Origin of the sequence: Pseudomonas sp. 9Ag (assembly GCF_902506445.1) — a bacterium.
GTDB lineage: Bacteria > Pseudomonadota > Gammaproteobacteria > Pseudomonadales > Pseudomonadaceae > Stutzerimonas > Stutzerimonas stutzeri_AB.
Window position 1 is genome coordinate 2,507,571 of the sequence record NZ_LR733836.1, and the last position, 56,936, is coordinate 2,564,506.

The window sequence follows — 56,936 nt, forward strand, 5'->3', positions numbered from 1 at the left end:
CATGGACTGAGCGTCGAGAAAGCCCGTGAGCTGCTTTGGGATTTTCTCGCCGAAGCGAGCAAACTCGAGATTCGCTGCGTGCGCGTAACCCATGGCAAGGCAGCACGAAAGGACGGCAAGCGTCCTTTGATCAAAAGCCACGTCAATACGTGGTTACGCCAGCACTCTCAGGTGTTGGGCTTCGCCTCTTGCGTGCCTAGACACGGCGGTACCGGCGCGGTGTATGTGATGCTCAAACGAACCATGCTCGAAGGGCGCGACGAGTAACCCTGGCGCGGCCACTCATGAACCTCTCTAATAAGGCGCGCGCTGCTTGCAGCCCAGCCGTCAAGTCCCTAACCTTCGCACTCGCGCTTATTTGCAAGCCTGACAGGTAGACAAATGTCTCTGGAAACACATTACACCGCGATCCTTGGCCAACTGGGTGAGGACGTCAACCGCGAGGGTCTGCTCGATACGCCCAAGCGGGCCGCCAAAGCCATGCAGTACCTGTGCAAGGGCTACCAGCAGACGCTGGAGGACGTTACGAATGGCGCACTGTTCAGCTCCGACAACAGCGAAATGGTGCTGGTCAAGAACATCGAACTCTATTCGTTGTGCGAGCATCACATGCTGCCCTTCATCGGTAAGGCTCATGTCGCCTATTTGCCCAACGGCAAGGTGCTCGGCCTGTCGAAGGTCGCCCGCATCGTAGACATGTATGCGCGCCGGCTGCAGATCCAGGAAAATCTCACCCGCGAGATTGCAGAAGCGATTCAGCAGGTTACAGGTGCATGGGGGGTCGCTGTGGTGATCGAAGCGCAGCACATGTGCATGATGATGCGCGGCGTCGAGAAACAGAACTCATCGATGGTCACCTCGGTCATGCTCGGCCAATTTCGCGAGAATGCTGCGACCCGCAGCGAATTTCTCGGCTTGGTCAAATAAGCTGCAAGGCAGTGTGCCTAACCGTGCCCGCGTGAGGCTAGCGCCTTAACCACGCGGTCACGTTTGGCGTTAATCGTACATACCGACATGGCGCGGGTGACTTTCTACACGCTGCAGCCAAGCGCTGATGGCCGGGTAGCGATCAAGGCTGAAGCCACCCTCCTCGGCTACATGGGTATAAGCATAGAGCGCCACATCCGCGATCGAGTAACGCTCGCCAACCAGATATGACGTGCGAAGTAGTTGCTGCTCCATCACATCGAGCGCGTGATAGCCATCCAGCTGCTTGGCAGCATACTCATCAAGGCGATCATCAGGCAGCTCGAGGTAAACCTTGATGAAGCGCGCTACAGCGATGAAGGGTTCATGGCTGTATTGCTCAAAGAACTGCCACTGCAGCACCTGGGTCCGCAAGCGAGCATCGGCCGGCAGGTATTCGCTTCCTTCGGCAAGAAAATTCAGAATCGCATTCGATTCCCATAGGCAGGTACCGTCTTGCAGTTCGAGCACCGGAATCTTGCCGTTGGGATTCTTTTCCAGAAAGGCAGCCTCGCGGCTTTCACCGCGCAGGATATCCACCGGAATCCACTCATACGCCAGCCCGAGCAAGTGCAGCATCAGCTTCACTTTGTAGCAATTGCCGGACCGATGGTCGCCATAAACCTTGTAAGTCATTTGCCCCTCCAGCGGCTGTTCCCGCCGCGCCTGAACTAGGCTGCTTCGACCAACAGCGCCTCACGGATTACCCCTGCCAGCCGGCGAACACCTTCATCAAGGCGCTCTGGTGCGACGTGACTGAAGTTAAGCCGCAGATATCCAAGATTCTGTTCGGGGTCGACGAAGAACGGTTCGCCCGGCATGAACACCACGTCCTGTGCTAGCGCCGAATCAAGCAGCGTTCGGGTGTCGATCGATTGTTTCAGCTGCAGCCAGAAGAAAAGCCCGCCCTGTGGTACCAACCAATCGGCTAGATCAGTGAAATGTTCCACCAACGCCGCCTGCATGGCATCCCGACGCAGGCGGTAGAAGCTGCGCAGCTCGCTCAAGTGCAGCCGATATTGCTCACTGCCAAGCCACTGAAGTGCCTGCCACTGACCAATGCGATTGGTGTGCAAGTCGGCTGACTGCTTCAGACGTAATAGATAAGGGAACAGGTCTGGGGTCGCGATCAGATAGCCGACTCGCAGCCCCGGTAGCAGCGTCTTGGAAACCGTCCCGGTGTAGATCCAACTCGCCTTATGCAAGCGGCTAACGATTGGGCGAGCCCGCCCGTCGTCAAATACCAGTTCGCGGTAGGGCTCATCTTCAATCAGGGTTACGCCAAACTCATCAAGCAGCGCGGCTACTGCGTCGCGCTTTTCCTCGCTATAACGCACCGCCGAAGGGTTCTGGAACGTCGGAATAAGATAGGCAAAAGCCGGCTTGTGCTGCTCCAGCCGCTGACGCAGCGCGGCCAGCGATGGGCCATCGGCTTCCTGCGCCACTGCCAGGCACTCGGCACCGAATAATTGAAAGGCCTGCAGCGCAGCCAAGTAAGTCGGCGCCTCAAGCAGCACCTCGGTGCCCCGATCAATGAACAGCTTGGAAGCGAGGTCCAGCGTCTGCTGGGAACCACTGACAATGAGTACCTGGCTGGCCGAACAAGAAACTCCGATGGCACGTGCTTCAGCCGCGATGGCTTCGCGTAAGGCGGGCTCCCCTTCACTCATCCCATATTGCCCCAGGCTCGCCGGCATAGGCGCCCAATCGACCTTTGGCAACATGGGCTCAGCAGGCAATCCACCGGCGAACGACATCACCTCAGGTCGCTGTGCAGCAGCAAGAATTTCACGGATCAGCGAGCTTTTCAGGCGGTCGACGCGTTCGGAGAAGGCCATAAGGCACCAGATGCAGGGGAAAGAAAAATGAGTCAAACTGCTTGACCGAAATTACGCCCTTAATCGTGAATACGTCAATATGCCTGACCTAAAAAAAAGCACTGTCCAGCGCCAGATCATGGAGAGTTTCTTTCTGGGCTACCAGGCCTTTACCGCCAAGCCGGACGAGATGCTTGCTCGACGCGGACTGTCCCGGGTGCATCACCGGATCCTGTTTTTTATCGCCAGTTATCCAGACCTCAGCGTGAAGGAGCTACTCGGTTATCTGGGGGTCAGCAAGCAGGCCTTGAATACGCCGTTGCGCCAGCTGATCGAGATGCACCTTGTGGAAAGCAGGACGGCCGATGACGACAAGCGCAAGCGCATGCTGCGCTTCACCGCGGAAGGTGCAAAGCTCGAACAGGCATTGCGACGCGAGCAGGTGCGGTTGCTCGAACGGGCCTTTGAGCATGCAGGAGAAGAAGCAGTGAATGGCTGGCTGGCGGTAAACCAAGCACTGGCAACGGGCACGACGCGCATTTGAAACCGGCCGGCAGTCAGACGCTAAAACGGCTGGCAGTACTGCCCAACCACTAAAGACGGGTCGAAGCACCAAACCTTGCTCGATCCCAAAGACACAAAATTCAGGCACAAAAAAGGGCGACCGCAGTCGCCCTTTTTAATGGATTACAGAACTTAGTTCTGGTTTTCCATTTGTGCACGGATCAGATCACCAATGGTGGTCGGACCGGCAGTCGGCTCTACGTCCTGCTTGGTACGCAGTTCCTTCATCGCGTCCTTCTCGTCTTCAACGTCTTTCGACTTGATGGACAAGCTGATGACGCGGCTCTTACGGTCGATGCTGATGATCTTGGCTTCGACTTCTTCGCCTTCTTTCAGTACGTTGCGCGCGTCTTCAACGCGGTCACGGCTGATTTCAGAGGCTTTCAGTGTGGCTTCGATATCGTTGCCCAGATCAATGATGGCACCTTTGGCGTCAACTTCTTTCACGGTACCGCGAACGATGCTGCCCTTGTCATTGACGGCGGCGTAGTTGGAGAACGGATCGTCTTCCAGCTGCTTGATGCCCAGGGAGATGCGCTCACGCTCCGGGTCGACCGAGAGGATAACGGTGTCCAGCTCGTCGCCCTTCTTGAAGCGACGCACGGCTTCTTCGCCAGCTTCATTCCAAGAGATGTCGGACAGGTGAACCAGACCGTCGATGCCGCCGTCCAGACCAATGAAGATACCGAAATCGGTGATCGACTTGATGGTGCCGGAGATGCGGTCGCCCTTGTTGAACTGGCCAGAGAAGTCTTCCCATGGGTTGGACTTGCACTGCTTGATGCCCAGGGAGATACGACGACGCTCTTCGTCGATGTCCAGAACCATGACTTCCACTTCGTCGCCGACCTGTACAACCTTCGACGGGTGGATGTTCTTGTTGGTCCAATCCATCTCGGAAACGTGCACCAGACCTTCAACGCCCTCTTCCAGCTCAGCGAAGCAGCCGTAGTCGGTCAGATTGGTAACACGCGCGACAACGCGGGTATTTTCCGGGTAGCGAGCCTTGATGGCAACCCATGGGTCTTCGCCCAGCTGCTTCAGACCCAGCGATACGCGGTTGCGCTCGCGGTCGAACTTCAGCACCTTGACGTCGATCTCGTCGCCAACATTGACGATTTCCGACGGATGCTTGATACGCTTCCAGGCCATGTCGGTGATGTGCAGCAGGCCGTCCACGCCGCCCAGGTCCACGAAGGCGCCGTAGTCGGTGAGGTTCTTGACGATACCCTTGACCTGCTGGCCTTCCTGCAGCGATTCCAGCAGAGCTTCACGCTCGGCGCTGTTCTCGGCTTCCAGGACGCTACGACGGGAAACGACAACGTTGTTGCGCTTCTGGTCAAGCTTGATGACCTTGAATTCGAGTTCCTTGCCTTCCAGGTGAGTGGTATCACGCACTGGACGGACATCAACCAGGGAACCTGGCAGGAACGCACGGATGCCGTTAACGTCGACAGTGAAGCCGCCCTTAACCTTACCGTTGATAACGCCCTTGACCACTTCCTCAGCTGCGAAAGCCGCTTCCAGAACAATCCAGCACTCTGCACGCTTGGCTTTTTCGCGGGACAGCTTGGTTTCACCGAAGCCATCTTCAACCGCGTCCAGCGCAACGTGAACTTCGTCACCCACGCTGATGGTCAGCTCGCCCTGCTCGTTGTAGAACTGCTCGACCGGGATGACGCCCTCGGACTTCAGACCGGCATGAACAGTGACCCAGTCACCGTCGATGTCGACCACGATGCCGGTGATGATCGCACCCGGCTGCATGTCGAGGGTTTTTAGGCTTTCTTCAAAAAGTTCTGCAAAGCTTTCGCTCATGTTTATTCCTGCTGTTTTCGGACGAGGATCCGCCCAATCTCCACATCCCAGATAGAAGTGGGTTCATTCATATAAAAAAAGGCCTGCGGGACTAGATCTGGTCTCCCACATGCCTCCTTGTTAACAGCCCCCGAATTGGGTGACCGTCAGGCCGCCTCTCGGCGGTCGCTCTTCAGGCGAAATCGCGTTTGGCAACTTCGCTCAGAATCTGTCCTAGCACCTGCTCGATGGAAAGATCGGTGGAATCCAGCTGAACCGCATCATCTGCCGGCTTCAATGGCGCCACGTCACGCTGGGTATCACGCTCGTCGCGCGCCCGTATCTCATCGAGAAGACTCGCGAGATTAACATCATCACCCTTGCTATTCAACTGAAGGTAACGGCGTCGGGCCCGTTCTTCGGCACTGGCCGTAAGGTAAATCTTCAATGGCGCGTCGGGGAAAACCACCGTACCCATATCTCGACCGTCGGCAACAAGCCCGGGCGGTTCACGAAAGGCTTTCTGCCGCTGCAGCAGCGCTTCACGTACCACTGGCAACGCGGCGACCTGTGAGGCCCCAGCGCCGACTTGTTCGTTGCGAATCGCCTGAGTGACGTCTTCGCCCTCCAGGATGATCTGCATTCCCTCGCCACCTTTGGCCGCTCCGAACTGCACATCCAGATGAGCGGCCAGCAGCTTCAGCGCCTCTTCATTGGTCAGATCTACGCCGTGGTTACGCGCTGCGAAGGCAAGCAAACGGTACAGCGCACCGGAATCGAGAAAATTCCACCCAAGCTTGGCCGCCAGTAACGCCGCGACCGTGCCTTTGCCGGAACCGCTCGGACCGTCAATGGTGATGACTGGGACCTGCCTGATCATGAGTTATCCTCCACACCAACTCGCATCCCGGCCCGCTCGGCGAGTGCAAGAAAGTTCGGAAACGAGGTAGCAACATTGGCACAATCGTGGATTAGGATCGGTGCAGTTGCCCGAAGCGCGGCCACACTGAAGGACATGGCGATACGGTGATCACCGTGCGCCCAGACCTCTCCGCCACCAAGGGAGCTGCCGCCTTCGATAATAATCCCATCCGCGGTGGGAGTGGCATTCACACCGAGTGCTTGTAGACCATCGGCCATTACCTGAATGCGATCGGACTCCTTGACTCGCAACTCCTCGGCTCCGCGCAGCGTGGTTCGCCCTTCGGCACAGGATGCAGCCACGAACAGCACAGGGAATTCATCAATCGCCAACGGCACAAGTTCTTCGGGTATATCGATCCCCTTCAGTTGAGCGGCACGCACGCGGATATCCGCAACCGGCTCACCGCCCACTTCGCGCTGATTGATCAACTCGATATTGGCACCCATCAGTTTGAGAATGTCGATGACGCCGGTACGGGTCGGATTGACCCCTACGTGTTCGAGCGTGATATCGGAGTCCGGCGCAATGCTCGCAGCAACCATAAAGAATGCTGACGACGAAATATCGGCTGGCACTTCGATCTGAGCCGAGCGCAGCGTATGACCTGGCTCGACCGTAGCCGTGCTGCCCTCAACTTGTACCGGATAGCCGAAGCCTTGCAGCATCCGCTCGGTGTGATCCCGTGTTGGCGCAGGCTCAGTGACGGATGTCTTTTCGGCAGCATACAGACCCGCGAGGAGCAGGCAGGATTTGACCTGAGCACTGGCCATGGGCATGTCGTAGTGCATACCGGAAAGCTTCTGACCGCCGCGGATGATCATCGGCGGGCGGCCCTCAGGGGCCGTCTCGATCACCGCCCCCATCTCGCGCAAGGGCTTGGCGACACGGTTCATCGGTCGCTTGGACAGCGAGGCATCGCCGGTCAGGGTGGTGTCGAACGGCTGGGCTGCGAGCAAGCCGGACAGCAGGCGCATTGAGGTGCCTGAATTACCGAGATAGATCGGCCCTGGTGGCGCCTTCAAGCCATGCAGGCCAACACCGTGCACCGTCACACGCCCCTGATTAGGGCCCTCGATAACCACACCCATGTCGCGGAATGCCTGGATGGTTGCCAGCGCATCCTCACCTTCAAGAAAGCCCTCAACTTCTGTGGTACCTTCTGCGAGCGAACCAAGCATGATGGATCGATGAGAAATGGATTTGTCACCTGGAACACGAATTTGGCCGCTGAGGCTGCCGCCAGGATTGGCGAGGAAGATCAGATCTTTGGAATGCATAACGTCCACGTAGGCTCTGCGAGCCAGTATTTTGCTGAAATGTTCCCGGGCAGCCTTGGCGCGCGTGAACACGCCCAACAATGTATGCCCGTCTCCTTCATCGACCGCGGCGCGCAGGGCGTCGAGGTCGGCACGAAAATCGTCCAGGGTATGCAGCACCGCTTCTCGATTGGCGAGAAAGATGTCGTGCCACATCACCGGATCGCTGCCCGCAATACGGGTGAAATCTCGAAATCCACCCGCGGCGTAGCGAAATATTTCCAGGTTCTCGTTGCGCTTTGCCAGCGAATCCACAAGACCAAATGCCAGTAAATGCGGCAGATGACTGGTCGCGGCCAGCACTTCATCGTGATGCCGGACATCCATATGCTCGACATCGGCGCCCAAGGCACGCCACAACCCATCTACAAGCGCTAGCGCAGCCGGATCGGTATCTTCCAGAGGCGTCAGGATTACCTTGTGCCGGCGGAAAAGCGTGCTTTGGGCAGCTGTAACACCACTCTGTTCCGAGCCGGCTATCGGATGCCCAGGCACGAAGCGAGGCGGCATTCGACCGAACTGCTCGCGGGCGCAGCGGACCACGTTGCCCTTGGCGCTGCCTACGTCAGTCAACACCGACTGCCCGAGATCGAGACGCGCGAGTTCGGTCAGTAGGCGCTCCATCGCCAGGATCGGGACGGCAAGCTGAATCACGTCTGCGCCCTGACAGGCCTCAGCGAGGCTGCTAGCGCAGCGATCCACTACCCCGAGCTCGACCGCTAACTCGCGCGACCGTGGGTCCAAGTCAAACCCGACGACCTCGCCACAGTGCCCGCCTTCACGCAGCCCCTTGGCGAACGAGCCACCAATCAGACCCAGACCAACGACGGCCAGACGAGGCAGCGGCTTCGTTCCGGGGAGCGGCTCGCCGTTTCGGCTCAACGTCCAAGCGCCTTGCGCAGAACTTCCAGAAACCGTTCGTTCTCAGCGCCGGTACCGATCGACACCCTGAGAAAAGTCGGCATCCCGTAAAGAGCCACAGGCCGTACGATCACTCCGTCATGCAGCAATACCTGGTTGATGGGGGCAGCGTCACGGCCAAAATCGACCGCTATGAAATTACCTTTAGAAGGTATCCATTCCAGCCCCAGCTCTTTGAATCCCGCTTCCAGTTGCTGCATACCAGCGGCATTGCTGGCACGGCTTCTGGCCAGGTATTCGTGGTCATCAAGCGCTGCACAAGCCGCGGCTTGCGCGAGGCTGTTGACATTGAATGGCTGTCGCACGCGATTAAGGACACCCGCGATCTGAGCTGAACAGATCGCATAGCCCACGCGCAGCGCCGCCAACCCGTAGGCCTTGGAAAAAGTGCGTGAAACCAGCAGGTTCGAGTGCGAGTTCAGGAACGCCAATCCGTCCGGCAGCTCCCCATCATCGGCATACTCGATATATGCCTCATCGAGAACCACCAGGACATGCTCAGGCACGGCAGCCAGGAATTGCTCCAGCGCTGCGGCGCTGAACCAGGTACCTGTAGGGTTATTGGGGTTGGCGATAAACACGACCCGGGTGTTCGCATCAATGGCGGCCTGCATGGCATTCAGATCATGCCCCCACTGCTTGGCAGCAACAGCCCTGGCCTCAGCGCCCACAGCTTGGGTAGCAATGGGATAAACCGCAAACGCATGCTCGCTGAACACGGCATTGAGGCCAGGGGCTAGATAGGCCCGTGCGACCAGCTCGAGTATGTCGTTGGAGCCATTTCCGAGCGTGACCTGCTCGATGCCGACGCCGTAACGTTGCGCCAGTTTCTGCTTGAGCGCGAAACCGTTGCCGTCGGGATAGCGGGTCAGCTCATCAAGCTGCGCGCGGATCGCATCGAGGGCTTTCGGGCTGGGGCCCAGCGGATTCTCGTTGCTGGCCAGCTTGACGATGGACTGCGGATCGAGATCGAGCTCTCTGGCCAGTTCTTCCACAGGCTTGCCAGGCACATAGGGCGACAGCTTTTGCACACCTGGCTGAGCCAGCGCAAGGAAATCACAAGACATATTCAGCTCCGCTGGAGCTGCAAGCCCGGAGCGTGAAGCCTGAAGCGCCAGGCAAACGACGTTGCTCTCGACTTCCAGCCTCAGCTGCCAGCTTGCAGCTGCTATTTAGAGTACTGCTTTGGGATAGGACCCCAGCACCTTCAGTGCCACCGCTTCGCGGCCGATTTTCTCCAGGACATCCTTGATCAAGGGATCCTGGTGGTGACCGATGCAGTCGATGAAGAACACATAGGTCCATTTGCCGCTGCGCGACGGCCGCGTTTCGATCCGCGTGAGATCGATGCCGTTGGAATGAAACGGCATCAACAGCTCATGCAGCGCGCCCGGCTTGTTGCGCATGGAAACGATGATCGAGGTTTTGTCATCACCGGTGGGCGGTACTTCCTGGCTGCCGATGATAAGAAAGCGCGTGGAGTTGTCCGGGCGATCCTCGATTTTTTCGGCAATCTTGGTCAAGCCATACAACTGCGCCGCCATATCGCCGGCGATCGCAGCGGAGTTCCACTCGCTTTTGACCCGCTTCGCGGCGTCTGCATTGCTGGAAACCGCCACGCGCTCGACGTTCGGGTAGTGCGCATCAAGCCACTTGCGACATTGCGCCAGCGACTGGGCATGCGAGTAGATACGGGTGATGCGATCCGTCTTGGTCGTCTCGCCCACCAATAAGTGATGATGGATGCGAAGCTCGACTTCGCCGCAGATGACGATGTCGTGCTCGAGAAAACTGTCGAGGGTATGGTTGACCGCCCCTTCGGTGGAGTTCTCCACAGGCACTACGCCGAAATTGACCGCACCGGCAACCACTTCACGGAACACCTCGTCGATCGCGGCCATCGGCTTGCTGATCACCGCCTGGCCGAAATGCTTGAGCGCCGCGGCTTGGGAGAAGGTGCCTTCCGGCCCGAGGTAGGCAACCCGCAGCGGCTGTTCCAGCGCCAGGCAGGACGACATGATCTCCCGGAAGAGGCGAGCCATTTCCTCGTTATCCAATGGCCCCTTGTTCAGCTCCATGATGTGCTTGAGCACCCAGGCCTCGCGCTCGGGGCGATAGAACACCGCTTCCTCGCCCTCGGCGAGCGCGGCTGTCTTGACCCGAGCCACGTCCTGAGCGCAACGAGCCCGCTCACTGATCAGCTCGAGAATTTTCTCGTCGAGACTGTCGATGCGTACACGCAGCGCCTTCAGCCGGTCGACATCGCTCATTAGCCGTGCTCCTTCTCGAACTCGCGCATATAGGCGACCAGCGCTTCGACCGCATCCAGGCCCACCGCGTTGTAGATGGAAGCACGCATGCCTCCCACTGAACGGTGACCCTTGAGGTTGAGTAGCCCACGCGCATCCGCACCGGCCAGGAACGCTTTGTCCAGCTGCTCATCGGCAAGCCTGAACGGGACATTCATCCAGGAACGGGCGTTGGTGGCTATTGGATTGGAATAGAAATCGCTTGAATCGATCACGCCGTAGAGCAAGTCCTTCTTCGCGCGGTTGCGCTGCTCCATGGCTTCGACGCCACCCTGCTCCTTCAGCCACTCGAACACTAGGCCCGAGAGGTACCAGGAGAAGGTCGCCGGCGTGTTGTACATCGAACCATTGTCGGCTGCGATCTGGTAGTTGAGCATGGTCGGGCAGCTGGAACGCGCCCGTCCAAGCAGGTCCTCACGAACGATTACCACCACCAGACCCGATGGCCCGATGTTCTTTTGCGCACCCGCATAGATCAGACCAAAGCGAGAAACATCCAGCTGTCGCGAAAGAATATCCGACGACATATCGACAACGAGCGGGGTGTCGCCCACCTCCGGAACCCAGTCGAACTGCAAGCCGCCGATGGTTTCGTTACTTGCATAATGCAGGTACGAGGCATTGGCGCTCAGCTTCCACTCGTTCTGGCCTGGGATGGCGAAATAGTCATAGGGTTTGGCGCTGGCGGCTACATTGACGTGGCCGAAACGCTTGGCTTCCTCGATGCTCTTTCGCGACCAGATGCCGGTATCAATGTAATCGGCGACGCCATCTTCAGGGAGCAGATTCAGCGGTATCTCGGCAAACTGCTGGCTGGCACCGCCCTGCAGAAACAGCACCTTGTAGTTCGAAGGAATGCTCAGCAGATCGCGCAGATCCTGCTCGGCCTTCTCGGCAATCGCTGTGTACTCGTCACTGCGATGGCTCATTTCCATAACGGATAGACCGCGTCCATGCCAGTCAAGGAGTTCAGCCTGGGCGCGCTGCAGTACGGCCTCAGGGAGCGCGGCCGGGCCAGCGCAGAAATTGAACGCGCGTTTGCTCATCTTCGTTCTCTCAAAAACGGTCGATACCTAGCTCGCTCCGTCCGTGCCAAGGGCTCGGCTCAGTGCTCGCCATTCCTTCATCTGCAAAGAGGCACACACGAAACGACGGCGAAGCCTTCAAGGCTGCGCCGTCGTCCGATCAATCCTCGTCGTCGGTGGGCACTACATCTGGCGGAACGTCGCCCCCGCCGCCCAGCAAATCATCTTCGCCTGGCTCGGTGCTGACTACGGGCATTTCCTTATCCAGCGCATCCTCATCGATTACCGCCTCGATGTCTTCCAGGACGTCCTCTTCGGAAGGTTCTTGCACCCGCTCAAGGCCTACAAGATGTTCATTCTTGCCCAGCTTGATGAGGGTAACGCCCTGCGTGTTGCGGCCCAGCGAAGACACCTCGTCGACTCGCGTACGCACCAGCGTGCCCTGATCGGAAATCAGCATGATTTCCTCGCCTGACTGCACCTGAACTGCGCCAACCAACGGCCCGTTCCGATCATTGGAGACCATTGCAATCACACCCTGACCGCCACGACCGCGGCGCGGGAACTCATCCAGCACGGTGCGCTTACCATAACCGTTCAGGCTCGCCGTCAGGATCTGGACATCTGGCTCAGGGATCAACATCGAAATCAGGCGCTGCCCTTCAGGCAGGCGCATACCACGCACACCGCGGGCGGTACGGCCCATGGTGCGGACGTGCTTTTCCTTGAACCGGATAACCTTGCCGCCATCGGAGAACAGCATCACTTCGCGCGCACCATCGGTCACGGCTGCTGCAATGAGGGTGTCGCCCTCCTCCAGGCCAAGCGCGATCAGACCCACGCTTCGCGGACGACTGAATTGCGACAGCGGCGTTTTCTTCACGGTGCCCTTCGCGGTCGCCATGAAGATATAAGTACCGGTAGGCTCGTCCACCGACTCGTCGGTCTCGTCACCCTCAATCGACTCTTCGACATCATCGATTTCGCCGATGATTTCGGCGTCTTCGATATCATCGTCGCCGCTCAGCTGTTGCTGTCGCGCCGCCTCGATATCGACCTGCAGCATCGCGGTGATGTGCTCACCCTCGGACAGCGGCAGCAAGTTCACCAACGGACGCCCACGAGACGTCCGCGAGGCCTCTGGAATTTCATACGTCTTGAGCCAGTACACCTTGCCCTTGCTGGAGAACAGCAACAGCGTGGTGTGGCTGTTGGCGACCAGCAGATGCTCGACGTAATCCTCTTCTTTCACCCCGGTTGCAGCCTTGCCGCGACCGCCCCGACGCTGCGCTTGATAAGCGGCAAGCGGCTGGGATTTGGCATAGCCGCCGTGGGAGATGGTGACGACGCGCTCTTCTTCGGTGATCAGATCAGCAAGAGTCAGATCCAGCCGCGCTTCGAGAATCTCGGTACGACGCGCGTCGCCGAAGTCGCGCTTAACGCCTTCGAGCTCCTCGCGGATTACCTCCATCAGGCGCACCGGGTTGGTCAGGATGCGGATCAGCTCGCCGATCTGGGTGAGAATCTCCTGATACTCGCTGAGCAGTTTTTCGTGCTCAAGCCCCGTCAGGCGGTGCAGGCGCAGGTCAAGAATGGCCTGGGCCTGTTCCGGAGACAGGTAATACTTGCCGTCGCGCAGACCGTACTGCGGATCGAGACCTTCAGGACGGCAGGAGTCGGCACCGGCGCGCTCAACCATCGCCTCAACTGCACTCGATTCCCACTCCTTGGAGATCAGCGCTTCTTTGGCTTCGGCCGGCGTCGGCGAGGCCTTGATCAGCGCAATCACGGGATCGATGTTGGACAGTGCGACTGCCTGGCCTTCGAGAATATGCCCACGCTCACGCGCCTTGCGCAGCTCATAGACGGTCCGGCGAGTCACGACTTCACGGCGATGGCGGACGAAGGCTTCGAGCAGCTCCTTGAGGTTCAAGGTGCGCGGCTGGCCGTCGATGAGGGCCACCACGTTGATGCCGAACACGCTCTGCAACTGGGTCTGAGCGTAGAGGTTGTTCAGAACGACCTCAGGCACTTCACCGCGGCGCAGCTCGATCACTACGCGCATGCCGTCCTTGTCGGACTCATCGCGCAGCTCGGTGATGCCTTCGAGCTTCTTTTCCTTGACCAGCTCGGCGATCTTCTCGATCAGCCGCGCCTTGTTCAGCTGATAAGGCAGCTCGGTGATGACGATCTGCTGACGGCCACCCACCTTATCGATGTCTTCGATGGTCGAGCGGGCACGCATATAGATGCGTCCGCGACCGGTGCGGTAGGCCTCTACGATGCCGGCGCGACCGTTGATGATGCCCGCGGTCGGGAAGTCCGGTCCAGGAATGAACTGCATGAGTTCATCAATGGTGATATCGGCGTTTTCGATCAGCGCCAGGCAACCGTCGATGACTTCACTGAGGTTGTGCGGCGGAATGTTGGTCGCCATGCCCACGGCGATACCGCTGGAGCCGTTGACCAACAGGTTTGGAATCTTGGTCGGCATGACTGCCGGGATCTGCTCGGTGCCATCGTAGTTGGGCACCCAGTCGACGGTTTCCTTATCCAGATCCGCCAGCAACTCGTGCGCCAGCTTGGCCATACGCACTTCGGTGTATCGCATGGCTGCAGCGTTATCGCCGTCCACCGAACCGAAGTTGCCCTGGCCGTCGACCAGCATGTAGCGCAGCGAGAAAGGCTGCGCCATACGCACGATAGTGTCGTAAACAGCTGAGTCGCCGTGAGGGTGGTATTTACCGATCACGTCACCGACCACACGGGCGGATTTCTTGTACGGCTTGTTCCAGTCGTTGCCCAGCTCGCTCATGGCAAAAAGCACACGGCGATGCACAGGCTTCAATCCGTCGCGCGCATCCGGCAGCGCACGACCGACGATTACGCTCATTGCGTAGTCGAGGTAGGACTGCTTGAGTTCGTCTTCGATATTGACCGGGAGGATTTCTTTGGCCAGTTCGCCCATGGAAGCCTGGTTCCTTGTAGTCAGCAGGGTCCTGCGATTAAGCGCGGAATGGTATCACAGCTGGGGAGCCACAGGCTCCAGGATGCACACTCTGGAATGCATGACCGGGTGTGCATCGCAACCTCAATGGAGCCGCTTTCGACTCATCAGCGCGGCGAGCTTGGCCGCATTCGGTCGTTCGACGATGCCTTTCTCCGTGACGATGGCATCGATCAGGTCAGCAGGGGTGACATCGAAGACAGGATTAAAGGCCTCGACATCTGCCGCGAACCGCTGACCGTTGACCTCCAACAGTTCGTGACCGCCGCGCTCCTCGATGGGAATGTCCTCACCTGACTCCAGCTCCATATCGATACTCGAGCTGGCAGCTACCACCATGAACCGTACGCCATGGTGCATGGCCAGCACAGCAAGCTGATAGGTACCGATCTTGTTGGCGATGTCACCATTGGCCGTGATCCGATCGGCGCCAACAACGACCCAGGTGATGCCGCGGGTCTTCATCAGATGCGCCGCCGCCGAGTCGGCATTCAGCATGACTGGCACGCCCTCGCCGGCCAACTCCCAGGCAGTCAGCCTGGAACCCTGCAGCCACGGGCGGGTTTCGTCGACATAGACACACTCGACCAGCCCTTCCAGGTGTGCCGCGCGGATAACGCCGAGCGCAGTGCCGAACCCTCCGGTAGCCAATGCCCCGGTGTTGCAGTGAGTCAGAATGTTTTGCGAGTTGCCCTGATGCTTGCGAATAAGGTCGACGCCGAATTGCGCCATGGTCAGATTGGCTTCGCGATCACTGGCATGGATGGATGCCGCCTGAGCCTCGGCAGCGGTCAGCGGATCTTCGCCGGGCTTCAGACGGTCGAGGCGTTCGCGCATTTGGTTCAGCGCCCAAGACAAATTGACGGCGGTTGGACGCGTGGCCGCCAGCAGCTGGAAGTCGGATTCAAGTGCCGCACGCCAGTCCTCACCTTCGGCGAGCCGGGCCCTTAGTCCCATGACCAGCCCATAGGCGGCGCTGATACCGATGGCTGGCGCGCCGCGTACGACCATTTCACGGATCGCCGTGGCCACCGCTGCAGCAGAATCACAGGTGTGCCAGAGCTCCTCCAGGGGCAGCTTGCGCTGGTCGAGCAAACGCAGCTGTCCGCCCTCCCATTCGATGGCCTTTACCTTTTCCGCGGCCAACAAACGTTCACGCATGGCATACCTCTTCTAGTAAGCAGTGGCCTGGCTGACGAGCGCTTCGGCGCAAAATCAAGGCCGGAAAACAAAGAAGCCCGGTCGCTTTCGGGCCGGGCTTCCTCGCTTCAATAGATTGGGACGGCGGACCGAATAATCGCCTTGCACCGTTCACCCGGCGCGAATCCTAATCGACTGATTTTGCTAGCACAAGCGACGGTCGCTGGCCGCTATTGATTGGCTTCAGCGCTTCAGCTGGATCGCTGCGTGAGCAACCAGAGCTCTTGCTTATTACAAATCAAACAGATTCGCATTAACATGAGTGCCTACCATCCGCGGATCGTCTCTGTCATGAAGCGTTACCACCCCCTCCTATCACTGGACCTGGCCGGCCGCATCACGGCCGCTCTGTTCGGCGGCTATGCGCTGGCTTTCGGGTCTACCGCCTTTCTATCCGTCTATCTACCGTTGGCGCGAGCGGATCGAGTGGTCACAGCCAGCTTGCTGTGTTTCGCCGTGTGGGTAGCCGCCGTCATTTACACATTTGCGGCCCGCAGCGCCTTGCGGGCCTGGCTTTGGCTGGGAGCGCTGACAGTACTGCTCTGCCTGGCCGCTTATCTGCCTGTTGAATGGAGGAGCCGACCGTGACCTTACGTCAATCGATGGCCGGGCTGCATACCTGGGGCGGGCTTCTGCCCAGCTGGTTGCTGTTCGTCATTCTGTTCGCCGGCACACTGGCCTGTTTCGACAAGGAAATCGAGCGTTGGATGCGCCCGGCGTTGCACGTACCTGCAACCAGCACCATCGATGCTGACAACGTCCGGCAGTGGTTGAACGCCAATGTGGAAGGGCCTCTGCATGCCTACTGGCTGCACGGTCCTACCGAACGCGAACCTTACTGGAAGCTGGGTTGGGAGAAAGATGGTACTGGCGAACGCGGCCGTGCAGCTTTCGATCCCGCAACCGGAAAGCCCATGCCGGACACGCTGGGGGGTGAGTTCTTCTTCACCCTGCACTACAACCTTCAGGCGGGCACGATCGGCATGTATATCGTCGGCCTTGCCGGCATGTTCATGCTGGTCGCGTTGGTGTCCGGAATCATCGTTCACAGGCGGATTTTCAAGGATTTCTTCACCCTCAGGCCGCAGGCCAACGGCCAACGTGCCTGGCTCGATGCGCATAACCTGTTCGGGGTAATCGGCCTGCCCTTTCATCTGGTGCTGGCTTACACAGGCGTCGCCATTTTTGTCGCGACCTACATGCCGGCCGGCGCGATGGTGGCCTATGACGGAGATCCGCTGGCCTTTTTCGAGGAGGTTCAGGGCGGCTATCACCGCAACGAGATGGACAAACCCGCAGGTGAACTGACTTCCTTGAATGGTCTGATCAGCGATGCCCGTCAGCGCTGGAACGGCGGCGAGCCGGGCTGGTTGATCGTCGAGCACCCATTCGACGCCTCGGCAGTGGTCAGCATTCGTCGGCTTGACCCTTCACGTATCGGCTCACCGCAGGACACCCTGAATTACGACGCCACCACTGGCGAAATGCTCCACCAGCAGCAGGCACCCACCAGCTACGAGGCCTATATGTGGATGGTCGGTTTGCACATGGCGCAATTCGGCGGGCAGATCGTTCGACTGTTCTACGGACTGATGGGACTGGCCGGCTGCGCAATGCTGATTGCCGGTTCAGCAGTCTGGTTGCGCAAGCGTGAAGCTCGGCAGATCACAGGGCTGAAGGTGGTTCGCGCACTCAACGGAGCGGTGTTTTTCGGATTTCCGATCGCTTCGCTCACACTCCTCTGGGCCAACCGTCTGTTGCCGGACACCCTGCCTGACCGAGCGGCAGTCGAAGGCTGGTGCTTCGCCTTGAGCTGGCTGGCAGTGGCAGCCTTCGCATGCATCAGGCCTGGCCAACCAGCACGGACCACCCGTCAATTGTTTGCGGTACTGGCGATTCTCGCCCTTGGCCTGCCTGCGCTGAACGGTATCGTGGCGCCGCAAGGCAACCTTGTGGCGAGCCTGACGCGAGGCGATATGACGCTCTTCGGCATTGACCTGGTATTGCTTGCCGTCGGGTTGGTGTGCGGCTGGCGGGCCCTCGCCCAGCCAGAGACGCGACCGGCACGTGAGAGGCGCATGCAGGAGGTTTCACCATGACGCTACTCGCTTTTGCGTTGGCTTACGTGGGCATGCTTGCGCTGTGCCTGGCGATGCCTCGCCACCATCGTCAACTGTTCAATCGCGCGCCGAGCCTCCCTCAACAACGTGGGCTGCGCCTGTTGGCAGGCGGATTGCTGGTTGCCATCGTCCTGCTGGATGTCGCAGCGCTGGGATGGGCCATCGGCCTAGTGGTCTGCCTGGGGCAACTAATGAGCGCCGGGGTGCTGGTAGGCCTGATGCTCGCCTGGCGTGAGCGCATGGCACTGCCAATGGGCGCTGCCCTCAGCGTGATAGGAGCCCTGAACGTTCTAGTGTGAGCTAGCGCATACCCCCTCAGTCGATGACGTTCATCACATCGACTTGACCCGCACTCAGACAAAGCAGAATACTGTATCCATATACAGTATTCTGGGTTTGCGGTTCATCATGTCCTCCGTTGTCTCCCTTGATCGGTTGCTCGATGCACGCCGCCTATGGCGCGGCCAGCCCAGCGTCGTCTCGACCAGTAACCAGCCAACCGGACATCCCACACTCGACGCCGCTCTGCCCGGCGGTGGCTGGCCGGATGCAGCACTGAGCGAGCTGCTGATCGCTACCACCGGGATTGGCGAGTTACGGCTGCTTTGGCCCACCCTGGCACGCCTGACCGCTGCTGGCGAACGGGTGGTGCTGATCGCTCCACCTCATCTGCCCTTCCCTCATGCCTGGCTCGCTGCCGGCATCGACCTGCGCCAACTCAGCCTCGTTCAGGCGCAAGGACGAGATGCATTGTGGGCAGCGGAACAGTGTCTGCGTTCAGGGAGTTGTGGTGCTGTGTTGTGCTGGCCGCAGAAAGCGGATGATCGCGCCTTGCGTCGTCTGCAGGTGGCCGCCGAAACTGGACAGACGCTGGCCTTCGCCTACCGCTCTTTGCACGAAGCTGTAAATCCATCTCCAGCGGCACTGCGCTTGGCAGTCGAAGCTCAGCCGGCTCAAGTGCGTGTACTCAAGTGCCGCGGCGGACTGGCGCCCGTCCAGCCGATTTCTGCCGTGGGATGGCAGTGACGATGCTCTGGGCCTGCATTCTGCTGCCGCAACTGGCCATGGACGGTGTGGTGCGAAGCCGTACCGATGCCGACGCGCCACTGGCACTACTGAGCGGTACGCCACAGCGCCGCGTGCTACAAGCAGTCAACCCAGCGGCACGATCACTGGGGCTAAAAACAGGGCAATCACTGATTGCCGCCCAGGCGCTGACCCGAGGATTCGAGACGGCCGAATATGACCTGGCTTCGATCGAACGCTGGCAGCAATTCCTCGCCGCCTGGGCTTACGGCTTCAGTTCACAGGTCAGCCTGCACTACCCGCGCTGCCTGCTCATGGAAGTGCAGTCCAGTCTAGGCCTGTTCGGTCCCTGGCCTCGTCTGGAAGCACGCTTGCGCACGGAGCTGAGCGCGCTGGGCTTTGGACATCGCATCACGCTGGCACCCAACGCGGCAGCCGCGCGGGTATTGGCCAACGTGCACGACGGCTTGGCGGTGACGGATACACCTAATCTGCATCAGATACTGGCTGACCTACCTGTAGATCGCCTCGGTTTGCCACGTGATGTCTCGAATGCCCTGGCACGAATGGGTCTGCGCACCTTCAAGCAACTGCTGGCACTGCCTCGAAACGGACTGGCGAAGCGTTTTCCGGCAGAGGCGCTGAGACATCTCGACACCCTCCTGGAGCACCGCCCGCTGGGTCTGAGTTTCTATCGTCCGCCTGATCGATTCGATGCGCGGATCGAACTGAACTTCGAGGTCGAGTCGCATCAGGCGCTGCTGTTCCCGCTGCGCCGCCTGACCGCCGATCTCGCCGCCTATTTGGCAGGTCGCGACAGCGGGGTGCAACGTTTCACCTTGCACCTGGAGCACCGCAGCCTGCCCGAAAGCCTGTTACCGGTCGGTCTGCTCGGCGCGGAGCGCGACCCGGCCATGCTGTTCGAGCTGACCCGCGGTCGCCTGGAGCATCTGCAACTCCGAGCCCCGGTGCTGGCAATACGGTTGATTGCAGACCAGTTGCCGACATTCGTCCCCGAGCATCGCGAACTCTTCGAAGAGCGACCGCAGCAGTCATTGCCATGGGAACAGTTGCGAGAGCGGTTGCGAGCACGATTAGGCGACGACTCCGTACAGGGACTTGCTGCTCGTGCCGACCATCGCCCCGAATGCGCTTGGCGACCAGAGTCTGCGACCCACCTGGAAACACCATCGTTCGCGGCACCCCGCCCCGGCTGGCTGCTGTCGGAGTCGAAGCCGCTCCACGAAGCGTCATTGCGCGTCCTATCGGGCCCTGAGCGTATCGAATCGGGCTGGTGGGATGGAGGCGACGTGCGCCGCGACTACTATCTGGTGGAAACCCGGGCGGGCCAACGCGGCTGGGCCTTTCGCTCAGTCACGGGAGGGCCGCTGATGCTGCACGGCTGGTTCGCATGACACCCGATTACGCAGAGCTGCACTGCCTATCGAACTTCAGCTTTCAACGGGGCGCCTCTAGCGCCAAAGAGTTGTTCGAACGCGCCGCACTCCAAGGCTATCGAGCCCTGGCGATTACCGACGAATGCACGCTAGCGGGTATCGTCCGTGCCTGGCAGGCGTCAAAGGAAACAGGCCTGCCGCTGATTGTCGGCAGTGAAATGCAAATCGAAAACGGCCCGAAGCTGCTCATGCTGGTCGAAAACCTGATTGGGTATCAACGCTTGTGCCGGCTCATTACCTGCGCCAGGCGTCGCGCCGAGAAAGGACAATACCAGCTGCTGGGCGATGACCTGAACGAGCCCTTGGATGGACTGTTGGCCATCTGGCTTACCCAGCAACCCGATGCTGACGCCGAAGGTCTCTGGCTGCGCGAACGCTTTGCGGGACGCCTCTGGTTGGGTATCGAACTGCATCGCGGACCTGACGATGCAATGCACCAGCAGCATTTGCAGGCAATGGCCAGGCGCGTGGGCATACCCGTGGTGGCCTGTGGCGATGTGCATATGCATGCCCGTGGCCGTCGTGCCCTGCAGGACTGCATGACCGCAATCCGCCATCACCTGCCAGTAGCCGAGGCCGGGCGCTATCTGTTTCCCAACGGCGAACGTCACCTTCGCCGGCGCGAGGAATTGGCGCAGCTGTATCCGGCCGAGTTGCTTGCCGAGACGCTGCGTATAGCCGAGCGTTGTCAGTTCAGCCTCAACGAGCTCAGGTATCAATACCCACACGAGCTGGTGCCCAGCGGTCACGATGCCAGTTCATGGCTGCGCAAACTGGTCGAAGACGGAATGAGATGGCGCTGGCCGGCAGGCGTGACGGATAAATCACGTGCGCTGGTTGAACATGAATTGCAGCTGATCACCGAGCTGCACTACGAGAGTTACTTTCTCACCGTCCACGACATCGTCCGCTTCGCCCGCGAACGTCACATTCTTTGCCAGGGTCGCGGTTCGGCAGCCAACTCGACGGTGTGTTTCGTACTGGGCATCACCGAACTCGACCCCACGCATAGCCGGCTTTTGTTCGAGCGTTTCCTCTCGCGCGAGCGCAATGAGCCACCGGACATTGACGTGGACTTCGAGCACGAGCGCCGTGAGGAAGTTATCCAGTATGTGTTTCGCCGCTACGGCCGCAATCGCGCCGCACTGACTGCGGTGGCGAGCTCCTACCGCGCCACTGGCGCATTGCGTGACGTTGCCAAGGCGCTTGGCTTGCCGCCTGATCAGATCAATGCCCTGGCCGAGTGCTGCGGGCGCTGGAGTGAGCACATACCCGATGACGCCCGGCTACTGGAAGCCGGCTTCGATCCCAGCAGTCCGGTGTTGCGTCGGGTTCTGGTGCTGACCAGGGAATTGATCGGCTTTCCTCGTCACCTTTCACAGCATCCGGGCGGCTTCGTCATTTCCGAGTATCCGTTGGATACCCTGGTGCCGGTCGAAAATGCCAGCATGGCAGACCGTACCGTGATCCAGTGGGACAAGGACGATCTCGACGTGGTCGGCCTGCTCAAAGTCGATGTGCTCGCGCTCGGCATGCTCAGTGCGCTGCGCCGTTGTTTCGATCTGATAGCTCGCTATCGCGGCACGCAGTGGACCCTTGCCACACTGCCCAAGGAAGATCGACCGACCTACGAAATGATCAGCCGCGCCGACACCGTAGGTGTTTTCCAGATCGAATCGCGCGCACAAATGGCCATGCTGCCGCGGCTTCGTCCCAGAACTTTCTACGATCTGGTGATTCAGGTGGCCATCGTGCGGCCCGGGCCGATTCAGGGCGACATGGTTCACCCCTACCTACGCCGACGCAATAACGAAGAGCCGGTTGAGTATCCCTCCGAAGAATTGAAGCCGGTGTTCGAGCGCACCCTTGGCGTGCCCCTGTTTCAGGAGCAGGTGATGGAACTGGCAATTGTCGCCGCTCAATACACCGCCGATGAAGCCGACAGGCTGCGCCGCGCCATGGCCGCCTGGAAGCGGCACGGCAGTCTCGAGCCGCACCGCGTGAGATTGAGCGAACGTATGCTCGCCCGTGGCTACACCCCTGAATTCGTTGCACGGATCTTCGAACAGATCAAAGGCTTCAGCAGTTACGGCTTTCCCGAGTCCCATGCGGCCAGCTTCGCCCTGCTCACCTATGCCAGCTGCTGGCTCAAATGTCATGAGCCAGCCGCCTTCGCCTGTGCCTTGATCAACAGCTGGCCGATGGGCTTTTACAACCCCGATCAGATTCTCCAAGACGCCCGCCGTCACGGCCTCGAAATTCGGGCGTTGGATGTTCGCCAAAGCGGCTGGGATTGCAGCCTCGAACCGACCGAGACCGAGCAACCAGCAATCCGTTTGGGGCTACGCCTGGTACGCGGCTTTCGTCAGGAGGATGCGAAGCGCATCGAAACGGCTCGTGAGCAGCAAGCCTTCGCCGGTATCGATGACCTTTGCTTGCGAGCCCGATTGGATGCCCGTGCGCGGGAACAGCTGGCCGACGCCGGAGCGCTTAAAGGACTTGTCGGGCATCGACATCAAGCTCGCTGGGCCGTGGCCGGCTTCGAGCCCCAACTGCCGCTGTTCGCTGAACAGGTCTCGAAAGAGGAAGCGCCAGTGCCACTGCCTGTGCCCTCTGTCGGGGAAGAGCTGATGACCGATTACGCCACCCTTGGCACCACGCTTGGCCCGCACCCGCTGGACTTGTTGCGTGAGCAACTCCGCAGCCGGCGCTGCCGCAGTTCGCGAGAGTTGTCTGAAGTGGAACACGGTCGTCTGGTCAGCGTGGCCGGGCTGGTCATCGGGCGCCAGCGCCCACAGACCGCCAGCGGGGTCATCTTCGTCACCCTGGAAGACGAGTTCGGCATGATCAACGTGGTGGTCTGGCACGACCTGGCCGAGCGGCAACGGCGGGTGTTGATACAGTCGCAAATGCTTCGAATCGATGGGCATCTGGAATCGGCAAACGGTGTACGCCACGTCATCGCCGGGCGTCTCAGTGATCTCACCCCGATGCTCACCGGGCTCGATGTGCGCAGCCGGGACTTTCAGTAATGCCAACGCAGACCACCCAGCGAGCAGCTAGCTACCGCGCGTCAGCAGATCAGCTATTGAAAGGGCGAACAGGAACACCAGCCAGAACCCCGCGCCCAGCGCGAAGAAGCGAACCAGCGGCGAGTGGGTGCCGAGCTGGGCCAGGCCAAACAGCACCAGCAGGGCCTGCCCGGCCGCACAAACCAACGCGACCATTGCCCATTGTGGAAACTGAATGGCTATCGTGACGCTGATGGCCACTAGCGCTAGTAGTCCGGCATAGATCAGCACCAGCTTGCTTGCCTTCATGCTGCCCTCCCGACCAGATAAAGCGAGGGATACAAAAAAATCCAGATCACATCGACCATGTGCCAGTACAGCCCGACCATTTCCAGTGTAATCGCCCGCTCCGGCAGTTTCATATGGGCGAAGTGAATGCGCCCCACCATGCCCAGCACGATCACCACCGCAATGGTCAGGTGCACCGCATGCAGCGCGGTGGCGAAGAAATAAATGTTCATGAACAGCCGCGCGGCTGGATTCTCCAGCGGCGACTCGCGGCCTATGCCGGGCAACAGCCCTTCGTGGTATTCCCAGCCGTACTCAAAGAATTTCACCCCCAGGAACGCCAGGCCGAAGAAGGCACTGAGCAAGAGCCACTGCTGCACCCGACGGTAGTTACCCAAGCGCGAAGCCTGCACCATCAGGCTCATGCACAGGCTGCCGGTGAGCAACAGCGCGCTGTTGAATCCCGCCAGAATCGAATGCAGGTGCTGCACCGCCTCGCCCACTGCCTCGGGGTGCTGCAGTCGGTAGTAGTAGATGACCAGCAACAGCACGCCAAACATCATGATTTCAGTGGCGAGAAACAACCACATGCCCAGAAAACTCGCTTCTCGCTGCTGGGCTGCGGTCTGGTAAGGCTCGGTCAGGTACCCGTCAGGATCGGCCATGGGTCGCCTCTGGAGGGTAATCGTAGGCCTCGAAGTCAACGATCGGCGTCTCGACAAAGTTGTACTGGGGCGGTGGCGACGAGGTGCGCCATTCCAGCCCCGCCGCATCCCATGGGTCGTCATCGGCCAACGGGCCGTAACGCAACGACCAGAGCAGATAGCAGAACGGCATGATGTAACCCACCGCCAGTACCCCTGCGCCAGCGGACGACAACACATGGAGGAATTGAAAGTCTTCCGGGTAGCTGTGGTAGCGCCGTGGCATGCCCAGATAGCCGAGCAGGAACTGTGGGAAAAATGTCAGGTTGAAACCGCAGAAGATCATCACCGCCGCGATCTTGCCCCACAGCTGCGAGTACATCCGCCCGGTCATCTTCGGCCACCAGAAGTGCAGCGCGCCAAAGAACCCGGCCACCGCCGCGCCGACCATGATGTAGTGGAAATGCGCGACCACGAAATAGGTGTCGTGCACGTGCACGTCCGCGGCCAGCAGTGCGAGGAACAACCCGGTTACCCCGCCAATGACGAACAGGCCGATAAAGGTCAGCGCATAGAGAAAGTGCGCATCGATGGTCAGGTTGCTTTTGTAGAGTGTCGCGGTCCAGTTGTAGACCTTGATCGCTGAAGGGATTGCCACCAGAAAGCTCAGCAACGAGAAGACCATGCTGGCGTACATCGACTGCCCCGCCACGAACATGTGGTGGCCCCAGACCATGAAGCCGATCACCGCGATGGCCAGGCTGGAATAGGCCACGAATGAATAACCAAAAATACGCTTGTGCGCCGCCGCGGTAATCAGTTCGCTCATCACGCCCATCGCCGGCAGGATCATGATGTATACCGCCGGATGGCTGTAGAACCAGAACAGGTGCTGAAACAGCAGCGGGTCGCCCCCCAGGCTTGGATCGAACACGCCAATGCCGAACAGGTACTCCGCCGCCACCAGCAGCAGTGTGATTGCCAGCACCGGCGTGGCCAGCACCAAGATCACCGAGGTGGCATACAGCGACCAACAGAACAGCGGCATCCGGAACCAGGTCATGCCCGGCGCACGTAGCGTATGAATGGTGACGATGATGTTCAGCCCCGTCAGGATCGACGAGAAGCCGACGATGAACACCCCGAGAATCACCGCCACCACATGGCCGTTACTGAACATCGTCGACAGCGGCGTGTAGAAGGTCCAGCCGGTATCCACGCCTCCGGCCAGGAGCGAGTACAGCGTGAAGAGGCCTCCACCCACCAACAGGTACCAGCTGAACAGATTCAGCTTGGGAAAGGCCATCTCCTTGGCACCAATCATGATCGGGATGAGGAAGTTGCCAAACACCGCCGGGATCGAGGGAATCAGGAAGAACCACACCATGACCACACCGTGCAGGGTGAAGGTGCGGTTGTAGCCGTCCGGGCTCAACAGGTCGCCCTCGGGGGTGACCAGCTCGATGCGCACCAGGCCGGCAGCCAGGCTGCCGAGGAAGAAGAAGACTGTTACACCGATCAGGTAGAGGATTGCGATGCGCTTGTGGTCCGTGGTCAGCAGCCAGGTGCGTAGCCCGTGCTCGTCGGCAAGGTAACTGGGCGAGCGGTCGGCGGCCGGGTTCTTCTGAGTCAAGGTAGTGTCTCCTCTGGCGTCGGGCTGCGGGGGCTGTCGGCATGCGGCTCGCCCTGCCCGCTTTCCCCTACTTTGCCAAGCGACTGGATATAGGCCGTCAGGCGCAGCACGCCCTCCTCATCGATCACGTTGGCGAAGCTCGGCATGATCGATTCGTAGCCAGCCACAATCTGCTTGTGCGGCAGCAGGATGCTGTCGCGAATGTAGGCCTGGTCGGCCACGACAAAGCTGCCGTCCTCCAACGCCACCCGACGGCCATAAAGTCCCTCGAGTTTCGGTGCCTTGGCCACGGCGGCCGGGCCATGACAACCGCTGCAACCGAACTGACGAAACAGCACCTCACCCTGCTCGGCCAAGGATTCGCTGGCACCGGCCTGTGACAGCCAGCGCGCGTACTCCTGTGGCGGTTGCACAATCAGCGTGGCAAGCATCTTCGAATGATCGGTGCCGCAGTACTCGGCACAGAACACCTCGTAGCGACCCGCTTCGGTGGCGTTGAACCAAAGCTGCGTGTAACGCCCCGGCACCAGGTCCTGCTTGATGCGCAGGGCTGGAAAGTAAAGGCTGTGAATCACGTCCTGGGAGATCATGTTCAGCCGCACCGGGCGCCCAACCGGCACGTGCAAGGTATTGATCTCGCGTTGACCACCGGGATGCTGGAATTTCCACATCCATTGCTTGGCCACCACCTGAATCTCCATGGCATCCACCGGCGGCGTGCGCACTTCGTAATACAGCTTTGCCGAGACCAGATAGATGATCATCGAGCCAATGAAGGGCAGTACGATCCAGGTCATTTCGACCTTCATGCTGCCGCGCGGGCGATGGTCGCGTCGGACCTTGGTGCCCTTGCGGTAGCGTATTGCGAAAAGAATCGTGAGCACGAACACCGGGACCACGAAGATCGTCATCATTCCGGTGAACGACCAGATCAACCAGTCGATGCTGCTCGCATGCTCGGATGCGGTTTGCGGCCACAGGCGCAGAAAATCATTGTCCATCGCCGGCCTCCCGCTTGCGTCGCTCGCGCCACAGCGACAGCCCGATGAAACCGAGCAATGCCAGCGCCGTGCCGGTGCCGCCCACCTGCAGCGCACCGATGACCCAGTTGTCGTACCCACCGGTGCGCGGGTTGTAGTGGTAACAGAGCAGCAGTAACTGATCACTGAAATCGCCGACCCGCCCTTCGCCAGCATCAGTCAGGGCCAGCCGCAGATCGTTGGGCTGATAGCCGAGCCCATACAGCCACTGCACCAGCTTGCCGGACGGGCTCAGCGTGGCGACCGCCGAGGCGTGCGCGTATTCCTGAATTTCCGCATCCCAGCGGTAATGAAAGCCCAGCGCGTCGCTGACACGGCGGCTGGCCGACTCCTGTCCGGTGAGCAAATGAACCGATTGCGAACCCGCCAACTCTGGCCAACGCCGTTCGAGCTTGTCGCGTTCGGCACGGGCATCAGCCGGCGTCTCGTGCGGGTTGAAGCTATAGGCGATCACCACGTAATCCTTGCCGAGTTCGAAGGGCACCGCGCCGAGCAGGTTGAACAGGCTCGCCAGTTGCGACCCGCACACGTTGGGGCAGCGGAAATACACCGGCACCAGCACCGCAGGCCGACCATCGAGCAATTCGGCAAGCGTGACCGACTTGCCGCTGTCATCGGTGAAGCGCGTATCCAGTGGCACCTGTGCACCGGGCTGCGGGTCGATGCCGGCGGCAGCGAAGGGATCAAATGGCTCGGCGGCTCGCGCAGAGAATGTCAGCACCAAGGACAAGGCAGCGGCGAGGATCAGCAGCAGACGGCTCATCAGGGTTGCGCCCTCTGTTTGGTCTGTTGCAGGCGTACGTCCCCCCCGCCGCTGGCCTCCACCGGCGCCGGCCAGCCGCGCTCGAGCAACAGGACACGTGCCCGCTGGAGCGGGACGCTCGCAATGCCAGCATCGCGGTCGATCCAGGCATAGCGGCTCAGGCGCTGCTCAGCCTCGCGGATCACCTGCTGGCCGTTGCCACGGCTACTGGTTTCCAGACGCGGCGCAGGCGGGATAATTCTGTCGCGTTCGAGCGCCGTCACCGGGGGCTCGGGCGTCGACTCGTAGTAGCTAATCAGCACAGCAACGGCAGTAAGCGACACTGCCAGCGTAGCCAGCAAGCCGAAGCCAACCGCCAACAGGCCTTTGACATTGGCGTCGTGATGTTCGAAGCCATCGTCTTTCGAGCGCGGGTCGACCGGAACGCTCATGCGGACCTCCTCGGTAGAACCAGCAGCGCGATCAGTCCGCCACCAGCGGCGGCAGCGGCCAACATCGCCAAGCCGCTCGCCAGCGCATTCAAACCAGACAGGCTCGCCAGGCTCAGCCAGGCGCCTTCGGCCAGCCCCAGCAGCAGCGTGCCACCGGCGAGCACCGCCAGTGGCACCCGGCGCGCTGAAAACGGCCACCAGGTCGCGACGAATACCAGGCTCTGCAGCGCCACCAACCAGGTCAACAATGGCCATTCGCGGGCGCGGATCTCGTACCAGCGAACCTCTTCGGGCAGGTTGCCGTACCAGACAATCAGATACTGCATGAAGTGCAGATAGATCCAGGCTAACGCCGCAGCCGACAGCAAGCCGCGCAAAACACCCGTGTGGGAGGCACCGGCGAACAGGCTGAACAGAATGCAGGCAGTGATCCCGGACAGCATCAGCCGGCCCAGCCACAACAGCCCGAATATGCTGGACGCGAAGTGCGGGTCCATCGATTGAGCCCAGTCGAAGGCCGCCAGCGACACGCTCAGCACCACCGCGATCAGGCCCAGACCGGCCCCAGCAGGGTTGTGCAGCGTGGTCGGTAGCAGCCAGCGCGCCAGCGCCCACCACAGGACGACATAGAGCAAACCGCGCACGACGAAACTGGGCCACCAGAGCCACAATCCGCGGAAGCCATCGTTGTACTGGTGCATCCACTCGTAGATAAACCCGGCGCCAAGCAGCCCGGGCAGCACCAGTATTGCCAACCCCGGCATGGCCCGGCTGGCAACCAGCGTCCAGGGCCATAGCTGATCGCGAACGCTGCCGCTGACCGGCGCCAGTGCAAGCCCCAAAGCCAATGCGCCCAGCGGAATCCCGGCAAGCCCCAGCAGGCTGGCCACACAGGCGGCCAGGGTGTCGCGCGGCGCCAGCAGCAGGCCGATGCCGAGCCCAACCACGCCGATGGTCAACGCCACCCAGGCAATGCTGCGTGCACCCTTGGCGCCCTTGAAACTCACCGCGCTCATGGCAATGCCTCCAGCGCGCGGCGATCCAGCTCCGGCAGCGTCCCGACCTTGGCCGCCCGCGCCAACTGCAAGGCGCGTATATGCGCAACGATGGCCCAACGATCAGCCGGTTTCACGCGCGCGGCATAGCTGTACATCACCCCATAACCTTCGGCGATTACCCGGATAAAGTGGCGATCCGCGGCCTGAATCAGACGCGGCTCGGCGAAGTCTGGCGGTTGCGGAAAGCCCCGCTCGACCACCGCGCCCAGGCCATCACCGGCCAAGCCATGACAAGGCACGCAATTGATGCGATAGCGCTCCTCACCACGCGCCAGCAGCGCTTCAGTCAGCGGCGGACGCTCGGCCAGGACCGCCCCCCATGCCAACTCGCCGCGCGCCACCGTGCCTACCGGCGGCGCCTGGTTCACCTTGCCGTCCGGGAAGAACAGGGAGGCCTCCTGCGCGTCGGCACGTGGCTGCTGCGCCATCTGATCGCAGCCGCTGAGCAACAGGATGAAAACGAAAAGCCAAGGCATCAGGCAGGCACCTTGCTGACCGACACCGCCCGTTCCGCCAGCCATAGCGCTGTCTCGGTCTCGCTGAACAGCGGATCGTCCGCCCGAATACAGAGCAGGAAGCGATCGTCCGTGGCGCGTTTGAAGGCTTCCATTTCGAACAGCGGGTGGTGCAGCAGCGGCAACCGGCAAAGAAACAGCGGACCGAACAGCGCACCCAGCGCGCCGCCGGTGATGGTCAGTAGAAAGGTGATGACGGCGAAGCCCTGCAAAGCGATCAGCGGCCGGCCGCCGATATCCAGTGGGTAACTGAGATTGGCGTATATCTGCATGCCCAATCCCAGCCCGCCGCCGATCAGCGCACCGAGGATCCCGGCCCAGTAGGCGCGATTGTTGCGCTGGCCGAGCACCGGCTCCAGCTCCGGCAGCATGAACGGGCTGTACGCCTCCATCCGCGTGTAGCCAGCCTCGCGCGCGGCGCGGGCCGCCTCGATCAGCGGCTCGGGCTGGGTGAAGTCAGCCAGAAATCCGTAGCAGCGCTCAGTCATCGGCCTCTCCCCGATAACGGTGCAGCGCCTCTTTGACTTCAAAGGTGGAGACCATCGGCAGCAGCCGCATGAACAAACTGAACGGCACAAGGAACAGCCCGAAGGTACCGATGAACAAGGACCAGTCCCAGAACGTCGGGCTGTAGCCCTGCCAGGTGGCCGTGAGGTAATCACGGGTGGCCGGCACGATGATCAGCATCCAGCGCTCGCACCACATGCCGATCAGCACGCCGACCGCTATCGCCAGCAACGCCTTGCCATTGCGCCGCACTTGCGGCCACCAGAGCGCTTGCAGGCAAACCAGATTGAAGAAGATCGCCGTCCACCAGCTCCAGGCCATCGGCCCGGTCAGACGCGCCATGGCCATGGTGATCTCGTGTTCCTTGCCCGAATAGAAGGCGATGAAGGTGTCGGCAAAATAGCCGTAAGCAGTCATCCAGCCGCTGGCGAGCAGCAATACGCCGAGCACGTCCAGATGCTTGACCGTGATCAGTAACTGCCAACCGAAGAAACGGCGCAGCCCCAGCGCAATGATGATCACCAGCGCAAAGCCGGAGAAGATCGCGCCAGCGACGAAATACGGAGGAAACACCGTCGAGTGCCAGCCGGTTTCCGGTGACAGATCGAGCAGGAACGAGTAGCCGCTGGACACCGCAAACACCAGCGGAATCGCCAGCAGCGCAATGAAACGGTAGGCCCGCCGCCAGTGCGCCCAGTGCGAAGAAGCGCCCCGCCAGCCGAGTGCCAGCAGACCGTAGAAAATCTTGTAACGCCGTTTGAGGGCGTGATCGCGGGCCGAGGCGAAATCCGGTATCGCGCCGATGTAGATGAATATCAGCGACACGAACAGGTAGCCAAGCACGGCAAAGAAGTCCCACGACGTCGGGCTCTTGAACTGCGGCCACAGCTCCATGGTGTTCGGGTATGGGGCGCTCCAGTAGAACAGCCAGGGCCGCCCCAGGTGCAGGATCGGGTAGATGCCGGCGCAGACCACCGCCATGAGCGTCATCAGCTCGGCCATGCGGTTGAGCGAGTTGCGCCACGGCCGGTTGAGCAGCAGCAACATCGCCGAAATGAAGGTTCCGGCATGACCGATGCCCAGCCACCACATGTAGTTGAGGATGGGAAATCCCCAAAACACCGGGTCGTTGTTGCCGAACACGCCGACACCCTTCCAGACCACCACGACCGCCGAGGCGATGAACAGCCCCAGCAGCAGGCAGCTGAAGATGAACAGCGCCCACCAGGCGCGGCGATAACGAGCAAAGTCGACCGGGACGGTCAGCACCCGGTCCGAAACTTCACCGAGCGGCATCTGCCCGGGCAGGAAGTGCGGCGTATCGGCACCTGTGTACCCGCAACCCACACCAGCGCCGCTCACGACTCGTCCTCGACAACCTTGGGCAGATCGACCACACCCAGATAAGTCGTCTTCGGTCGCGTGCCGAGTTCTTCCAGCAGCGCGTAGTGACGCTGGGTATCGCGCCCCTCGAGGACGCGCGCGCCGGGATCAGACAGATCACCGAACACGATGGCCTGGGTCGGGCAGCTCTGCTGGCAAGCGGTCTGCACCTCGCCATCGGCCACCGGGCGATTCTCGATACGGGCAGCGATGCGCGCCTCACTGATGCGCTGGACGCAATAGGTGCACTTTTCCATCACGCCGCGCGAGCGCACCGTGACGTTGGGGTTGCGCTGATGCTGGATCGAGGGCTCATCGTCGCCTGTCCAGTCAAACCAGTTGAAGCGTCGCACCTTGTACGGGCAGTAGGACGCGCACGTGCGGGTCCCGATGCAGCGGTTGTAGATCTGCTCATTGAGACCGTCCGGCCCGTGCACCGTGGCGTTGACCGGGCACCCGACCTCGCACGGCGCCTGTTCGCACTGCATGCAGGGCACCGGCTGGAACGCCGACGACTCGGGCTCGTCAGGGTCTCCTTTGTAATAGTGGTCGACTCGCAGCCAGTGCATGTTGCGGCCCACGGCGACCTGCTCTTTGCCAACCACGGGAATATTGTTCTCCGCCTGGCAGGCGACAACGCAGGCGTTGCATCCGATGCACTGATCCAGGTCGATGGTCATACCCCACACCGGCTCTTTCGGAGGCGTCGGCGGGTAGAGCGTCTTCGCTTGTTCGAAGCGGTACAGCGGCTCTGTCGCCACCTTGCGATAGGCCTCATCGCGCGGCTCGCTCTTGATGGCTTCTTTGCCATGCAGCACGTGATGCGACTGGGTCGTGGCCAGCGGCATGAACTCACCGGTTTTCTCCAGCATGGCGCCGCGACACAGCCAGGGATCAACAGCTGTGCGCAACGGCGCCAGGTCATAGCCCAGACGATCCGCCACGCGCCCGGCGCGGGTGCGGCCATAACCGGCATAAAGGCTGAGGGTGTGCTCGGCGTGGCCAGGCATGATCCAAACCGGGCCAATCACCACGCGGCGTTCTAGCGTGACGCGCACCATGTCACCGTTCGCCAGCCCATAGGCTTCGGCGAGCTTTGGTGCCACGCCGATGACGTTGTCCCAGGTGAGCTTGGTGATCGGCTTGGGCAGCTCCTGTAACCAGCCGAGGTTTGCCAGGCGTCCATCCCATACGCTGGGGTCCGGCAGAAAGCGCAGTGTCAGCCCTTCCACCGGAGCGGGCTCTGCTTCCCAGGTGACGGGCGCCGCCTCGATGGTCAACGGAGGCAGCGCGGTGTCGGCGATAAAGCCAAGTTCCAGCGCCTGCCGCCAGGCGTTCTCATCGAGCGCCTGCCAGGTCTTGCGCAACTCTGCCCGGCCATCGGGGGTGAGGTCCCCCTGCAACAGCGCCAATACCTCGGAAACCGTTCGGCTGCTGTAGAAGGTGCGCACCAACGGCTGGCCAAGACAGACACTGCCATCGGCGGCGCGGGCGTCGTTCCAACCGTCGAGGTTGTGGGTCAACGGCAGATGCCAGTGGCAGTAGGCGGCCGTCTCGTCGTAGTAGAGCCCGGCATGGATGCGCAACGGCACCTGATCAAGCACAGCTTCCAGTTCCAGATCCGCCGGTGCGGTGTCCACGGGGTTGCATTCAAGCATCAGCAGCGCTTCGACCTGATCGCTGCGAATAGCCTCGACCAGTTGCGGAAGATCGCCCAGACGCTGCCCCGCCGCTTCGAGCCAGACCACCGGCACGCTATAGGTCAGCGTGTTTCCGACATTACCCAGCCGCTGATTGAGCCGGTGCACAGCTGCCTGGACCGCCAGCGGTGTGCGCTCACCAGCAGTGATCAGGCAGCGTCCGGCGCGGGCTTTGAGTTCGCGGGCGACCGCCTCGATCCAGCGCTGACGCTCGACCGGCAGCGGTTGGGCCGGCCCTTCGCCCTCACCCAGCGCGGCTGCCAACGCCTGCAGACAGGCTTGCAACGTCTCCGGCTCGATTCGCTGGCGCTCGCTGGCCTTCGCCCCGGTCAGCGTCGGCACTGATTCGACGACCAGCAAACGTGCTTCGCCGTCGCCCTTCGCTGCTCGCCGCTTGCGCTCGCCCCAGCCGAGCGCATGCGGCAGTTCGCGGGGCCCGGCGCCAAGCCAATCATGTTCGAAACTCAACACCCATTCGGCCGCCTCGAAGCGGTAGTGCGTCTCGACGGCACGACCGAAGGCGCGCTCGGCAGCCTGATAGTGATCGCCCTCGAAAGGTTCGTGTCGATACAGCTGGGCCTCGGGCCAGCGCTGCAGCAATTCCTCTAGCTGACGGCGCAACGTCGGTGAGCTGCTGGCACCGAACAACAGGTGCAGCCCGCGACCACGCTGTTGATCAAGCCGTTCAGCCAGGCGGCTGGCATCGAGCTGGAAGCTGTCCCAGCTGGTATCCACGCCTTTGAAACGTGGTGCCTGCGAGCGGTCGGGGTCGTACAGCTGGAGAATCGCCGCCTGAATGATCGCCGTACTGGCTCCCTGGCTGAGCGGGTGATCGGGGTTGCCCTCCAGCTTGGTTGGACGACCCACATGGGTGCGGCCCAGGACCGGCTGGGCGTAGCCGGCAAAGGTCACCGTGGTGGCATACCACTGCGCCTCGCCGGGGATGACCTTTTCCGGCTGCACCACATAAGGCACGCCCTTTTCCGGTTCACTGCAGCCGGCGAGCCCGGCCATGGCCATGGACGCGCCCATCACCTGCAGGAAGCGTCGACGGTCCATCTGCGGCGCGATCGACGGAAACTCGGCTTCGACGAATTCGGCAAACGCCGGTTCGTCGGCCAGCTGTTCGAGGCTGCGCCAGTACCCTGCCCCGCGCTCGCCTTCCAGACGCGCGCGAATCGCCGTCCAGTCGAGGGGCGCAGGGTGCTGTGGGTCGGTTTCGTCTCGAATCTGCATGGCCTACCTATGGCATGTGTAGCAATGGGTCAGGTTGCCGTCGCCGATGTGGTACTGGCGCATGAGCGCCTCGCCGAGCTCCCGGCGGTCGCCCTTGTATTGCCAGTTCATGTCGGTCACAGCGTCCCGAGGGCGCAGGCGTGGCGCAGGGTCCTGATGACAATCGAGACACCAGCTCATGGTGAACGGCTCCGCCTTGCTCATCAGCGGCATGCGGTCGACCTGCCCATGGCATTCGGCGCAACCCACGCCAGCGTTGACGTGCACACCGTGGTGGAAAAATACGTAATCCGGCAGTTCGGTCACCCGATTCCAGCGCAACGGCTCGCCTTCAACGAGGCTCTGGCGAACCGGTGCGAGCATTTCCGCGCCGGTCCAGATATGCGAATGACAGCTCATGCAGGTGTGAGTTGGCGGCAGGCCCGCCACCGGGCTGGTCTCGACATTGTCGTGGCAGTAGCGACAGTCGATCTGCAGCGCACCGGCGTGATGCTCATGGCTGAAAGGCACCGGCTGGTTGACCGTGAAACCCTGGTCGGTGACATAGGACGAGCGCGACAGGATGACGAACGCGACGAAAACCCCGACAAGCCCCAATGACAAAAGGAGCAATACCAGACGTAACCACATGTCGGCGGTGCGGGGGAAAAGCTGGGCCATCCGGTAAGGCGCGTCCTGACTGTATCCGTATGTGACTGTATGTTTCTGGCCGCCCACCGGCGCATGAGTTCAATCGAAGCGGCGATCCAGGTGCCAAAGGCCATGGAGACCCCACAGATCAGAAGGGAACATTTGCGCAGGGCGGCCAGTCAGCTATGAACAATCATTTCCGGAACCAGCGCTCTAGCCTTGCGCTATAGCGCTGGAGTTCGCAGGAGCCGCCGGGCCGTGCCGGCGCCAGGCCAGGATGCCATCCGCACCCATCCGACAACAAAAACGGAGGCCTGATGAGCAACTGCACGATCCACTTCGACGGCAAGCCACTTAACGGCGATGCCGACACCCCGCTGATCGATTTTCTAGCCAGCCATGACATCGACCTTCCCCACGTCTGTTATCACCGCGCGCTGGGATCGCCACAAACCTGCGACGTCTGCTGGGTTCAGGTCGATGGCGAACTGGTGCGCGGCTGTACGCTGAAAGCGCACGACGGGCTCGAAGTCACCAGCCAGATACCCGAGGCCAAGGCCGCGCGCGAGGAAGGCATGGATCGGCTGGTGGCCAAGCACGAGCTGTACTGCACGCTGTGCGAGCACAACACCGGCGACTGCACGTTGCACAACACCTATGCGCAGATCAATCCGCCGATCCAGCGCTACGAATTCAAGCGCAAGCCTTACGACAAGGATCATTCCAACCCCTTCTACACCTACGATCCCGACCAGTGCATCCTTTGCGGCCGCTGTGTCGAAGCCTGCCAGAACGTCGAGGTCAACGAGACGCTGTCCATCGACTTCAACATGGAACATCCGCGCGTGCTGTGGGATGGCGGCAAGCCGATCGACGAATCCAGCTGCGTAAGCTGCGGCCACTGCGTAACCGTATGCCCATGCAACGCGCTGCTGGAAAAGACCATGCAGCCCGACGCCGGCCCCTTCACGGCGCTGCCGCAGGATGTGAAGCGGCCGATGATCGACATGGTCAAGAAGCTTGAGGAAACCATCGGCGCGCGGCCGATCACCGCCATCTCGAAGCTGGACATGCATTGGCGCCAGCCTGAGATCAAACGTACGAAAACGGTCTGCACCTACTGCGGCGTGGGCTGCTCGTTCGAGATGTGGACGCGTGACCGGCATATTCTCAAGGTGCAACCAGTAGTCGATGCGCCAGCCAACGGCATCTCCACCTGCATCAAGGGCAAGTTCGCTTGGGATTTCGTCAACGACCCGAAGCGCCTGACCACCCCGCTGATCCGCGACAACGGCAAATTTCGTGAGGCCAGCTGGGATGAGGCGCTCGATCTGGTCGCCCATCGTCTGCTGCAGATCCGCGATAACCACGGACCGGACGCTATCGGATTCATCGGATCGAGCAAGGCCAGTAACGAAGAGGCCTACCTCACACAGAAGATCGCCCGCGCGATCATCGGCACCAACAGCGTCGACAACTCCTCCCGCTACTGTCAGAACCCGGCCACCAAAGGCCTGTTCCGCACAGTAGGCTATGGCGGGGATGCCGGCACTATCGAGGATATGGAGAAGGCCGACCTGATCGTCATGGTCGGCAGCAACCTGTCCGAAAACCATCCGGTGATTGCCTCCAAACTGAAGGCGCAAAAAAAGCACCGGGGCCAGAGGTGGGTGGTGTTTGACCCGCGCAAGCACGAGATGGCCGAGCGCGCTGATATTCATCTGCGTCCCAACGCCAGCACCGACATGGTCTGGGCCTCAGCGCTGTCGCGCTACATGTTCGAGCATGGCTATGCCGACCAGGAGTTCCTCGATGCACGGGTCAATCAGATCGAGGAATACAAGCAGTCGCTGGAGCCCTTCACCATGGACTTCGCTGCGCAGATCACTGGTATCGAGAAAGAAAAACTGATCGAAGCGGCCGAGCTGATTGGTCAGGCGAAAAGCGTGTGCCTGCTCTGGGCCATGGGCATCACGCAGCACAGCCACGGTTCGGACACCAGCACGGCGCTGTCGAACCTCTTGCTGGTTACCGGCAACTACGGCCGGCCCGGCACCGGCGGCTATCCAATGCGCGGGCATAACAACGTTCAGGGCGCCAGCGACTTCGGTTGCCTGAAGAACATGTACCCCGGCTACGAAAAGGTCACCGAGGAAAAGAACCGCGACAAGTGGGCCAAAGCCTGGGGCGTGCCCAAGGAGAAACTGTCGCTGGAAAAAGGCAACGACAACTTCACCATGGTCAAGGGCGCCGACGAGGGCTCGGTCAAGGCGATGTTCATCATCGGCGAGGAAACCGCGTTCTCCGACGCTGACAGCACTAGCGTGCACAGCGGCTTCGAAAGCCTGGATTTCATGGTAGTGCAGGACATCTTCATGAGCCGCACCGCCGAGTTCGCCGACGTGGTGCTGCCGGCCTCTCCCTCGGTGGAGAAGGACGGCACCTTCACCAACACCGAACGCCGCATTCAGCGCTTCTACCAGGTGCTGCCGCCGCTCGGCGAAAGCCGTCCCGATTGGCAAATCCTCACCGACCTCGCCAAGCGCATGGGCTATGACTGGGGCTACACCCACCCGAGCCAGATCATGGATGAGGCGGCGAGCATCGCCACCATGTTCCAAGGCGTCAGCTATGAGCGGCTGGAAGGCTGGCAGTCGTTGTTCTGGCCGATGCAAAGCGACGGCAGCACCACACCGCTGCTGTATACCGAGCGTTTCCACACCGATGACGGCAAGGCCATGCTCTTCCCGCTGGAATGGAAAGCGCCCGCCGAAGCGGCCGATAGCGAGTACGACATCATGCTCGACAACGGCCGCATGCTTGAACAATTCCAGAGCACCAATCAGACCGGGCGCGGGCCGCGCATCTGGTCGCAGGCGCCGAACTGGTTCGTCGAAGTCAGCCCGGAGCTGGCCGCCGAGCGCGGCATCGAGGACGGCACCTGGGTACGGGTGACCTCGCGGCGCGGTTCGGTAGAAGCGCGCGCCACGGTGACTGACAGGGTCGCCGGTAACACGCTGTTCATGCCCATCCACCAGGGCAAACCCGGCTTGAACCTGCTCACCGGTGAACATCATGACCCGGATGTGAACACGCCGGCTTACAAGGAAACCGCGGTCAAGCTGGAAGTACTGCCAGAGAAAGGCGAGCCGCCGCTGCCGTCGAACAACTTCCGCAACGCCCATCGCACACCGAACGATGGCGTGCCCGTCGAGGTGAAGTGGTATCGCGAGGACTACGTCGAACCGCCCGCCCAAGCCCCGCACCCGGAGAGATTCTGATGGCCCAACGATTGAATTACGACGTCAAACCGACCCCGACCGAGCCGACTGCCCGCGAAGAACTGGATACCTTGCTGGAAACCCTGCATCAAGGCGGCATCCTGCGCTTCGCCAATGATCTGGCCGGCTCGCAGCAACAGCTGCTCAAGGTGCTGGTGGACGGCATGAGCAAGGAAGGCTCGCTCAACGCCATGCAGAACCTGTCGATCCTAGGCATGGCGCTGTCCCGCATCGAGCCCGCGCAGTTCTACAAGACGGTGTTCGCTTTCCAGTCCGCCTTTGCAGCCGTTGGCCGGTACCAGCCGGACGACAAGCACGACGAAGCGCCGGGTGTGACCGGCGCCTACAAGATGCTGCACGACGACGAACTATGGGCTGCGCTGATGCCCATCATCGAGGGGCTGAAGACCTTTGCCAGCGGTCTGGACAAGGAAGCGGAAAAGCCGATTACCGCCTTTAGCGGCAAGAAGACGGAGCAATGAAACCGAGTGCTATCTCCCGTTAAGCCTGATGCCCGGCCAGCAGCTTCGCGGCGAAATCCTGCAGATCATCACCGATCAGATCCGGCTGGCTTCCGGCCGGATTGAGCACTTTGCCCGGCCGTGCGATGAACGCGGTCCGACAACCTGCTGCCGCCGCGCCGGTGATGTCCCAGGCATGGGCCGCGACCATCATCATTTCTCCCAGCGCTATACCGTGGCGCTCGGCAGTCATTCGATACGGCTCCGCTGCCGGTTTGTAGCGCTGTGTTTCCTCGACAGACAGAACAGCGTCAAAGCTCTTGCCCAGCCCCGCCGTCTCCAGCTGCTGCCGTAGCGCCTGCAAGCTGCCGTTGCTCAGGGCGGTCAGGTGAAATCCCGCGTCGCGCAGCTGTTCCAGCGAGGGGCGCACATCCGGGTGGGCCGGCAGCCGCTTGATGCCCTCCACCAGCTCCTGACAATGCGCTTCGCTCACCTCGACCCCGTGTCGGCGCCCGACCACGACTAATGCGGCCTGAGCCAGATCAGCGAAAGGCTGAAAGCGGCCAATGATGGTCGCGGTCATCCAGCCCTCCTGCAGGGTCAGGAACCATTCGACACGGCTATTGGCATCACCGAAGAGGCGCGCAAAAAGCGGATCAAGCGCGGCAACGTCCAGCAACGTCTCGTTTACATCGAACACAAGGTGGCGAAGCATGCTCTTCTCCTACACGGATCGGTGGAGGGCCAAACGACCCTCATGGGATGGCAATGGCGCGGATCGCTGCTTATCGCGCAGGGATCACGGCGTGGTGCAGCGATACCAGCCGCGGTAGCCAACCCGTAGCCCCTGCTCTAGCTCGAATACCATATCGGCTTCCGTGAGTTTGGCTGGCATGGCGTCGCCGGCTATCTCAGCGGGTTTGATACTGACCGACATGCCATCAGTACTCAGCGCGAAACCACCGGCCTCGGCACGCTGCGCCGCGAGCTTCACCAACAGGCCATGAACCTTCATCACGCCTTGGCCTGCTTTATCACCCTTTAACTCAAGAGCGACAACAGGGGCGCTTTCGGCGGTGTAGGCAAAAATGCAGCGCGGCCCTGCGTCCAGCACCTTGTCGATTTCGGCTGCGTGGAGCGTCTGCGGATCAATCGTTGGAATGTCAGGCGTGCCCACCGCTTCGCGCGCACTGACAACCTCTGGTGTCGGTCCGCTCATCAGCGGCTTTTTAACACCTTCCCCAGGCGCAGGGTCGCCACAGGCGGTCAGCAACAGTGCGGCAAGCGGTGTGAGTAATTTCCAGGCGAGCGAACGAGAGCCGCTCCGGTGCATATGAAGTTGCATCAGTCGACCCTCTCGAGTTCGTTGATCAGGTATTTCATTTCGGATATTTCGCGACGCTGCGCCGCAATGATTTCATCAGCCAGTTTGCGCACGCGCGGATCGGTAATCTGTGCGCGCTCGCTGGTCATGATTGCAATCGAATGGTGGGGAATCATCGCCTTCATATAGTCCGTATCGCCTACCGTGGACTGGCTTCTAATTACCCAGAGCGTCAAGGCGAATACAACAATGCTGCCAATATATATGGCGATATTGACGCCCTTCTTCTGATACATATTGAGCATAAAGCTCAGCATGATCACCGCCATAACGGCGCCCATCAGAAGCGCCATCCATGCCCGGGTTTCGCTCCAGAAAATATGCTCGAAGGCATAAGTGTTCAGGTACATCAGGCCGAACATCACGACGGTAGAAGTTGCGATCATGGCGGCAAAGCGCCAATAGGACATTTGCATTATCTCGTTTCCTTTTATTAGTGCTTATGCGTGCCGGTTTGCTGACCCAGTGCGGCGTACTCGCTGCTGGTCATACCGGGTAGCCGCTTTACGAAAGCGGCAATATCCCAGAGCTCGGCATCCCCATGCGTTTCGCCGAAAGCCGGCATGGCCGACATACGAACGCCATGCTTGACCAGCCAGAACACCTCGTTTGGCTGCCAATGTGCAGCCTCCTCGACCAGGTGCGGCGGTTGCGGCAGCAAGCCCGTGGCCCACTCGGCTCGTTTGACGCCTGGGCCCGCGTGGCAGTGTTCGCACATTGCCTTGTAGTGCTCTGCTCCGGCCTCGACCTGCGCTTCGGAAAATTCTTCAGGCACCTCCAACTCATCGGCCCTGGCCGCCACTGAGTTACTCATGGTGGTGGAGAACAACCAGCGAACGAAGGGTGAATGATCCTGGGAAGCGGCGATGTTGTATGAGCCGGTATAGGCCACGAACAACATGAGCAACAAGGCAAATAAAGCAGCTAACATCACGCCCGCCGCTATGCCTTTGGTAAAGGAGCCTCTGGAGTTTTCCATATAACTCATTACCTCCATTGAGTGAGTGGCTTTGCTTAAGGCGTAGACATAACAGCGTGGAGGTTAGTTGCTGGCAATTAAGCTAACTGACAAAAACGTAATGTAGATCAATAAAACGAAGCGGTTCTTGATCTTTGAATTGAACTGGCAACGACATAATCGGTGCGCATCCATTGATTGTGTCCATCCCTACGGTGCATCGTGCCTCCAATCATTTAGGAGAGACATGTGCTCTGCCGAGAGCTGGATTCTCCCGAGTGCGGCTTGAACTACAGATAGGGCTCGATCTTTAAAAAGCGCGCCAGCCAGGCATTGAAGCGACGCCATGGATTGGCCGGTTCACGTTTGAGCCTGAGCGCGCGGCCTTGGTCATCCTCATAGTTCCAGACAAGCCCGGCGCTCTGACTACAATCGCCGAGTTCGACTTCGTAGCTCACGGTTCCGGATTGCCCCTCAGCCACCAGCTGGCGTACAGCACTGGCCAACGTCGGGCTGTCGATCAGAACGCCAACTTCGGAATTCCACAGAACCGAGCGTGGGTCCAGGTTCAGAGGGCCGATGAATACCTGACGACCATCGAACACGGCCGCTTTGCTATGCAGACTCACCGGCGTGTCGGCGAGCCTGTAGCGCGAGTGCGTTGCCGGTTTTTTCCGCATCTCGAACAGCCTTACGCCGGCGCGCAACAGAGCCGCGCGATAGGGCTGGTAGCCACCGTGTACCAGTGGAACGTCCGTCGCCTCCAGCGAATTGGTCAGTACCCGGACCGACACTCCCCTACCTGCACAATTACTTAGATAATCCAGCCCCGCTCGGGTGGGCACAAAGTAAGCGGACACCATCACCAGCTCTCGGCGAACGGCCTGCGCCACGGGCAGTAGCGGCGCAGTCATCATCTCGCCTTCGTCGGGCACCGTAGCCGTCGCAAGCTTGCCGGGCGGATCCCACAGCGCTGTGCCCTTCGCCCAGACCAATTGATCCAGCCATGTGCCGAGCTGTGGCGCTTGACGGTAAGCGGTCAGCTGCGCGCAATGGTCCGCGTCCTTGTTACAGGCATCGTCTATTTCCTGCGCCAGGGGCCGAGGTTGCTGCCTTCGTCCGAACCGCCTGATGGATTTACGCAGGCATTGATCGATGGGCACGGCCAGTGAATGTTGCCAGTACTCCTCGAAACTGCCGGACAGATCGCTGGCTACGGGACCGACACACAGCAGGTCGATGTCGACGAAATTGCGATCAGCGTCGACATCGTAATATTCATCGCCGAGGTTTCGCCCGCCCATGACGACCAGATTGCGATCAGCCAGCAGCAGCTTGTTATGCATCCGCCGATGTTGATGAGGGAGCTCAAGCAGGCGACCCATAGGTCGCGTGATGGCTCGTTTGCGGCCCTTTCTCGGCGGGTTGAACACCTTCATCTCGATGTTGGGATGGGCGGCGCTGAGCAGAATGCGGTGATCGCGCGCATCGCTGGCGAAGTCATCGAGCAACAGCCGGATATGCACGCCGCGGCTGGCCGCCTGTAGCAGCTCGCCAAGCAACAGGCGTGTGCTGATACCGTCGTGGGTAATGTAGTACTGCAGGTCGAGCGACTCGGTGGCCTGCGTTATGGCTTCGGCCCGCGCATTGAACGCATCCTCGCCGGACAGCAGCAGACGAAATCCCGAATGGCCGGGCGTGGAGGCCTGGATCAGAGCGTCGACACGCGCCTTCAAGCTCGATATGGGCGTATCGCCGCCCACCGACGTTCGGTGCGCCGAGCCGGACCGGAGGTAGGGTGCTCGTCCGAAGCCGTCCGGACAGTTCATGCGGCCGGCTCGGCCATCAGTAAAAGTCAAATCAGCCCTCGCATTGGACGTCGTTTAGCGCGGTATTGGCGCGTCGGCATGCAGTAACCCCTGATCCTTGGCCGCCGCCCAGAAGGCAGCCGGTACAGGCGCATCAACTATCGATGCAACGTTTTCTCGGACCTGCTCGGGGCTGCTCGCCCCGGCTACTACAGCTGCCACAACGTCCGGTGCATTGCAGAACTGCAACGCCGCGGTGCGCAGATCGACGCCGTGATCACGCGCCAGCGTCCGATAGCGCTCGCGTTTGTCGGCAATATCGGCCGGCGCACCTCGGTCGTAATTGAAATACTCGCCACCGGCCAAGTAGCCAGAGTTGAGCGGCGCGCCGAGCACCAGCGAGACGTTGCGTTTCGCACAAGCAGGAAAGGCGCGCGTGAGCGCATCCTCATGTTTCAGCAGCGAATACTGAGTGGCCAGCAAGCTGATATCCGGATCAGAGGCGTCCAGCGCGTCGAGCAGTGGCTCGAGCGTATTGACGCCCAGCCCCCAGCCCTTGATCAGCCCCTCCTCCCGCATCTTCACCAGTTCAGGCATGGCGCCCTTGCGCGCCACTTCGAAATGCTCGCGCCATTGTTCACCCATGTGGTCGGGTGACAGGTCGTGAATGAACACCATGTCCAGGCGCGGCACGCCCAGGCGCTGCAGGCTGTCTTCGATGGAGCGACGGGTAGCGGACGCTGAGAAATCCCATTCGGGACGGAAGTTGTCCACCCCCTGCCAACCGGGATGGTCATAGCCCGGATCGGGTTCGAGCAGCCGCCCGGTCTTGGATGACAGTACGTAGCCGTCGCGATCGCGCGGGTAAAGTAACTGGCCGACCCGGCGCTCACTCAGACCCAGCCCGTACCAGGGCGAGGTGTCGTAATAACGGATGCCCTGCTCCCAGGCAGCCTTGAGAATGGCGCGCGCCTGTTCCTCGCTGATCTGGCGCCGCATGTCGCCCAGCGCGATGGCGCCCCCGAGGCCAAAGCGTTGTGGCGGTCGATAGCGAGGGTGATCGCCCTCGTTGCGTGGCAGTGAATCGGGCGAACGGCTCGCTACCTGATCCTCTGTGGTCTGCGCCAGCAGCGGCGGTGCAGTCAGCGCCAGTGCACTGCCGGCAGCCAATGTAGAAAGAAAGACGCGACGCTGCATGTTGCCTCCTAACCGTGTGCGGCCTGCGTGCAGACCTTTAGATGTTGCCCGCCGTGTACGCCGGGACCTCAGGCACCCCACTTCGCCGCGTGATGTGACCCCTATCGTCACGTGGCTACGAGGATCTGGCCGCTGCGCATATCCATGTCGACCAGTAGCCTCATAGTGACTGTCGGGCCCGGGCGGCGGCATTCCAGCGCACAGCCGCGCGGTCACGCACTCGCCTGCCGCCAACGGCTGCCCGCGCTGCCCGCGCTGCCCGCGCTGCCCGCGCTGCCCGCTCAAGGATGCGGCACATCGTCCTTGCTGGCCGGTTCCTGCGCGACTTTGTTCTGCATGCGCGCCCGGTCATCAGCGTTGGTGTCCAGGCTGTGCTGTTCGCTCGCGTGGCGGCGGTCGTATTGCAGTTCGATGAACATTGGAAAGTGATCCGACCCGATATCCGTCAGGCGCTTGATGCGCACGACGCGAAAGTGAGCACTGTGGAAGAAGTGATCCAGCGGCCAGCGCAGCAAACGGTGCTGCGCATGAAAAGTGTTGAACATGCCGCGACCGATGCGCGGATCGAGCAGGCCGCTGATCTTGCGGAACAGCCGAGTAGTCGGCGACCAGGCTACGTCGTTCAGATCGCCAGTGATGATCACCGGTTCATCGGTCTGCTTGACGCTGCGCCCGACGATCAGCAGTTCGACGTCACGTTCGGTGGACTCGTCGTTTTCGGTCGGGCTCGGCGGTGCCGGATGCAGGAAATGCATTCGCACGCCCAGCTCGTCATTGACCCGCAGCCGGGCGTGCATCGAGGGGATATTGTCCTGCACCAGGTAACTCAGCCGCTGATTCTCCAAGGGCAACCGCGAGAACACGTGCATGCCGTAGAGGTTGTCCAACGGACAGCGGATGCTATAGGGGTAGTCGTCGCTGAGGACCTGCAGCTGGTCCTCCCACCATTGGTCGCTCTCGAGCGTGACCAATACATCCGGACGGTACTGTCTCACCAGAGCGATCAGGCGGTCGGCATGGCGGTTCGGGGTGAGCACATTGGAGGACAGGATACGAATCCGCGGACCGTCGTCGTTCGGGTCGGCCCAATCGGCCTCACAGTGCACCAACGGCGTGTACGGGCGTATCCACCACCACTGGTAGGCCAGGCACCCCAGCGTCGCGGGTGGCAGTAGCAGGTTCCAGTAGTTGGAAAAATCCAGCAGTACGAGCTGAATCAGCAGCAGCGCCAGCAACAACGCACCGATCTGCAACTTGGGGAAATCCCAGCCGCGTATCCACCAGCTCGGGTTGCTCCAGTATTGAATGAGAGTGACCGCCACGAATACCACCGTCACCCCAACCAGGATGCCTTGGGTCATGGCTTGCCCTCCACTGTTTGAGTCCAGTCCATAGCTAGTTCGGATCGGCCTTCGCGCTGATTGTTCCTCTGCGCAGTAACGGCTGCCTGCCGGGCGGTCTGGAACCCGCCCGAACCGGGTCGCTCTACTGCCCAGTGCCTGACGATCTTTCCGCCCGACATGCCGGCGCCGCCGCGACGGATGGCGAAATGTCGACAGCCCATGCGACTCAGCCGAGGAGACCCGACCATGCCTGCGCTATCTGCAAAACCTGAATGTTGCTGGACTGCCAGCGCACCCCACTGCGAATTTCCGCCAGCGACTGGCCACAGCGAATGCGACGTCGTCGTGGTCGGCGCCGGCATCGTCGGACTGAGCGCAGCCATGACCCTTTGCGAGGCAGGCAAGAAGGTCGTGGTGCTCGAAGCGCGCGAAGTCGGCCGGCAGGTCACTGGTCGCTCGACCGCAAAGGTCACCACACAGCACGCGCTCATCTACCGACACCTGATCGACACCTTTGGCCAGGACCTGGCGCAGTGCTACGCCGACGTCAACCGCGAAGCGGTGAACCGCATTCGTCAGTGGGTAAAGAGCCTGGAGATCGATTGTGACTACCAGCGCCAATCCGCCTTCGCCTATGCCTGTTCGGCCGACGCCCGCGAAGCCATCGAGCGCGAGGCCGAGGCGGCACACTGTCTGGGGTTTGCAGCGCGTGTACTCGACCGTGCCCCTCTGCCCTTCGAGACCACCGGTGCGCTGGAATTTCCCGATCAGGCACAGTTCAATCCGACCCGCTACCTGGTCGGTCTCGCGGCGGCAGTACAGGCTCGCGGTGGGCAGATCCACCAGCAGACCCGCGCCCTGAGCTTCGAGCGCAACGAGCGCTGGCAGATAGGCTTCGACGGCGGCGCGATCCAGGCCGACCAGGTGATCATTGCCACGCACCTGCCGGTGGAGACGCCAATCGATATGGCCAGCCCCACTCAACCGCGCTGTCACGTGGCAATCGCCTTCCGGCCAGAGGATGGCGCCAGCCTCGACGGCATGTTCATTGCGGTTGAAGAGCCGACCCATTCGATTCGCATGGGCCGCGACGAACACGGCCCGCTGCTGCTCGTGCTTGGGCCGCGCTTCAACACCGGACAGGACGGCGACGTGGCGAAGCGATTTGTCGATCTAGAGCAATGGGCGCGCAGCAACCTGCCAGTCGGTGAAGCGGTGTGGCGTTGGTGCAACGAGGATTACGACACGGCCGACCGCATGGCCTACGTTGGCGAAGCGGACCCCGAGCAGGCGCCCGGGCTGTTCATCGCGACCGGATTCAACGCTTGGGGCATCAGCAACGGCACCGCCGCAGGGCTCGGCATCGCCCGCCAGATAGTGACCGGACGCAGGCCATGGAAGACGCTGTTCGATCCCCAGCGTCCGTCGCCGGACGACTACAACCAGAGCACTGAGAGTCAGTCGCAGGTCGATGATCTGGAGGCCATCGGCCCGGGCGAAGGTGGCGTGATCACCCGCGGCGATGAACAGATTGCAGTATGGCGCGACGATGCCGGCGCGCTGCATGGCGTCTCCGCGGCCTGCACGCACATGGGCTGCAGCGTGACCTGGAACAACGCCGACCGCACCTGGGACTGCCCGTGCCACGGCTCGATCTTCCAGGCCGACGGCAAAGTCATCCATGGTCCGGCCACGCAGCCCCTGGCCAGCAAGCCGCTCTGACGCATCGGGGGCATTTGTAATGCCGAAGCACGCTCGGAAGCGGCTTCGGCTGGCTGACATTGCTCTCGTTGGTGAACACAGCTCGTTTGCAGAGGCGATGCATAGCCTTGAGGCGCTGCTGGTCGGCTAGGTGACTATTGGCTGGTAAGCCATAGATAACCTTCTGACATACATCGCCCGTGCATTTTTACCTGATCTGAGGGCATCCTTTCGCACATAGGTTCGTGCCACCCGGAGACGCTGTTCGGTGTCCGGATGGCGAGAGTCTGTTCGCCGAAGCGACCTGAGCAAGCCGATCCGCTGTCCGCATACAGAAAAAAATGTGACGCTGGGCCGCGGCGCAGCTCCAATAGACACCACATAAAGAGTAGCGATCGCCATGCATGCCACGCTTCCTCTTCTCAACGCCCTGGCGTTTCCCCCGATCAGTCGCGGGTCGCTGGAGGCTTTGCAGGTCAACCTGACCTACCGCTGCAATCAGCGCTGTTTGCATTGCCATGTGAACGCCGGGCCGACGCGCACGGAGGCGATGACCGATGAAAGCCTGAGCCTGCTGCATGAGGTAATCGACGCGCACCCGGTGCACACACTCGACCTAACCGGCGGCGCACCGGAGATGCACCCTCGTTTTCGCGAGATAGTCATCCACGCGCGGCGAGAGGGGCTGAGGGTGATCGACCGCTGCAACCTGACGATCCTGAGCGAACCGGGATACGAAGATCTGGCTGAGTTCCTTGCCGACCAGGGCGTTGAGATCACCGCCTCCCTGCCCTGCTACTCGCGTGAAAACGTCGACAAGCAACGCGGCGACGGCGTGTTCGAAGCCAGCATCGCCGGGCTACGAAAACTCAACCGCCTCGGCTACGGAGCCGAGGGCAGTGATCGCATCCTCAATCTGGTCTACAACCCCCAAGGCCCCAGCCTGCCACCCCCGCAGAACCAACTCGAGGCCGACTACAAGAGCCACCTGGAGCAAGACTTCGGCATTCATTTCAATCACCTGCTGACGATTACCAACCAGCCCATCGCCCGCTTCGGCAGTACCCTGATCAGCAAGGGCCAATTCGGTGATTACATGCAGCTGCTGCGCGACAGTTACCGACCGGCGAATCTCGGCGCGTTGATGTGCCGCAGCCTGATCAGCGTGGATTGGCAGGGCTATTTGTATGACTGCGACTTCAACCAGATGCTCGACCTGCCAATGGCCATGCCCGAGCTGATTGGTCGCGACCGACCACACTTGCGCAACCTGCTGCAGACGACGAGCCTCAACGGCAACGCCATCGTCACGCGTGACCATTGCTACGCCTGCACCGCCGGGCAAGGCTCGAGCTGCGGTGGCAGCCTGAGCGATTAGAGGTAAGGCGCAATAGCAAGCGGCTGGACTAGCCGACCAGGCCTCAATGAACGGAGACGCAAGGATGAACAGCCGCAAAGTGGCCTTGATAGCCTTGGTGCTGGTCCTGCTGGCAGGCTTCTTCGTATTCGATATCGGCCAGTACCTCAACCTCGATGCGCTCAAGGCGCAGCAAGCAGCGCTTGATGCGCAGGTGCAGGCTCACCCCTGGATCGCTGGCAGCGTATTCTTTATCGTCTATGTGTTGGTTACCGCGCTATCCCTGCCTGGCGCGGCGCTGATGACGCTAGTGGGTGGCGCGCTGTTCGGCCTGCTGGGCGGCACCTTGCTGGCCTCCTTTGCGTCGACACTGGGGGCGACTCTGGCGATGCTGCTCAGCCGCTACCTGCTTCGCGACTGGGTACAAACACGCTTCCAACAGCGACTCGCGAAAATCGACCAGGGGATCGAGCGCGAAGGCGCCAGCTACCTGTTTGCCTTACGTCTGGTGCCTGTCTTTCCCTTCTTCCTGATCAATCTGGCGATGGGCCTTACGCGACTGCCCGTCCGGACATTCTGGTGGGCCAGTCAGCTGGGGATGCTCCCCGGCACCCTGGTCTATGTAAATGCCGGACGCGAGCTCGGCCAGCTGCAATCACTTGGCGGAATTCTCTCGCCGGGCCTGATCGGCGCCTTCGTCCTGTTGGGGCTGTTGCCCGTCCTGTCGCGCAAGGCGCTGGACGGGTTCAAAGCGCGCAAGGTGTACGCCGGTTGGGATAAGCCTCGTCATTTCGACCGCAATCTGGTGGTCATCGGCGCGGGGTCTGGTGGCCTGGTCAGCGCCTATATCGCCGCAGCCGTAAAAGCCAAGGTCACCCTGATCGAAAAACACAAGATGGGTGGCGATTGCCTGAATACAGGCTGCGTGCCTTCGAAGGCGCTGATCCGTTCGGCGAGACTGGCCAGCGATCTGAAGAAAGCCGAACAGCTGGGCTTCAAGCCAATCGACGCAGAAGTGGACTTTGCCGCGGTCATGGCGCGCATTCAGCGCGTGATTACCACGGTCGAGCCGCACGATTCAGTCGAGCGGTACACCGGGCTCGGTGTCGAGGTGATCGAGGGCGAGGCGCGGATCACTTCGCCGTGGACGGTTGAGGTCAACGGCCAGCGAATCACCACCCGCGCCATCGTCATCGCCACCGGCGCGGGGCCAACGGTGCCGAGCATCCCCGGTATCGAGCAGGTTGCGCCGCTCACCTCGGATACGGTGTGGGCGCTGCGCGAGCAGCCGAAACGGCTGCTGGTGCTCGGCGGCGGGCCAATCGGTTGCGAGTTGGCCCAGGCTTTTCAGCGTCTCGGCTGCCAGGTCACACTGGTGCAGCGCAACGAGCGCCTGCTACCCCGTGAGGACGCCGATGCCAGCGCCGCAGTACTGGCGGGCTTGCGTGCTGACGGCGTGGATGTGCGTCTGGGGCACAACGCTGAACGCTTCACGGAGGGACAGCGGCAGCTCGTCTGTCGCAGTCTTGATAGCGACGGCGAAGTGGTTATTGAGTTTGACCAAGTGCTGCTGGCGCTGGGCCGCACCGCCAATATCAAGGGTTTTGGTGTCGAGGAGTTGCGGTTGGAGGTGCGGAAAAACGGCACCCTCGCCACCGATGATTACCTGGCTACTCGCTTCCCCAACATCTACGCCGTCGGCGACGTGACCGGGCCTTTTCAGTTCACCCATGTGTCCTCTCACCAAGCTTGGTACGGCGCAGTGAACGGGCTCTTCGGCGAGTTCAAACGCTTCAAAGTGGACTATCGCGTGATTCCTTGGTCGACCTTTACTGACCCGGAAGTGGCACATGTCGGGCTCAACGAACGGGAGGCGAAGGCTCAGGGTGTCCCCTATGAAGTCACCCGCTTCAGCATCGATGAGCTTGATCGCGCCATTGCCGACGAGGCCACGCATGGCTATATCAAAGTGCTGACGGTGCCAGGCAAGGACCAGATTCTCGGCACCACCATCGTCGGCGAGCATGCGGGTGACCTGATCACCGAATACGTCTCGGCGATGAAACACGGTTTGGGTCTGAACAAGATTCTCGGCACCATCCACATCTACCCGACACTGGCCGAAGCCAACAAGTTTGTCGCAGGCGAATGGAAACGTGCTCATGCACCGACCACGGTGCTGCGCTGGGTCGCGCGGTTTCATCGCTGGCGACGTGGCGGCAGCGCGGATTCGTAATGACCATGGCAAAGCGCGGTTCAAGTCCGCGTAAACAGAAACGGCACGGTCACTTATTGATCGTATAGGTAAAGCAGCGGATGAAACTCAACGGCTAGCAGCTGGACCTTGCATCGAATGCCCGACAGTACAGATCCAAAGACACCTTCAACGCCTCGCTGCAACGATCGGCAGAGCGGCCTCTCCAAACCGAATACAACCGCAGCGCCGAGATGTGCCGCATCCGACGTCCCCAACGAGCCAGCTTGATGACTACAAAGCAAACCCTTCCAACCGACGCAGCGCTGGTCCTCATTTGCAAGCGACCTGCCCTAGGCCACGGCAAACAGCGCCTGGCCGTGCAGGTCGGCCTCGAGCGAGCCTTGAATATCGCCGAGCATCTGCTGGATTGCGCACTGGAAGACCTGCGCAGCTGGTCCGGGCCGGTCGTCATTGCCCCCGATCAGAGGGATGCGTGTGACTGGGCCACACAGCTGATGCCGCAGGCTCTGTGTCTGGCGCAGACTGCCGGCAATCTGGGCGAACGAATCAACAACCTGGACCACAGCTTGCGCGGCCGCGGCCACCGGCAGCTTCTGTACATCGGAAGCGATGCCCCGGCGCTCACACCGGATGACTATCAGCGGGTACACGCTGCGTTGGAGACACGCGATACGGTGCTCGTGGCTGCGCGAGACGGAGGGGTGGTGCTGATGGCGTCGAACCTTCCGTGGCCGGATCTGGCTGACCTGCCTTGGAGCACGCCTGAGCTGGGTCACGCACTAACAGAAGCATGCCGGCGAGCCGGTCACTCGGTCGCGCTCTGCGGGGAGTCGTTCGATATCGACGAACAAGCAGACCTGCCCCTTGCAGCCCAGGCGCTCGCTGACGACCCCCGAGCAGCGAGGCGGAGACTGTTAAAGACGCTGAACAATCTTGAGGGACGACAAGCGTGAGCTCATCGGGGATCAGCGTGATCATTCCGTGCCTGCACGACGAAGAGCACCTTGATCAGCTGCTTCTGCAATTGCGTCTGGCTGAGTCAGCAACCGGAATACCGCTGCAAATCGTCGTAGTGGATGCGGCTGTCAGTGAGCGATGCCAAGCGCTGTGCCGGAGCCGCGATGCGCTGTGGTCATCGGCAACGCCGTCGAGAGGCGAGCAGTTACGCCAGGGAGCCGCGCTCTCAGTGCATGAGACCCTCTGGTTTCTGCATGCCGACGCCCATCTGGGGCGTCAGGCACTGATGGCCGTAAGCGAGGCCATAGAGGAAGGTGCTACGGGAGGCTACTTCGCCTTCCGCTTCAGCGACACCAACTGTTGGCAGGGCCGCTTGATCGAACGCCTGGTGGCGTGGCGAAACCGGGTCGGCGTGCCCTATGGCGACCAAGGAATCTTCGCTCGCCGCACGGCCTACTTCGCCGCAGGGCAGCACGCGCCCTGGCCGCTTTTCGAGGAAGTGCCCCTGGTCAAAGGATTGCGCCAGCAGGGAATTTTTCAGCGCCTCGAGCATGGCCTTGGGGTCAGCTCACGCCGCTGGCAACGTGACGGCTGGTGGCGCCGCGCCTGCCGAAACCGCCTGTTAGCCATTGCGTTCATGCTCAAGTTGTCGCCCTTCACGCTTGCGCGGCTGTATGCCAGAAAAACAGTCCCGAAACGGTAACTGCCACTGACACGCCAAAGGGATTAGGCGGTCGCCTGCTCCAACCACCCGAGCAGCTGAATGGCCTCCTGCTCAGAGTCTCCACAAATCTCACGATCGGCTTGAAACTGACCACAAACAGCGGGCCTGGACGAATGGCCGAATAGCCCGCAGAGGTTTCGCTCGGAAAGATGCAGGCAGCGCTCACCCGCCGGTTTGCCATAAGGCATACCGGGAATCGGCGAACTGATCGAAGGGGCAATACAGCAGGCACCGCAACCGGGACGGCAATTCATTTCAACGTCCGAAATGAAATAACGGGGCGGCGATCATAATCGCCGCCCCGGCAAAAGGCACTAGCGCTGCGCAGCGTTCGTCAGATACTTGCGAGACCCTATCCAGGGCCAATAGGATTCGCCACCGCCCCGGAGTGTCCTATGCCTATCTGGATTCAGACCGCTGCACTGCTTTGCATTTCTAACCTGTTCATGACCTTCGCCTGGTACGGTCATCTGAAGACGCTCAACGGTAAACCCTGGCTGATAGCCGCGTTGATCAGCTGGGGCATCGCCCTGTTTGAATACCTGATCATGGTGCCGGCCAACCGCATCGGTTACACCGAGCTGTCCATCGGCCAGCTGAAGATCATGCAGGAAGTCATCACCCTCGCCATCTTCGTGCCGTTCAGCGTGCTGTACATGCAGCAACCCATGAAGCTCGACTACCTATGGGCCGGGTTGTGTTTGCTGGGGGCGGTTTACTTCATCTTTCGCGCATAGCAGCCGTTTCGACGGGTATTTCCGCACTTTGCCATGCCGCAATACGACCTGATGACGGCGTTCAGCGGCTTCGGCATACTGGCCGCCCTTTTCCCACCCTTTAGAGATTTTCCGAATGTTCAAGGTCAACGAATACTTCGACGGCACCGTCAAATCCATCGCCTTCGACATGGCAGCAGGCCCGGCCACCATCGGCGTCATGGCCCCCGGCGAATATGAGTTCGGCACGAATCAGTTGGAAGTTATGCACGTTGTCGCTGGCAGCCTCGACGTGAAACTGCCGGGAAGCGAAAACTACGAAACTTTCGGCGCTGGCACCCATTTCACCGTACCGGCCAACAGCAAGTTTCAGCTGAAAGTAGCCGAGGCGACTGCCTACTTGTGTGAGTACCGCTAAGCGGCAGATTTGATACGCGGCAATCCGGGCTTTTGTTGCGGTGGATGGGTAAGGCGCCATCCACCCTACGTCCCCTGTAACCCGCAGGGTGCGCCGGGCGGCGCTCCGCTTCAGCCCACCCAGCCGCAGCACGGTGAACCGCTCCTCGTAGGATGGAATCGCCAGAGGCGCTTCCGTCGTTTACCACGGACGGCGCCGTTTCTCACCGCAGCACCACAACCGCATCAACCGGACCTCGGACTACTCCGTCGGCTAATCCACCCTTGTATCTCGACTACCACGCTATGTTGGGGTGATAGTTCCCGACTGATCATCGGGGGAAGGCCAGGAAGCCGTATCCACCCTTAGGCTTTGAGCCTGCGACGTAGATAGCGCTGCGGCCTGCCAGCCCGGCGCATTCTACTCGAATTCGCCATCCGTGCAAGCCTTTATTTTCGATAACTTCTTGATTTACAAGAGGTTTCGCTAAAGGCCTGCGCCGGAGAAGGTGCGCATTATAGGCACTCAGATTCTCACGTCAACGGTTGTTTTAGCTTTGATTGAATTAAGGAACCGTGGCTGTCTACGCTGCCTATATATGTACCAACATCGGACCTACCTTGGATTCCTTCAAACTGAGTTCTACAGGCCTTACACTCATATCCTTATCCTCATCATCCGAAGATCGATATGCCGCGCATACCTGTAGAGCCACTCGACCTGCTGTTACTTCCGACCTGGCTAGTCCCAGTCGAACCAGCTGGTGTTGTGCTGAAGAACCATGCGCTGGGAATCCGTGACGGGCGCATTGTGCTGATAGCTCCCCGTGAAGAGGCCGATCAGTACCTCGCTAATGAAACGCGTGACCTTTCCGGAATGCTTCTTGCGCCAGGGCTTGTAAATGCTCATGGCCACGCAGCGATGACCCTTTTCCGGGGACTGGCCGATGACCTGCCGCTGATGACGTGGCTACGCGAGCATGTTTGGCCAGCAGAAAGTCGGTGGGTCGATGAGGCGTTCATCAAAACAGGCACCGAGCTGGCTATCGCGGAACAGCTGCAAAGTGGCATCACCTGTTTCTCAGACATGTACTTCTTTCCAGAGGTTGTCAGCCAGCTTGCTCACAAGCACGGGATTCGCGCGCAGATAACGATTCCAGTGCTGAACTTCCCCATACCGGGTGCCCGCGACGCCGATGAGGCTCTTCGTAAAGGCGTCGCGCTGTTCGACGACCTCAAACACCACCCGCGCTTGAGTATTGCCTTTGGCCCCCATGCTCCCTATTCGGTTGGCGACGATAAGCTGGAAAGCATCCGGACTCTGGTCGCGGAAATGGACATCGGGATTCATATGCACGTTCACGAAACTGCAAATGAAGTAGAAGAGGCGATTCGCCAGTACGGCGAGCGCCCGCTCGCTCGCTTGGCCCGCCTGCAGCTTCTAGGGCCGCGCTTTCAAGCGGTGCACATGACCCAGGTAAACGACGACGACATCGCTCTGCTGGTGGAGCACAACTGCAGCGTGATCCATTGCCCTGAGTCCAACCTCAAGTTGGCCAGCGGCTTTTGTCCAGTGGAGCGTTTATGGGAAGCAGGCGTCAATGTGGCCATCGGTACCGATGGGGCTGCCAGCAACAACGACCTTGATCTACTGGGAGAAACCCGCACTGCGGCACTGGTTGCAAAAGGCGTGTCGGGCTCAGCGACCGCGCTCAATGCCCATCGTGCGCTGCGTATGGCGACGCTCAACGGTGCACGGGCGCTCGGGCTGGACGACCATACCGGCTCCATCGAAGTCGGCAAATTTGCGGACCTGGTAGCCTTCGATCTATCGCGCCTAGCGCAGCAGCCTGTCTATGATCCCGTGTCTCAACTGATCTATTCCTGTAGCCGGGATTGCGTGCGACATGTGTGGGTCGCTGGCAAGCACCTGCTCGACGACCGTCAACTGACCCGCATGGACGAGGAAGAGCTCATCGCCACAGCCCAGGAGTGGGGAAACAAGATCGGCTCTAAACACTGACGCGAAGCTACCCTCAACCGATACTCCGCGACAAACTGACTTACACGATGCCTTCTATTAGATGTCCTGCATCCGACCAAAGCTGGCAACATGGGCATTTGCAGCTCAAGCTTCCCCTTCAAGCTTCTAAATGGAACCAACCATGAGCAACGTCGACCACGCCGAAATCGCCAAATTCGAAGCCCTCGCACATCGGTGGTGGGACCGCGAAAGCGAGTTCAAACCGCTCCACGAAATCAATCCGCTCAGGGTCAACTGGATTGATGAGCACGTTTCGCTGGCCGGCAAAAAGGTCTTGGACGTCGGCTGCGGTGGCGGAATTCTCAGCGAAGCCATGGCTCAGCGTGGCGCTACCGTGACAGGGATCGATATGGGCGAGGCGCCTCTGTCCGTTGCCCGCTTGCATTTGCTCGAGTCAGAACTGGAGATCGATTACCGACAGATCACTGCCGAGGCGCTGGCTGACGAAATGCCTGCGCAGTTCGATGTGGTGACCTGCCTCGAGATGCTCGAACATGTGCCGGATCCCGCTTCGGTCATTCGAGCTTGCTACAAGATGGTGAAACCTGGCGGGCAGGTGTTCTTTTCGACGATCAACCGCAACCCGAAGGCCTATGCGTTCGCCATTATTGGCGCTGAGTACGTGCTGCAGCTGCTGCCGCGCGGTACGCATGATTACCGGAAGTTCATTCGCCCATCGGAGCTTGGCGCCTGGAGCCGCGAAGTCGGGCTACTGGTAAAGGACATCATCGGCCTGACCTACAACCCCCTGACAAAACACTACAAGCTGTCACCTGACGTGGACGTGAATTACATGATCCAGACACTGCGGGAGGCGTGATGCGTCTGCGCGCAGTTTTATTTGATATGGACGGTACCCTGCTCGACACCGCGCCGGACTTTATCGCCGTGGCGCAGGCCATGCGTCTGGCGCGCGGCCTCGAGCGCGTACCTGACCAGCATGTGCGTGACGTCGTTTCCGGTGGTGCCCGGGCGATGGTACTCAGCGCTTTTGATGTCGACCCGCTTTCCGATGAGTTCGAGTTATTACGACTGGAGTTTCTGGAGCGCTACCAACAGCATTGTGCAGTCGAGAGCCAGCTATACGAAGGGATGGCAGAGT

General features: G+C 60.8%; 51 protein-coding genes (2 of these 51 cut by a window edge). 21 read left to right on the forward strand and 30 right to left on the reverse strand.

The annotated features are described in order from the left end of the window. Both ALTERO38_RS11170 and folE read left to right on the forward strand, forming a co-directional pair. On the forward strand, positions 1–267 hold the 3' portion of the coding sequence (locus tag ALTERO38_RS11170; RefSeq protein ID WP_102835438.1) for a Smr/MutS family protein. 291 nt of this gene lie to the left of the window's left edge; 267 of the gene's 558 nt are visible here — the last part of the coding sequence; the start codon falls outside the window, past its left edge; it ends in the stop codon at positions 265–267. A 114-nt stretch (positions 268–381) separates the two neighbouring features. Continuing rightward, a complete protein-coding gene (gene folE / locus ALTERO38_RS11175) occupies positions 382–927 on the forward strand; it encodes a GTP cyclohydrolase I FolE (protein WP_045427837.1) in 546 nt (181 codons plus the stop codon). A 69-nt stretch (positions 928–996) separates the two neighbouring features. Here the strand turns inward: folE and ALTERO38_RS11180 are convergent, their stop codons facing one another. Both ALTERO38_RS11180 and ALTERO38_RS11185 read right to left on the reverse strand, forming a co-directional pair. Next, positions 997–1,602, reverse strand: coding sequence for a glutathione S-transferase family protein (locus ALTERO38_RS11180; RefSeq protein ID WP_159968417.1), 606 nt, complete (start codon positions 1,600–1,602; stop codon positions 997–999). A gap of 35 nt (positions 1,603–1,637) precedes the next feature. After that, entirely contained in the window at positions 1,638–2,804 is a 1,167-nt protein-coding gene (locus tag ALTERO38_RS11185) for a PLP-dependent aminotransferase family protein (RefSeq protein WP_159968418.1), read from the reverse strand. Between the two features lie 79 nt (positions 2,805–2,883). Here ALTERO38_RS11185 and ALTERO38_RS11190 point away from each other — a divergent pair, with 79 nt between their 5' ends. Then, positions 2,884–3,327 (forward strand): MarR family winged helix-turn-helix transcriptional regulator, encoded by a 444-nt coding sequence (locus ALTERO38_RS11190; RefSeq protein ID WP_159968419.1) that lies wholly within the window; start codon positions 2,884–2,886, stop codon positions 3,325–3,327. A 152-nt stretch (positions 3,328–3,479) separates the two neighbouring features. Here ALTERO38_RS11190 and rpsA read toward each other — a convergent pair whose 3' ends face one another. The 8 genes from rpsA to mtnA all read right to left on the reverse strand — a co-directional run bounded on the left by rpsA (position 3,480) and on the right by mtnA (position 15,808). Further along, positions 3,480–5,165: a 30S ribosomal protein S1 gene (gene rpsA / locus ALTERO38_RS11195; protein ID WP_083380720.1), complete on the reverse strand. Its 1,686-nt coding sequence runs from the start codon at positions 5,163–5,165 to the stop codon at positions 3,480–3,482. A 172-nt stretch (positions 5,166–5,337) separates the two neighbouring features. Next, the gene (gene cmk, locus ALTERO38_RS11200) at positions 5,338–6,024 is read right to left on the reverse strand and encodes a (d)CMP kinase (protein WP_148924043.1); all 687 of its coding nucleotides are present in this window, start codon (positions 6,022–6,024) and stop codon (positions 5,338–5,340) included. Further along, complete coding sequence (locus ALTERO38_RS11205; protein WP_159968420.1) at positions 6,021–8,267, reverse strand: bifunctional prephenate dehydrogenase/3-phosphoshikimate 1-carboxyvinyltransferase; 2,247 nt, start codon at positions 8,265–8,267, stop codon at positions 6,021–6,023. The genes cmk and ALTERO38_RS11205 overlap by 4 nt, the downstream gene beginning before the upstream one ends. Beyond that, positions 8,264–9,373, reverse strand: a complete 1,110-nt coding sequence (gene hisC / locus ALTERO38_RS11210; protein ID WP_159968421.1) for a histidinol-phosphate transaminase — start codon at positions 9,371–9,373, stop codon at positions 8,264–8,266. The genes ALTERO38_RS11205 and hisC overlap by 4 nt, the downstream gene beginning before the upstream one ends. 105 nt (positions 9,374–9,478) lie before the next feature. Further along, on the reverse strand, positions 9,479–10,576 hold the full coding sequence (gene pheA, locus ALTERO38_RS11215) for a prephenate dehydratase (protein WP_102835445.1): 1,098 nt from the start codon (positions 10,574–10,576) through the stop codon (positions 9,479–9,481). Continuing rightward, a complete protein-coding gene (serC, locus tag ALTERO38_RS11220; RefSeq protein WP_102835446.1) occupies positions 10,576–11,661 on the reverse strand; it encodes a 3-phosphoserine/phosphohydroxythreonine transaminase in 1,086 nt (361 codons plus the stop codon). Before serC ends, pheA begins: the two co-directional genes overlap by 1 nt. 139 nt (positions 11,662–11,800) lie before the next feature. Further along, positions 11,801–14,608, reverse strand: coding sequence for a DNA gyrase subunit A (gene gyrA, locus ALTERO38_RS11225; protein WP_159968422.1), 2,808 nt, complete (start codon positions 14,606–14,608; stop codon positions 11,801–11,803). A gap of 123 nt (positions 14,609–14,731) precedes the next feature. Then, complete coding sequence (gene mtnA / locus ALTERO38_RS11230; RefSeq protein ID WP_159968423.1) at positions 14,732–15,808, reverse strand: S-methyl-5-thioribose-1-phosphate isomerase; 1,077 nt, start codon at positions 15,806–15,808, stop codon at positions 14,732–14,734. 330 nt (positions 15,809–16,138) lie between these two features. Between mtnA and ALTERO38_RS11235 the strand changes: the two genes are divergently transcribed. The 6 genes from ALTERO38_RS11235 to ALTERO38_RS11260 all read left to right on the forward strand — a co-directional run bounded on the left by ALTERO38_RS11235 (position 16,139) and on the right by ALTERO38_RS11260 (position 23,482). Next, on the forward strand, positions 16,139–16,435 hold the full coding sequence (locus tag ALTERO38_RS11235; RefSeq protein ID WP_102835449.1) for a DUF3649 domain-containing protein: 297 nt from the start codon (positions 16,139–16,141) through the stop codon (positions 16,433–16,435). Further along, positions 16,432–17,946, forward strand: coding sequence for a PepSY domain-containing protein (locus ALTERO38_RS11240; protein ID WP_256663883.1), 1,515 nt, complete (start codon positions 16,432–16,434; stop codon positions 17,944–17,946). The genes ALTERO38_RS11235 and ALTERO38_RS11240 overlap by 4 nt, the downstream gene beginning before the upstream one ends. Next, positions 17,943–18,266, forward strand: a complete 324-nt coding sequence (locus ALTERO38_RS11245; protein WP_159968424.1) for a DUF3325 domain-containing protein — start codon at positions 17,943–17,945, stop codon at positions 18,264–18,266. The genes ALTERO38_RS11240 and ALTERO38_RS11245 overlap by 4 nt, the downstream gene beginning before the upstream one ends. Before the next feature lie 109 nt (positions 18,267–18,375). Beyond that, positions 18,376–18,993, forward strand: coding sequence for a translesion DNA synthesis-associated protein ImuA (gene imuA, locus ALTERO38_RS11250; RefSeq protein WP_159968425.1), 618 nt, complete (start codon positions 18,376–18,378; stop codon positions 18,991–18,993). A gap of 2 nt (positions 18,994–18,995) precedes the next feature. Next, entirely contained in the window at positions 18,996–20,408 is a 1,413-nt protein-coding gene (locus ALTERO38_RS11255; protein WP_159968426.1) for a DNA polymerase Y family protein, read from the forward strand. Beyond that, positions 20,405–23,482: an error-prone DNA polymerase gene (locus tag ALTERO38_RS11260; RefSeq protein ID WP_159968427.1), complete on the forward strand. Its 3,078-nt coding sequence runs from the start codon at positions 20,405–20,407 to the stop codon at positions 23,480–23,482. Before ALTERO38_RS11255 ends, ALTERO38_RS11260 begins: the two co-directional genes overlap by 4 nt. A gap of 27 nt (positions 23,483–23,509) precedes the next feature. Here the strand turns inward: ALTERO38_RS11260 and ALTERO38_RS11265 are convergent, their stop codons facing one another. From ALTERO38_RS11265 to ALTERO38_RS11320, 12 genes are read right to left on the reverse strand one after another with little or no spacing between them, the layout of a single operon-like run. Continuing rightward, positions 23,510–23,770 carry a hypothetical protein gene (locus ALTERO38_RS11265; RefSeq protein ID WP_159968428.1) on the reverse strand — a complete coding sequence of 87 codons (261 nt, stop codon included), beginning with the start codon at positions 23,768–23,770 and terminating at the stop codon, positions 23,510–23,512. Next, positions 23,767–24,414 (reverse strand): cytochrome c oxidase subunit 3, encoded by a 648-nt coding sequence (locus tag ALTERO38_RS11270; protein ID WP_159968429.1) that lies wholly within the window; start codon positions 24,412–24,414, stop codon positions 23,767–23,769. Before ALTERO38_RS11270 ends, ALTERO38_RS11265 begins: the two co-directional genes overlap by 4 nt. Further along, positions 24,401–26,026, reverse strand: coding sequence for a cbb3-type cytochrome c oxidase subunit I (locus ALTERO38_RS11275; RefSeq protein WP_159968430.1), 1,626 nt, complete (start codon positions 26,024–26,026; stop codon positions 24,401–24,403). Before ALTERO38_RS11275 ends, ALTERO38_RS11270 begins: the two co-directional genes overlap by 14 nt. Next, the gene (coxB, locus tag ALTERO38_RS11280) at positions 26,023–27,027 is read right to left on the reverse strand and encodes a cytochrome c oxidase subunit II (protein WP_159968431.1); all 1,005 of its coding nucleotides are present in this window, start codon (positions 27,025–27,027) and stop codon (positions 26,023–26,025) included. The genes ALTERO38_RS11275 and coxB overlap by 4 nt, the downstream gene beginning before the upstream one ends. Continuing rightward, positions 27,017–27,829 (reverse strand): SCO family protein, encoded by an 813-nt coding sequence (locus tag ALTERO38_RS11285; protein ID WP_159968432.1) that lies wholly within the window; start codon positions 27,827–27,829, stop codon positions 27,017–27,019. Before ALTERO38_RS11285 ends, coxB begins: the two co-directional genes overlap by 11 nt. Beyond that, entirely contained in the window at positions 27,829–28,260 is a 432-nt protein-coding gene (locus tag ALTERO38_RS11290) for a hypothetical protein (protein ID WP_159968433.1), read from the reverse strand. The genes ALTERO38_RS11285 and ALTERO38_RS11290 overlap by 1 nt, the downstream gene beginning before the upstream one ends. Next, the gene (locus tag ALTERO38_RS11295) at positions 28,257–29,276 is read right to left on the reverse strand and encodes a hypothetical protein (protein WP_159968434.1); all 1,020 of its coding nucleotides are present in this window, start codon (positions 29,274–29,276) and stop codon (positions 28,257–28,259) included. The genes ALTERO38_RS11290 and ALTERO38_RS11295 overlap by 4 nt, the downstream gene beginning before the upstream one ends. Further along, positions 29,273–29,794, reverse strand: coding sequence for a cytochrome c (locus ALTERO38_RS11300; RefSeq protein ID WP_159968435.1), 522 nt, complete (start codon positions 29,792–29,794; stop codon positions 29,273–29,275). The genes ALTERO38_RS11295 and ALTERO38_RS11300 overlap by 4 nt, the downstream gene beginning before the upstream one ends. Then, entirely contained in the window at positions 29,794–30,321 is a 528-nt protein-coding gene (locus ALTERO38_RS11305; protein WP_159968436.1) for a DUF3341 domain-containing protein, read from the reverse strand. The genes ALTERO38_RS11300 and ALTERO38_RS11305 overlap by 1 nt, the downstream gene beginning before the upstream one ends. Beyond that, the gene (nrfD, locus tag ALTERO38_RS11310; protein WP_159968437.1) at positions 30,314–31,702 is read right to left on the reverse strand and encodes an NrfD/PsrC family molybdoenzyme membrane anchor subunit; all 1,389 of its coding nucleotides are present in this window, start codon (positions 31,700–31,702) and stop codon (positions 30,314–30,316) included. Before nrfD ends, ALTERO38_RS11305 begins: the two co-directional genes overlap by 8 nt. Continuing rightward, positions 31,699–34,659: a TAT-variant-translocated molybdopterin oxidoreductase gene (locus ALTERO38_RS11315; protein WP_159968438.1), complete on the reverse strand. Its 2,961-nt coding sequence runs from the start codon at positions 34,657–34,659 to the stop codon at positions 31,699–31,701. Before ALTERO38_RS11315 ends, nrfD begins: the two co-directional genes overlap by 4 nt. A 3-nt stretch (positions 34,660–34,662) precedes the next feature. After that, positions 34,663–35,319, reverse strand: coding sequence for a cytochrome c3 family protein (locus tag ALTERO38_RS11320; protein WP_159968439.1), 657 nt, complete (start codon positions 35,317–35,319; stop codon positions 34,663–34,665). Positions 35,320–35,606: 287 nt separating this feature from the next. On the opposite strand from ALTERO38_RS11320, the gene fdhF reads away from it, so the two are divergent. Then, positions 35,607–38,570, forward strand: coding sequence for a formate dehydrogenase subunit alpha (fdhF, locus tag ALTERO38_RS11325; protein WP_159968440.1), 2,964 nt, complete (start codon positions 35,607–35,609; stop codon positions 38,568–38,570). Next, entirely contained in the window at positions 38,570–39,052 is a 483-nt protein-coding gene (locus ALTERO38_RS11330) for a hypothetical protein (protein ID WP_102835467.1), read from the forward strand. The genes fdhF and ALTERO38_RS11330 overlap by 1 nt, the downstream gene beginning before the upstream one ends. A gap of 19 nt (positions 39,053–39,071) precedes the next feature. Here the strand turns inward: ALTERO38_RS11330 and ALTERO38_RS11335 are convergent, their stop codons facing one another. From ALTERO38_RS11335 to ALTERO38_RS11365, 7 genes are all read right to left on the reverse strand, one after another. Continuing rightward, a complete protein-coding gene (locus tag ALTERO38_RS11335; RefSeq protein ID WP_159968441.1) occupies positions 39,072–39,746 on the reverse strand; it encodes a haloacid dehalogenase type II in 675 nt (224 codons plus the stop codon). Positions 39,747–39,830: 84 nt separating this feature from the next. Then, positions 39,831–40,376 carry a hypothetical protein gene (locus ALTERO38_RS11340; protein ID WP_159968442.1) on the reverse strand — a complete coding sequence of 182 codons (546 nt, stop codon included), beginning with the start codon at positions 40,374–40,376 and terminating at the stop codon, positions 39,831–39,833. After that, entirely contained in the window at positions 40,376–40,831 is a 456-nt protein-coding gene (locus ALTERO38_RS11345; protein ID WP_148924019.1) for a DUF305 domain-containing protein, read from the reverse strand. The genes ALTERO38_RS11340 and ALTERO38_RS11345 overlap by 1 nt, the downstream gene beginning before the upstream one ends. Positions 40,832–40,848: 17 nt before the next feature. After that, on the reverse strand, positions 40,849–41,403 hold the full coding sequence (locus ALTERO38_RS11350; protein WP_256663884.1) for a cytochrome c: 555 nt from the start codon (positions 41,401–41,403) through the stop codon (positions 40,849–40,851). A 260-nt stretch (positions 41,404–41,663) separates the two neighbouring features. Then, a complete protein-coding gene (locus ALTERO38_RS11355) occupies positions 41,664–43,202 on the reverse strand; it encodes a phosphatidylserine/phosphatidylglycerophosphate/cardiolipin synthase family protein (RefSeq protein WP_159968443.1) in 1,539 nt (512 codons plus the stop codon). Positions 43,203–43,256: 54 nt separating this feature from the next. After that, a complete protein-coding gene (locus ALTERO38_RS11360; RefSeq protein WP_159968444.1) occupies positions 43,257–44,378 on the reverse strand; it encodes an aldo/keto reductase in 1,122 nt (373 codons plus the stop codon). A 281-nt stretch (positions 44,379–44,659) separates the two neighbouring features. Then, complete coding sequence (locus ALTERO38_RS11365; protein ID WP_159968445.1) at positions 44,660–45,739, reverse strand: endonuclease/exonuclease/phosphatase family protein; 1,080 nt, start codon at positions 45,737–45,739, stop codon at positions 44,660–44,662. Positions 45,740–45,967: 228 nt separating this feature from the next. On the opposite strand from ALTERO38_RS11365, the gene ALTERO38_RS11370 reads away from it, so the two are divergent. The 5 genes from ALTERO38_RS11370 to ALTERO38_RS11390 all read left to right on the forward strand — a co-directional run bounded on the left by ALTERO38_RS11370 (position 45,968) and on the right by ALTERO38_RS11390 (position 52,657). After that, positions 45,968–47,443 carry an FAD-dependent oxidoreductase gene (locus ALTERO38_RS11370; RefSeq protein ID WP_159968446.1) on the forward strand — a complete coding sequence of 492 codons (1,476 nt, stop codon included), beginning with the start codon at positions 45,968–45,970 and terminating at the stop codon, positions 47,441–47,443. A 379-nt stretch (positions 47,444–47,822) separates the two neighbouring features. Beyond that, entirely contained in the window at positions 47,823–48,800 is a 978-nt protein-coding gene (gene arsS / locus ALTERO38_RS11375; RefSeq protein WP_159968447.1) for an arsenosugar biosynthesis radical SAM (seleno)protein ArsS, read from the forward strand. A gap of 64 nt (positions 48,801–48,864) precedes the next feature. After that, positions 48,865–51,015, forward strand: coding sequence for an FAD-dependent oxidoreductase (locus tag ALTERO38_RS11380; protein ID WP_159968448.1), 2,151 nt, complete (start codon positions 48,865–48,867; stop codon positions 51,013–51,015). 248 nt (positions 51,016–51,263) lie between these two features. After that, complete coding sequence (locus ALTERO38_RS11385; RefSeq protein WP_159968449.1) at positions 51,264–51,950, forward strand: DUF2064 domain-containing protein; 687 nt, start codon at positions 51,264–51,266, stop codon at positions 51,948–51,950. After that, positions 51,947–52,657: a hypothetical protein gene (locus ALTERO38_RS11390; protein WP_218581727.1), complete on the forward strand. Its 711-nt coding sequence runs from the start codon at positions 51,947–51,949 to the stop codon at positions 52,655–52,657. The genes ALTERO38_RS11385 and ALTERO38_RS11390 overlap by 4 nt, the downstream gene beginning before the upstream one ends. A 23-nt stretch (positions 52,658–52,680) precedes the next feature. Here the strand turns inward: ALTERO38_RS11390 and ALTERO38_RS11395 are convergent, their stop codons facing one another. Continuing rightward, positions 52,681–52,932, reverse strand: a complete 252-nt coding sequence (locus tag ALTERO38_RS11395) for a YkgJ family cysteine cluster protein (protein WP_159968450.1) — start codon at positions 52,930–52,932, stop codon at positions 52,681–52,683. Between the two features lie 141 nt (positions 52,933–53,073). Between ALTERO38_RS11395 and ALTERO38_RS11400 the strand changes: the two genes are divergently transcribed. The 5 genes from ALTERO38_RS11400 to mupP form a co-directional block, all read left to right on the forward strand. Beyond that, on the forward strand, positions 53,074–53,415 hold the full coding sequence (locus ALTERO38_RS11400; protein ID WP_159968451.1) for a DMT family protein: 342 nt from the start codon (positions 53,074–53,076) through the stop codon (positions 53,413–53,415). A gap of 115 nt (positions 53,416–53,530) precedes the next feature. Continuing rightward, a complete protein-coding gene (locus ALTERO38_RS11405) occupies positions 53,531–53,812 on the forward strand; it encodes a pyrimidine/purine nucleoside phosphorylase (RefSeq protein ID WP_159968452.1) in 282 nt (93 codons plus the stop codon). Positions 53,813–54,481: 669 nt separating this feature from the next. Next, positions 54,482–55,813 carry a TRZ/ATZ family hydrolase gene (locus tag ALTERO38_RS11410; protein ID WP_159968453.1) on the forward strand — a complete coding sequence of 444 codons (1,332 nt, stop codon included), beginning with the start codon at positions 54,482–54,484 and terminating at the stop codon, positions 55,811–55,813. Positions 55,814–55,955: 142 nt separating this feature from the next. After that, positions 55,956–56,654, forward strand: coding sequence for a bifunctional 2-polyprenyl-6-hydroxyphenol methylase/3-demethylubiquinol 3-O-methyltransferase UbiG (gene ubiG, locus ALTERO38_RS11415; protein ID WP_159968454.1), 699 nt, complete (start codon positions 55,956–55,958; stop codon positions 56,652–56,654). Then, on the forward strand, positions 56,654–56,936 hold the 5' end (the start) of the coding sequence (mupP, locus tag ALTERO38_RS11420) for an N-acetylmuramic acid 6-phosphate phosphatase MupP (protein ID WP_159968455.1). Its footprint extends 386 nt past the window's final position; only the first 283 of its 669 coding nucleotides appear in the window; it begins with the start codon at positions 56,654–56,656; its stop codon lies off the right edge, out of view. The genes ubiG and mupP overlap by 1 nt, the downstream gene beginning before the upstream one ends.

Excerpts from the sequence above, each read along its gene's own strand:
- folE (WP_045427837.1), top strand. The coding sequence starts at position 382 with ATGTCTCTGGAAACACATTACACCGCGATCCTTGGCCAACTGGGTGAG.
- ALTERO38_RS11180 (WP_159968417.1), bottom strand. The coding sequence starts at position 1,602 with ATGACTTACAAGGTTTATGGCGACCATCGGTCCGGCAATTGCTACAAA.
- ALTERO38_RS11185 (WP_159968418.1), bottom strand. The coding sequence starts at position 2,804 with ATGGCCTTCTCCGAACGCGTCGACCGCCTGAAAAGCTCGCTGATCCGT.
- ALTERO38_RS11190 (WP_159968419.1), top strand. The coding sequence starts at position 2,884 with ATGCCTGACCTAAAAAAAAGCACTGTCCAGCGCCAGATCATGGAGAGT.
- rpsA (WP_083380720.1), bottom strand. The coding sequence starts at position 5,165 with ATGAGCGAAAGCTTTGCAGAACTTTTTGAAGAAAGCCTAAAAACCCTC.
- cmk (WP_148924043.1), bottom strand. The coding sequence starts at position 6,024 with ATGATCAGGCAGGTCCCAGTCATCACCATTGACGGTCCGAGCGGTTCC.
- hisC (WP_159968421.1), bottom strand. The coding sequence starts at position 9,373 with ATGTCTTGTGATTTCCTTGCGCTGGCTCAGCCAGGTGTGCAAAAGCTG.
- pheA (WP_102835445.1), bottom strand. The coding sequence starts at position 10,576 with ATGAGCGATGTCGACCGGCTGAAGGCGCTGCGTGTACGCATCGACAGT.
- serC (WP_102835446.1), bottom strand. The coding sequence starts at position 11,661 with ATGAGCAAACGCGCGTTCAATTTCTGCGCTGGCCCGGCCGCGCTCCCT.
- gyrA (WP_159968422.1), bottom strand. The coding sequence starts at position 14,608 with ATGGGCGAACTGGCCAAAGAAATCCTCCCGGTCAATATCGAAGACGAA.
- mtnA (WP_159968423.1), bottom strand. The coding sequence starts at position 15,808 with ATGCGTGAACGTTTGTTGGCCGCGGAAAAGGTAAAGGCCATCGAATGG.
- ALTERO38_RS11235 (WP_102835449.1), top strand. The coding sequence starts at position 16,139 with ATGAAGCGTTACCACCCCCTCCTATCACTGGACCTGGCCGGCCGCATC.
- ALTERO38_RS11245 (WP_159968424.1), top strand. The coding sequence starts at position 17,943 with ATGACGCTACTCGCTTTTGCGTTGGCTTACGTGGGCATGCTTGCGCTG.
- imuA (WP_159968425.1), top strand. The coding sequence starts at position 18,376 with ATGTCCTCCGTTGTCTCCCTTGATCGGTTGCTCGATGCACGCCGCCTA.
- ALTERO38_RS11255 (WP_159968426.1), top strand. The coding sequence starts at position 18,996 with ATGCTCTGGGCCTGCATTCTGCTGCCGCAACTGGCCATGGACGGTGTG.
- ALTERO38_RS11260 (WP_159968427.1), top strand. The coding sequence starts at position 20,405 with ATGACACCCGATTACGCAGAGCTGCACTGCCTATCGAACTTCAGCTTT.
- ALTERO38_RS11265 (WP_159968428.1), bottom strand. The coding sequence starts at position 23,770 with ATGAAGGCAAGCAAGCTGGTGCTGATCTATGCCGGACTACTAGCGCTA.
- ALTERO38_RS11270 (WP_159968429.1), bottom strand. The coding sequence starts at position 24,414 with ATGGCCGATCCTGACGGGTACCTGACCGAGCCTTACCAGACCGCAGCC.
- coxB (WP_159968431.1), bottom strand. The coding sequence starts at position 27,027 with ATGGACAATGATTTTCTGCGCCTGTGGCCGCAAACCGCATCCGAGCAT.
- ALTERO38_RS11285 (WP_159968432.1), bottom strand. The coding sequence starts at position 27,829 with ATGAGCCGTCTGCTGCTGATCCTCGCCGCTGCCTTGTCCTTGGTGCTG.
- ALTERO38_RS11290 (WP_159968433.1), bottom strand. The coding sequence starts at position 28,260 with ATGAGCGTTCCGGTCGACCCGCGCTCGAAAGACGATGGCTTCGAACAT.
- ALTERO38_RS11295 (WP_159968434.1), bottom strand. The coding sequence starts at position 29,276 with ATGAGCGCGGTGAGTTTCAAGGGCGCCAAGGGTGCACGCAGCATTGCC.
- ALTERO38_RS11300 (WP_159968435.1), bottom strand. The coding sequence starts at position 29,794 with ATGCCTTGGCTTTTCGTTTTCATCCTGTTGCTCAGCGGCTGCGATCAG.
- ALTERO38_RS11305 (WP_159968436.1), bottom strand. The coding sequence starts at position 30,321 with ATGACTGAGCGCTGCTACGGATTTCTGGCTGACTTCACCCAGCCCGAG.
- ALTERO38_RS11315 (WP_159968438.1), bottom strand. The coding sequence starts at position 34,659 with ATGCAGATTCGAGACGAAACCGACCCACAGCACCCTGCGCCCCTCGAC.
- ALTERO38_RS11320 (WP_159968439.1), bottom strand. The coding sequence starts at position 35,319 with ATGGCCCAGCTTTTCCCCCGCACCGCCGACATGTGGTTACGTCTGGTA.
- fdhF (WP_159968440.1), top strand. The coding sequence starts at position 35,607 with ATGAGCAACTGCACGATCCACTTCGACGGCAAGCCACTTAACGGCGAT.
- ALTERO38_RS11330 (WP_102835467.1), top strand. The coding sequence starts at position 38,570 with ATGGCCCAACGATTGAATTACGACGTCAAACCGACCCCGACCGAGCCG.
- ALTERO38_RS11335 (WP_159968441.1), bottom strand. The coding sequence starts at position 39,746 with ATGCTTCGCCACCTTGTGTTCGATGTAAACGAGACGTTGCTGGACGTT.
- ALTERO38_RS11340 (WP_159968442.1), bottom strand. The coding sequence starts at position 40,376 with ATGCAACTTCATATGCACCGGAGCGGCTCTCGTTCGCTCGCCTGGAAA.
- ALTERO38_RS11345 (WP_148924019.1), bottom strand. The coding sequence starts at position 40,831 with ATGCAAATGTCCTATTGGCGCTTTGCCGCCATGATCGCAACTTCTACC.
- ALTERO38_RS11350 (WP_256663884.1), bottom strand. The coding sequence starts at position 41,403 with ATGAGTTATATGGAAAACTCCAGAGGCTCCTTTACCAAAGGCATAGCG.
- ALTERO38_RS11355 (WP_159968443.1), bottom strand. The coding sequence starts at position 43,202 with ATGAACTGTCCGGACGGCTTCGGACGAGCACCCTACCTCCGGTCCGGC.
- ALTERO38_RS11360 (WP_159968444.1), bottom strand. The coding sequence starts at position 44,378 with ATGCAGCGTCGCGTCTTTCTTTCTACATTGGCTGCCGGCAGTGCACTG.
- ALTERO38_RS11365 (WP_159968445.1), bottom strand. The coding sequence starts at position 45,739 with ATGACCCAAGGCATCCTGGTTGGGGTGACGGTGGTATTCGTGGCGGTC.
- ALTERO38_RS11370 (WP_159968446.1), top strand. The coding sequence starts at position 45,968 with ATGCCTGCGCTATCTGCAAAACCTGAATGTTGCTGGACTGCCAGCGCA.
- arsS (WP_159968447.1), top strand. The coding sequence starts at position 47,823 with ATGCATGCCACGCTTCCTCTTCTCAACGCCCTGGCGTTTCCCCCGATC.
- ALTERO38_RS11380 (WP_159968448.1), top strand. The coding sequence starts at position 48,865 with ATGAACAGCCGCAAAGTGGCCTTGATAGCCTTGGTGCTGGTCCTGCTG.
- ALTERO38_RS11385 (WP_159968449.1), top strand. The coding sequence starts at position 51,264 with ATGACTACAAAGCAAACCCTTCCAACCGACGCAGCGCTGGTCCTCATT.
- ALTERO38_RS11395 (WP_159968450.1), bottom strand. The coding sequence starts at position 52,932 with ATGAATTGCCGTCCCGGTTGCGGTGCCTGCTGTATTGCCCCTTCGATC.
- ALTERO38_RS11400 (WP_159968451.1), top strand. The coding sequence starts at position 53,074 with ATGCCTATCTGGATTCAGACCGCTGCACTGCTTTGCATTTCTAACCTG.
- ALTERO38_RS11405 (WP_159968452.1), top strand. The coding sequence starts at position 53,531 with ATGTTCAAGGTCAACGAATACTTCGACGGCACCGTCAAATCCATCGCC.
- ALTERO38_RS11410 (WP_159968453.1), top strand. The coding sequence starts at position 54,482 with ATGCCGCGCATACCTGTAGAGCCACTCGACCTGCTGTTACTTCCGACC.
- ubiG (WP_159968454.1), top strand. The coding sequence starts at position 55,956 with ATGAGCAACGTCGACCACGCCGAAATCGCCAAATTCGAAGCCCTCGCA.